Origin of the sequence: Pseudoalteromonas sp. P1-9 (assembly GCF_001399975.1) — a bacterium.
Classification (GTDB): domain Bacteria; phylum Pseudomonadota; class Gammaproteobacteria; order Enterobacterales; family Alteromonadaceae; genus Pseudoalteromonas.
This window is the reverse complement of sequence record NZ_LKBD01000008.1, coordinates 1-57671: the sequence shown is the minus strand read 5'-3', so window position 1 is coordinate 57671 and position 57671 is coordinate 1. Positions and strand designations below refer to the sequence as shown.

Annotated in this window: 45 protein-coding genes; 23 read left to right on the top strand and 22 right to left on the bottom strand. The window is 39.7% G+C overall.

Annotated elements, in window-relative coordinates:
• Positions 1-23: 23 nt before the first annotated feature.
• Positions 24-2651: a TonB-dependent receptor gene (locus AN214_RS07630; protein ID WP_054979172.1), complete on the top strand. Its 2628-nt coding sequence runs from the start codon at positions 24-26 to the stop codon at positions 2649-2651.
• Positions 2652-2780: 129 nt separating this feature from the next.
• On the top strand, positions 2781-4136 hold the full coding sequence (locus AN214_RS07625; RefSeq protein WP_054979171.1) for a hypothetical protein: 1356 nt from the start codon (positions 2781-2783) through the stop codon (positions 4134-4136).
• A 248-nt stretch (positions 4137-4384) separates the two neighbouring features.
• Here AN214_RS07625 and AN214_RS07620 read toward each other — a convergent pair whose 3' ends face one another.
• The gene (locus tag AN214_RS07620) at positions 4385-5386 is read right to left on the bottom strand and encodes a DUF2314 domain-containing protein (protein WP_054979170.1); all 1002 of its coding nucleotides are present in this window, start codon (positions 5384-5386) and stop codon (positions 4385-4387) included.
• A gap of 187 nt (positions 5387-5573) precedes the next feature.
• Here AN214_RS07620 and AN214_RS07615 point away from each other — a divergent pair, with 187 nt between their 5' ends.
• Positions 5574-5822, top strand: a complete 249-nt coding sequence (locus AN214_RS07615) for a type II toxin-antitoxin system Phd/YefM family antitoxin (protein ID WP_054979232.1) — start codon at positions 5574-5576, stop codon at positions 5820-5822.
• A complete protein-coding gene (locus AN214_RS07610; RefSeq protein WP_054979169.1) occupies positions 5812-6102 on the top strand; it encodes a type II toxin-antitoxin system RelE/ParE family toxin in 291 nt (96 codons plus the stop codon). The genes AN214_RS07615 and AN214_RS07610 overlap by 11 nt, the downstream gene beginning before the upstream one ends.
• A 285-nt stretch (positions 6103-6387) precedes the next feature.
• Here the strand turns inward: AN214_RS07610 and AN214_RS07605 are convergent, their stop codons facing one another.
• Entirely contained in the window at positions 6388-7617 is a 1230-nt protein-coding gene (locus tag AN214_RS07605) for an iron-containing alcohol dehydrogenase (protein ID WP_054979168.1), read from the bottom strand.
• 108 nt (positions 7618-7725) lie between these two features.
• On the opposite strand from AN214_RS07605, the gene AN214_RS07600 reads away from it, so the two are divergent.
• The 3 genes from AN214_RS07600 to AN214_RS07590 are packed head-to-tail and all read left to right on the top strand — an operon-like array spanning position 7726 to position 11211.
• Positions 7726-8949 (top strand): paraquat-inducible protein A, encoded by a 1224-nt coding sequence (locus AN214_RS07600; protein ID WP_082428522.1) that lies wholly within the window; start codon positions 7726-7728, stop codon positions 8947-8949.
• Complete coding sequence (pqiB, locus tag AN214_RS07595) at positions 8946-10601, top strand: intermembrane transport protein PqiB (protein WP_054979167.1); 1656 nt, start codon at positions 8946-8948, stop codon at positions 10599-10601. Before AN214_RS07600 ends, pqiB begins: the two co-directional genes overlap by 4 nt.
• 4 nt (positions 10602-10605) lie before the next feature.
• On the top strand, positions 10606-11211 hold the full coding sequence (locus AN214_RS07590) for a membrane integrity-associated transporter subunit PqiC (protein WP_054979166.1): 606 nt from the start codon (positions 10606-10608) through the stop codon (positions 11209-11211).
• Here the strand turns inward: AN214_RS07590 and AN214_RS07585 are convergent.
• The 6 genes from AN214_RS07585 to AN214_RS07560 form a co-directional block, all read right to left on the bottom strand.
• Positions 11186-11680 (bottom strand): GNAT family N-acetyltransferase, encoded by a 495-nt coding sequence (locus tag AN214_RS07585; protein WP_054979165.1) that lies wholly within the window; start codon positions 11678-11680, stop codon positions 11186-11188. The two genes, AN214_RS07590 and AN214_RS07585, sit on opposite strands and share 26 nt — an antisense overlap.
• A 79-nt stretch (positions 11681-11759) precedes the next feature.
• Positions 11760-12599, bottom strand: coding sequence for a glutathione-dependent disulfide-bond oxidoreductase (yghU, locus tag AN214_RS07580; RefSeq protein ID WP_054979164.1), 840 nt, complete (start codon positions 12597-12599; stop codon positions 11760-11762).
• A gap of 31 nt (positions 12600-12630) precedes the next feature.
• Positions 12631-13017 (bottom strand): MAPEG family protein, encoded by a 387-nt coding sequence (locus AN214_RS07575; protein ID WP_054979163.1) that lies wholly within the window; start codon positions 13015-13017, stop codon positions 12631-12633.
• A 52-nt stretch (positions 13018-13069) separates the two neighbouring features.
• Positions 13070-14770, bottom strand: a complete 1701-nt coding sequence (locus AN214_RS07570; RefSeq protein ID WP_054979230.1) for a lysophospholipid acyltransferase family protein — start codon at positions 14768-14770, stop codon at positions 13070-13072.
• A 130-nt stretch (positions 14771-14900) separates the two neighbouring features.
• Positions 14901-17786, bottom strand: coding sequence for an insulinase family protein (locus AN214_RS07565; protein ID WP_054979162.1), 2886 nt, complete (start codon positions 17784-17786; stop codon positions 14901-14903).
• Between the two features lie 258 nt (positions 17787-18044).
• A complete protein-coding gene (locus tag AN214_RS07560) occupies positions 18045-18815 on the bottom strand; it encodes a peptidylprolyl isomerase (RefSeq protein WP_054979161.1) in 771 nt (256 codons plus the stop codon).
• A gap of 261 nt (positions 18816-19076) precedes the next feature.
• Here AN214_RS07560 and ushA point away from each other — a divergent pair, with 261 nt between their 5' ends.
• Both ushA and AN214_RS07550 read left to right on the top strand, forming a co-directional pair.
• Positions 19077-20645: a bifunctional UDP-sugar hydrolase/5'-nucleotidase UshA gene (gene ushA / locus AN214_RS07555; protein ID WP_235576721.1), complete on the top strand. Its 1569-nt coding sequence runs from the start codon at positions 19077-19079 to the stop codon at positions 20643-20645.
• A 187-nt stretch (positions 20646-20832) separates the two neighbouring features.
• Positions 20833-21030 (top strand): hypothetical protein, encoded by a 198-nt coding sequence (locus tag AN214_RS07550; RefSeq protein WP_054979159.1) that lies wholly within the window; start codon positions 20833-20835, stop codon positions 21028-21030.
• Between the two features lie 58 nt (positions 21031-21088).
• On the opposite strand, the gene AN214_RS07545 is transcribed toward AN214_RS07550, so the two are convergent.
• Both AN214_RS07545 and AN214_RS07540 read right to left on the bottom strand, forming a co-directional pair.
• On the bottom strand, positions 21089-22024 hold the full coding sequence (locus AN214_RS07545) for a hypothetical protein (RefSeq protein ID WP_054979158.1): 936 nt from the start codon (positions 22022-22024) through the stop codon (positions 21089-21091).
• The gene (locus AN214_RS07540) at positions 22011-22739 is read right to left on the bottom strand and encodes a hypothetical protein (RefSeq protein ID WP_234004726.1); all 729 of its coding nucleotides are present in this window, start codon (positions 22737-22739) and stop codon (positions 22011-22013) included. Before AN214_RS07540 ends, AN214_RS07545 begins: the two co-directional genes overlap by 14 nt.
• 336 nt (positions 22740-23075) lie before the next feature.
• Between AN214_RS07540 and AN214_RS07535 the strand changes: the two genes are divergently transcribed.
• From AN214_RS07535 to AN214_RS07525, 3 genes are all read left to right on the top strand, one after another.
• The gene (locus AN214_RS07535; protein ID WP_054979229.1) at positions 23076-23897 is read left to right on the top strand and encodes a S1/P1 nuclease; all 822 of its coding nucleotides are present in this window, start codon (positions 23076-23078) and stop codon (positions 23895-23897) included.
• 74 nt (positions 23898-23971) lie between these two features.
• Entirely contained in the window at positions 23972-27157 is a 3186-nt protein-coding gene (locus AN214_RS07530; protein WP_054979156.1) for a TonB-dependent receptor, read from the top strand.
• 164 nt (positions 27158-27321) lie between these two features.
• Positions 27322-30414, top strand: a complete 3093-nt coding sequence (locus AN214_RS07525; RefSeq protein WP_054979155.1) for a TonB-dependent receptor — start codon at positions 27322-27324, stop codon at positions 30412-30414.
• 70 nt (positions 30415-30484) lie between these two features.
• Here the strand turns inward: AN214_RS07525 and AN214_RS07520 are convergent, their stop codons facing one another.
• Positions 30485-30910: a MarR family winged helix-turn-helix transcriptional regulator gene (locus AN214_RS07520; RefSeq protein ID WP_054979154.1), complete on the bottom strand. Its 426-nt coding sequence runs from the start codon at positions 30908-30910 to the stop codon at positions 30485-30487.
• Positions 30911-31217: 307 nt separating this feature from the next.
• Between AN214_RS07520 and hmgA the strand changes: the two genes are divergently transcribed.
• On the top strand, positions 31218-32513 hold the full coding sequence (gene hmgA / locus AN214_RS07515) for a homogentisate 1,2-dioxygenase (protein ID WP_054979153.1): 1296 nt from the start codon (positions 31218-31220) through the stop codon (positions 32511-32513).
• Between the two features lie 99 nt (positions 32514-32612).
• Positions 32613-33239 carry a maleylacetoacetate isomerase gene (gene maiA / locus AN214_RS07510; protein ID WP_054979152.1) on the top strand — a complete coding sequence of 209 codons (627 nt, stop codon included), beginning with the start codon at positions 32613-32615 and terminating at the stop codon, positions 33237-33239.
• 6 nt (positions 33240-33245) lie between these two features.
• On the opposite strand, the gene AN214_RS07505 is transcribed toward maiA, so the two are convergent.
• Positions 33246-34052, bottom strand: coding sequence for a hypothetical protein (locus AN214_RS07505; RefSeq protein ID WP_235576720.1), 807 nt, complete (start codon positions 34050-34052; stop codon positions 33246-33248).
• A gap of 140 nt (positions 34053-34192) precedes the next feature.
• On the opposite strand from AN214_RS07505, the gene AN214_RS07500 reads away from it, so the two are divergent.
• Positions 34193-34477, top strand: a complete 285-nt coding sequence (locus tag AN214_RS07500) for a DUF1496 domain-containing protein (protein ID WP_054979150.1) — start codon at positions 34193-34195, stop codon at positions 34475-34477.
• A gap of 35 nt (positions 34478-34512) precedes the next feature.
• Here the strand turns inward: AN214_RS07500 and AN214_RS07495 are convergent, their stop codons facing one another.
• Positions 34513-35097, bottom strand: coding sequence for a hypothetical protein (locus AN214_RS07495; protein ID WP_054979149.1), 585 nt, complete (start codon positions 35095-35097; stop codon positions 34513-34515).
• 68 nt (positions 35098-35165) lie between these two features.
• On the opposite strand from AN214_RS07495, the gene AN214_RS07490 reads away from it, so the two are divergent.
• Positions 35166-36050 carry a LysR substrate-binding domain-containing protein gene (locus tag AN214_RS07490; RefSeq protein ID WP_054979148.1) on the top strand — a complete coding sequence of 295 codons (885 nt, stop codon included), beginning with the start codon at positions 35166-35168 and terminating at the stop codon, positions 36048-36050.
• A gap of 160 nt (positions 36051-36210) precedes the next feature.
• Complete coding sequence (locus AN214_RS07485; RefSeq protein ID WP_054979147.1) at positions 36211-37596, top strand: aspartate ammonia-lyase; 1386 nt, start codon at positions 36211-36213, stop codon at positions 37594-37596.
• 193 nt (positions 37597-37789) lie between these two features.
• Here AN214_RS07485 and soxR read toward each other — a convergent pair whose 3' ends face one another.
• Positions 37790-38230, bottom strand: coding sequence for a redox-sensitive transcriptional activator SoxR (soxR, locus tag AN214_RS07480; RefSeq protein ID WP_054979146.1), 441 nt, complete (start codon positions 38228-38230; stop codon positions 37790-37792).
• Between the two features lie 877 nt (positions 38231-39107).
• Between soxR and AN214_RS07475 the strand changes: the two genes are divergently transcribed.
• Together AN214_RS07475 and AN214_RS07470 are read left to right on the top strand one after the other, a co-directional pair.
• Positions 39108-40481 carry a hypothetical protein gene (locus AN214_RS07475; protein ID WP_054979145.1) on the top strand — a complete coding sequence of 458 codons (1374 nt, stop codon included), beginning with the start codon at positions 39108-39110 and terminating at the stop codon, positions 40479-40481.
• 107 nt (positions 40482-40588) lie between these two features.
• The gene (locus AN214_RS07470; RefSeq protein ID WP_054979144.1) at positions 40589-41821 is read left to right on the top strand and encodes an EAL and HDOD domain-containing protein; all 1233 of its coding nucleotides are present in this window, start codon (positions 40589-40591) and stop codon (positions 41819-41821) included.
• Positions 41822-41868: 47 nt separating this feature from the next.
• Here AN214_RS07470 and AN214_RS07465 read toward each other — a convergent pair whose 3' ends face one another.
• The 4 genes from AN214_RS07465 to betT form a co-directional block, all read right to left on the bottom strand.
• Positions 41869-44442 (bottom strand): TonB-dependent siderophore receptor, encoded by a 2574-nt coding sequence (locus tag AN214_RS07465; RefSeq protein WP_054979143.1) that lies wholly within the window; start codon positions 44440-44442, stop codon positions 41869-41871.
• A 140-nt stretch (positions 44443-44582) separates the two neighbouring features.
• The gene (gene arfB, locus AN214_RS07460) at positions 44583-44993 is read right to left on the bottom strand and encodes an alternative ribosome rescue aminoacyl-tRNA hydrolase ArfB (RefSeq protein WP_054979142.1); all 411 of its coding nucleotides are present in this window, start codon (positions 44991-44993) and stop codon (positions 44583-44585) included.
• 137 nt (positions 44994-45130) lie between these two features.
• On the bottom strand, positions 45131-45436 hold the full coding sequence (locus AN214_RS07455) for a DUF1294 domain-containing protein (protein ID WP_161805666.1): 306 nt from the start codon (positions 45434-45436) through the stop codon (positions 45131-45133).
• Positions 45437-45774: 338 nt separating this feature from the next.
• On the bottom strand, positions 45775-47745 hold the full coding sequence (betT, locus tag AN214_RS07450; RefSeq protein ID WP_054979140.1) for a choline BCCT transporter BetT: 1971 nt from the start codon (positions 47743-47745) through the stop codon (positions 45775-45777).
• A 311-nt stretch (positions 47746-48056) separates the two neighbouring features.
• Here betT and AN214_RS07445 point away from each other — a divergent pair, with 311 nt between their 5' ends.
• Entirely contained in the window at positions 48057-48986 is a 930-nt protein-coding gene (locus AN214_RS07445) for a hypothetical protein (protein WP_054979139.1), read from the top strand.
• Positions 48987-49090: 104 nt separating this feature from the next.
• On the opposite strand, the gene AN214_RS07440 is transcribed toward AN214_RS07445, so the two are convergent.
• A complete protein-coding gene (locus AN214_RS07440) occupies positions 49091-49741 on the bottom strand; it encodes a hypothetical protein (RefSeq protein WP_054979138.1) in 651 nt (216 codons plus the stop codon).
• A 405-nt stretch (positions 49742-50146) separates the two neighbouring features.
• On the opposite strand from AN214_RS07440, the gene AN214_RS07435 reads away from it, so the two are divergent.
• Together AN214_RS07435 and AN214_RS07430 are read left to right on the top strand one after the other, a co-directional pair.
• Positions 50147-50839, top strand: a complete 693-nt coding sequence (locus AN214_RS07435; protein ID WP_054979137.1) for a glutathione S-transferase family protein — start codon at positions 50147-50149, stop codon at positions 50837-50839.
• A 155-nt stretch (positions 50840-50994) separates the two neighbouring features.
• Positions 50995-51726: a glutathione peroxidase gene (locus AN214_RS07430; protein ID WP_054979136.1), complete on the top strand. Its 732-nt coding sequence runs from the start codon at positions 50995-50997 to the stop codon at positions 51724-51726.
• A gap of 31 nt (positions 51727-51757) precedes the next feature.
• Here the strand turns inward: AN214_RS07430 and AN214_RS07425 are convergent, their stop codons facing one another.
• Positions 51758-52528 carry a hypothetical protein gene (locus tag AN214_RS07425; RefSeq protein ID WP_054979135.1) on the bottom strand — a complete coding sequence of 257 codons (771 nt, stop codon included), beginning with the start codon at positions 52526-52528 and terminating at the stop codon, positions 51758-51760.
• 211 nt (positions 52529-52739) lie between these two features.
• Positions 52740-54887, bottom strand: a complete 2148-nt coding sequence (locus AN214_RS07420; RefSeq protein ID WP_054979134.1) for an alkaline phosphatase family protein — start codon at positions 54885-54887, stop codon at positions 52740-52742.
• A 237-nt stretch (positions 54888-55124) separates the two neighbouring features.
• Here AN214_RS07420 and AN214_RS07415 point away from each other — a divergent pair, with 237 nt between their 5' ends.
• Positions 55125-55934, top strand: a complete 810-nt coding sequence (locus tag AN214_RS07415) for a hypothetical protein (RefSeq protein ID WP_054979133.1) — start codon at positions 55125-55127, stop codon at positions 55932-55934.
• Positions 55935-56386: 452 nt separating this feature from the next.
• Here AN214_RS07415 and AN214_RS07410 read toward each other — a convergent pair whose 3' ends face one another.
• Complete coding sequence (locus AN214_RS07410; protein WP_054979132.1) at positions 56387-57361, bottom strand: hypothetical protein; 975 nt, start codon at positions 57359-57361, stop codon at positions 56387-56389.
• Positions 57362-57671: the final 310 nt, after the last annotated feature.

Genomic DNA, 57671 nt, shown 5'->3' with positions numbered 1-57671 from the left:
GTTTAAAGTGCAAAGGGGATCATATGCAAACACACAATAATAAACAGGCACAACACCTTCGCTTTAAATTACGCGCAATGTCTTTGGCATCGATAACTGCGTTTCTCTCTAACGGCGCGTTTGCAAATACTCCCGACATCGATCTCGACACCATTGAAATACGTGGCATTCACAAGAGCTTATTACAATCCCTTGCCGATAAAAAACAACATTCGGCAATTAGCGATGTTCTGAGTGCCCAAGAAATCGGTAAATTTCCCGACAAAAACGTCGCTGAAGCGCTTCAGCGTGTTACCGGTATTTCGCTTACGCGTGTCATGGGCGAAGGTGAGCGTATTGGTGTGCGCGGCACGACGCCAGGGCAAAATAGAACGTTTTTGAACGGTCAAAATATCGCTTCAGCGGATTGGTGGATTTCATCGCAGCCAAATCGTGGCTTTAACTACACCATGTTACCCGCTGAACTGGTTAGCAAATTAGAGGTATTTAAAACGCCACAAGCGAACCAAGACGAAGGCTCTCTTGGCGGAGCGATTAATATAAAAACCCACCGGCCACTTACAACCGACACTCAATTTATTGTCACGCTGCAAAGCCAATATAGCGACTTATCAAACGAACTAGACCCGCAACTTGCTGCCTTTTACAACTATGTAAACAGTAATCGCGATTTTGGTATGTTGTTTACCTTAAACCGTCAGCAGCGCACCTTACGCCGAGATGGTTTAGAGTCTTGGGGTTGGCATCAGGCACACTTTAAAACACGCGATGATGGAAAATTAGTATATAGCAATTATGACAGCGCTGACATAAAAGACATTTGGACACCAAGTGGTGGCGGCTCTGCGGTGTTTCAACAAGAGCGCTTGCGTACCAGCGCAACCATGGCGATTGATTATCAGCCAAGTGCCACATGGCAATTTGAATTTGATGCCTTGTATTCACAGTTAGATGCAGACAACACTAATCAAAACTTTTTGTGGCAACCGTCAAACGTATTCTCACGCGGTGGCGTAATTAACGACTATCAAATCATCAATAATACCTTGGCGTACGCCGATTACTCGAAGGTAGACCCCACAAACGCAGAGCCTTTTAGTACCTCTATGGAAGCAATTTGGCGTCAATCAACCATTAAAACTAACAGTATTAACGTTAAAGCAATGCAGTCTGTTAACTTGTGGCAAAATGAATACCAGTTCGGCTTTACCCGCGGTAGCGGCGGTACGTACGACGACAATACATCGCAGTGGTCGGCTAATTCAGGGTTTAGCGTCGATACCCGAGACAAACGCGACATTAAAACCCACTATGAACTCAATCCAAACCAAGCTGAAAACTGGTGGATAAGCGAAGTTAGAAACGACTCTCAGCACTCCGTTGATCAAGAGTGGTATTTACAAGCTGATTTTTCAAAAGCGCTTATTCATAATCTTATCGACAGTGTTGATTTTGGTATTAAATATCGCAATCACCAACGTGATTTTGAACGCTTACGTTCAAATAATGGCAGTTACAGCGATATTAAAGATACACTCCATTGGACGCTCGCTGATTTTAGTGCCCCCTTTCCGAAGGACTATTTACACGGCATTGGTTCCGATGAAACACTTAAACACTATGCATTTGCCGATACGCAATCGCTTGCAAATGCCTATGGCGATTACCCATTTGAGCAGCAGGTAGAGCAAGCCAGTCGTTTTGATATTCAAGAACAAACCAGTGCTTTATACACCAAGCTAAATCTACTTACCGACTTATTCCGCGCGAATGTGGGCGTACGCATTGTTAATACCATTCAAGATGCGGGCGCCTATCAGCAAATCGCATCGCCGAGTACTGCCCAAACTAATTTTGTGTGGCAAGAACAAAGCAAGCATTACACGGATATTCTACCAAGTTTTAACTTGAACTTTGATTTAAAACGCGACCTCGCGTTTCGCTTTGCCGCTGCAAAAGTTATGGCGCGCGCCGAGTACAATCATTTAATGCCATCGACCAATTACAACGTTACACAAGCACAAGGACAAGGCGGCAACCCTGACCTAGACCCATACCGCGCGACTCAATTTGATATGTCACTCGAATGGTATTTTTCAGATATTGGTTTGCTATCGGTTGCCGCGTTTGCCAAAGACGTAAAATCATTTATTGAGTTTAAACGTCAATTAGAAGTACACGAAGACATACTAATGACCATTGACCGACCGATTAATGGCGCAGGCGGTAATGTTTGGGGTATTGAATTGAGCTATCAGCATGAGTTTTTTCAAGGCCTTGGCATTATTACAAACTACACCTTTGTTGATGGTAAACGCGATGGTAACACCGAGCAGCAAGCTTTTATTCCAGGTACTTCAGAGCATACCTTTAACCTAACCGGTTACTTTGAAAATGAATGGCTGAGTGCCCGTATTTCCCACAACTATCGTACAGAATTCGCTACCGGCGTTGGCCTTGAAATGCAAGATGACTTTTCGCAAATTGACGCCACATTTAGCTATCATATTAATGAGAATTTATCGCTTAACCTTGAAGGGTTAAACCTAGGTGACGAAATTAGCTACCTCTATGAAGGCAGTCATTACTCACCCAAAGCGGTTTATCGTAACGGCAGGCGCTTTTATGTAGGGGTACGTTTTACTTACTAAAACTGTGAGAATATGTTACTCACGTGACTTAGTGTAACCCATTGTAATAGTAGGTAAAAATTGTTATACCATTGATTTTCCCATGACATACTCAGGGTAGATAACAACCCAACTCATGGAAAAACAATAATGATAAATGTTAAAAATACAACGCTGTTCCTCGCCATTTCTATGCTTGCAGCCTGCGGTAGCAGTGACGATTCATCCGGCACTGGTTTCGTACAAATGTATAATGCCAGTGCCAACAGCCCAACGGTTTATCTAGAAATCGACAATACCGTACGCACCGGTGCAACGTTTGGTGAAGTAACCATCCGCCATAACTATAACCGTGACGACTACGCGTTAAACTACGTTTATTTAAACGATAACGATGACTATATACCGCTACTGAGTGACGACGACACACTTACCATTAAAAGCGATGTAAAGCTGTTAAAAGTCTTATCGGGCGACTACAACGAGCCACGCATTGACGAATTTGCAATTAGCGAATTTGACGGCGAAGACAAAATTCAAATCAGCGCCATTAATACCATTTCAGATCAGCAAGAATACGATATTTACCTTGCTAAAGACGATTACGCTTTTGTGGATGCCGAGCTATTAACTTCAACCCAATATTTAGCGCTACCTGAGCTACAACAAAAAAGCGAAGATCATTACACCTTTTACATCACCCTCGCTGGCAACGATGAGGTTATTTTTCAATCGAGTATGGTGGAGCTTGATGATGAACAAAGCTATATTGCCATGTTGCGCCCGAGCTTTTCATCACAACCAGGTGGCATTACACTTGATTTAGTTTCTGATGGTTCAAGCGTTACCTCGCTGACCCATGTTGATGCCATGTCGCAAATGCGTTTTTACAACGCGATTGATGAGTACGCAGCCGTTACCTTTAATGCACTTAGCACCAAAGACGATATTACAACGCCAGCAACCCCATCCGACACAGTAACCGATTATTTTCCAGCGAACGCAGGCACCTTTACCCTGTCGATGTTAGATAGCTCAAACAACCCTATCGTGAATAATTTTGTTGAGGCAGTTAACAAAAACACCTCGCTTATCAGTATTTTCTATCAACATACTGACGATTATCCTGCAATGATATCAATTACTGAGGATTTAACGCCAAACGCGGTATCGCATAATGTGCAAGTTGTTAACCTGATTGATCACTCACCATATGATACAAATATCGCCAAAGTCGATATCTATTTTACTGAGGGTAATGAAACCATTGACGACACCACAAGCTACATCAAAAACATTGACGCATTCGCAACAAAATCGCTGACATTAGACTCTCAAAGTTACGATGTAACCGTCACTTATGAAGTAAACAACCAAACTATCAGTGTTTTACAAATGGCAGATATCGACTTTTCACAAACCGGTAATTACATTTTGATTTTGGAAGAAGATTCGAACGCCACAAGCGGCTATAAAATTACTCAACTAAAAACCCTTGCCGAGTAACCTTAGCTATAAACGGTAATCAATCGCGGCGCAATCGTATAAAACACTGTGCGCCGCGTTTGATATTAACTACTCGCTAATTAAGTTTGATTTTAAACGCCAAAGTTGTCTAAAAGAAGTAATCAAGTATGGCAGGAGACTAGGTGCTATTAACTGTCATTGGCTTAAAATAGTCGGTTATAATTAGCGACGCAGGAGCAAAAGCCAAGAGTTTTCCTTCCTTTTGACTAAATTGCTAGGTTTCGAAATTAAAGCTCTAAAATTTCTTTAGGTATTTCATATTTATAACTACTAAAGAACCTATCCAATTCATAATCAGACATCCTACTTAAATTTACCCTCAACATATACCCGCCGTGAACTACTCCGTTTTTTATCGCCATCCAGTCCGATACGTCTTCAAACCTAGCTGTATAATGTTGTCCAAATCTGACATGTAATGCCTCAACTGGATGATTTTTTATTTCACCAACAATCTTACTATTTATGTAACTAACATTACTTAACCACATGTGTTCACGAGAACCATCACCTACAGGTATTGCTACTTTGACCTGCAATTCGATATTTTGGCTTCTTAATTCCGGTATTTTATTTAATAACTCAGGTAGAGTTTTCTTTGCCTGGGACATTGCTACAAGCATTTTTGGGTCTTCATAGGCAAAAAATTCATTAGCAGTTGGGTTAGCCTGTAGATAATTACAATAATAACTTTGACTAAGTATAGGTTTGCACAACCGAAACCTAATTTCCCTTGAATATCTAGCTAATTCAGGCATAGGGATATTATTCATAAAGTCTGTGCCTAATTTTCTTTCCTCGATCTCTTCATTTGATAAACGAATAAAATCTTCAAAGTTTTGTAACTCTTCTGGCGTTAATAGACTTAAATTAAGCTCAATTGAATCTTTTATAAACTTGGTATGTAGTTGGACTTTACTTATAACTTGAGAAATATCTTCACTCTTTTCAAATTCAAAAGCTAGGAGTTCAATTTGATGAAAATCATATGCTAACCGTTCCATCGTATGAAATCTTTTATGCTCATTCTGAGCCTGTTTTTTATGCTTTACTCTTTGTTCTGAATACTCGACATAGATGGAGATAGAAGCAGAGATTAAAGCAAAAAAGAAAATTAACCAGCCAGTTTTTGTAACTCTTTTAATTCCAGTCTGTGATGCATCCCATGTCTCTCCTTTTATAGCAATAATTGCAGTTACAAAAGCCGTGATAATTAAAAAATACTTCATTTTAAACCTAACGCCGCGTTAAGTGGTTAGCAACGCATACCACTACATTTTAAGTATTGTGCCGTAAACACCAAAGATGAAGCAAACCGAAAATTCCGAGCGTTGGGAAACCGTGTTAAACGCCTTGTTATACCGCTTGATTAAGGCTAAAATGACCAATATAAAGACCATTTATAAGACCTATTATATGACCACTAGAATTTTAGCCGATGTTGCTGCAAGCATTACTGAGTTGAAAGCTAACCCTATGAAAGTTGCAACTAGCGCTTACGGCGAACCTGTTGCTGTACTAAACCGAAATGAACCAGCATTTTATTGCGTACCTGCCGAAGCGTACGAAATGATGATGGACAGACTTGAAGATCTTGAACTACTAGCTATCGCTAAAGAGCGTGAGCCTGAAGAGAGCCTTTCGGTAAATATTGATGAGCTATAAACTCAACTTTAAAAAGAGCGCACTTAAAGAGTGGACAAAGCTTGGTTCTACTCTGCAACAACAATTTAAGAAAAAGCTAATCGAGCGCTTAGATAACCCACATGTTCCGGCTTCAAAGCTTTCTGGAGCTGACAACATGTATAAAATAAAGTTGCGTCAATCGGGCTACCGTCTCGTTTACAAAGTTGAAGACGATGTCATCATTGTAACCGTCTTAGCTGTCGGGAAACGCGAACGTAGCGATGTTTACCGTAAAGCCATGAAAAGGTTAGATGATTAATTGCGGTATAACTGTTTATTAAGAGGCAAGTTGCTTCTTTTTCTACCGCAACTTCGCCTGTTTACATTCTAAAGCGATTTATAACACTAATAATTAGTTGTTATTAGTTAGCTAGTTATTTGAAAATTAACATTTTATAAGTTACAAAAACAGGCTTAGTTTTTTACTTCTAACAACAAAGAGTTCTGTATGTGTACGGAGTAATTTATTCAACAACCTCTCTTCGCTCACCACCTAACACATATCCCCCTAAAACAAATAACAATATAAAGAGTACCCCGAGTTTTACGCTAAAACTTGCTGTAAAACGTGGTCAAACCGATTGCTTGACCAAAATTCTGGTACAGGATAATCAGGGTGTGCTTCTTTCATCGCTGCGGTTGTTATATCTGGGATATCCTTAGCATCAAGCTCATCTACTTTGGTTGGAAGATTCGCCAATACTTTTAATTCACGTACTTTTTCAATTACCAGCATCGCTTTTTGTGATCGGTCGTCAATTTTTTTATCACCTTTATCACCTAGATCACAATAATCAGCAATAAGTGCCAATTTATCATGTATTGTCTCGCCATACTCCGTTAACACCACATCCAGCAAGATGGCATTAGCAAGGCCATGGGCGACGTGATATTTCGCACCAAGTTGATGAGCAATGGCATGCACATACCCTACCGATGTGCGGGTAAACGCTTCGCCCGCATAAAAGGATGCGTTTAGCAGGTTTTCTCGTACCTTAATATTACTTGGCTCTTGAATTACTAATGGAAAATTCTCAAAAATGAGTTTGCATGCGCTTAACGCTTTTTGATTAGTAAATTGCGTGCCGTTAATACCTATAAATGCTTCTATAGCATGTGTTAACGCATCCATAGCGGTTGTGGCGGTAATAAATGGCGGTAAGCCTTTGCTTAATTCAGGCATTAATAACGCGTATTTTGGCGCTAAACAGTAATCTGCAATTGCAAATTTGTCTTGTTGTTTGCGATTTGAAACCACGGCTGCAACTGTTGTTTCTGAGCCTGTACCTGCGGTAGTTGGCACTGCGGTTAGCGGTGGTAAACGGCGCACCACTTTAAACAAGCCACGTAATTGCGTGAGTGTTTTATGCGGCTTTGCTGCACGCACCCCGATTAGTTTTGCGCCATCAATCACCGAGCCACCACCAATTGCAACAATGCCTTGGCACTTATCTTGTGTATAAAGCGTAAAACCCGATTCAATTTCGTAAATATCAGGATCAGGTAAAATATCTGAATAAATAGAGGTGCGAATGCCGGCACTTTCAAGGGCAGTAATTACAGGTGCTGCTATACCGAGCGTAAGCAAAGTTTTGTCGGTAACCACCAATAGACGTTCAATACCTTGTTGTTTTAGTTCAGCAAGCCAACTATCAAGTTGTGCGCTTTTAAAGCACTTAGGTCGTGGAATAGGATAAACAAACAATGCAAGGCGTAACGCCATGTGATAGCAACGATACAGCAGCCGTTTAGTCAGTCCAATTGATTGCGCCATGGTTGTACTCTTTTATTGTTATTAGAGCAAATATCCTAGCACAACTTCTTGCCTTACAATCAAGGATATAAGAAAATCAAAGAGTAACAAGACAAAGTAAGCACCTGAATGGAAATACAACTCGCGTGTCATCACTGCGATCAAATAGTCAGTATCCCAACGCTCAGCCATGGGGAGCATGCCTATTGCCCAAATTGTCATACCTTATTAAGCCGCACAATTAACGCGCGCGCTCAAAAAGTGGTTGCGCTTAGTATCGCGTCACTTATCTTACTATTTAGCGCCTTACTCTACCCGTTTATATCGTTTAGCAACCAAGGATTAAGCCAAACCATCAATTTGCTAGACGCGGCAAAAATATTGTTTTATCAAGATAACTTTTTCGTCGCTGCACTGATTGATATCACCATTATTGGTTTGCCTTTTGTGTTGTTAACCCTGTTTATACCGCTTCATATGGGGGCTTTGTATGTGTTACCTAAACCGCTTTCGCGATTTTGCTTAAAAACTATTTACTACTTAAAACCTTGGGTTATGTCGGAAATATTCCTAATTGGTGTGCTGATCAGCATGATTAAAATTATGGCAATGGCTGAAATTACCTTTGGTTTAAGTTTTTGGGCGTTTTCCGCTTTTGTGCTGTGTTATTCGCTCACACTATATTATTACGACAGCCATAGTTTGTGGCTACAACTCGCCGACCAAAACAAAATAGCAATTGATGAAAGCTTAGGCTCACGCGCTAAAAATCAAAATTTGCGGGCGTGTCATGTTTGTCAGTTATTAACTTACGAAGATACGTGTTCGCGCTGTAATAGCAAAACGTCGGTACGCAATACACAACATATTCAATGGGTTTTAGCATTTACCATCACGTCGCTAATTTGTTATATACCAGCGAACTTTTTCCCTATAATGCACACTTGGATTTTCTCAATTGACGAACCTTCCACTATTCTTAATGGTGTTTTTACACTGTGGCAGATTGGCTCGTACCCAATCGCTATCATTATTTTTATAGCCAGTATCTGTATTCCTATCGGTAAATTGTTTGTATTATTTTGGCTGTGTTATTTAGTTACAAAAAAACAACACATTAGTAGAAAACAAGCAGCACGTGCTTATGTTTTAATAGAGCTAGTTGGCAAGTGGTCGATGATCGATGTGTTTGTTGTGGTTATTTTAGTTTCATTAGTACAATTAGGCGTTTTAATGTCGATAACAATTGGTGTTGGTGCAATCTTTTTTGCAATTATGGTGATCACCTCTATGATTGCTGCGCAACTATTCGACCCACGTTTAATCTGGGATAAAAAGAGGTTTTCTGAATGAGCCCTACTGCCGCTATTAGTAAAAAGCGAACGCTCTCACCTATCTGGATCATTCCACTTATTGCCGTGTTTGTAGCAAGTTGGATGTTTTATCAATACCAGCAAAGCCAAGGCACGACCATTTACATTACCATGCCAAATGCAGAAGGCGTGATCCCCGGCAAAACAGAAATTAAAGTACGCAGTGTAAAAATGGGTGTCATTGCCCAAGTGCGCCTTGCTGAAGATCAAACCACAGTTGTTGCACGCGCGGTAATTGACAAAGATTACGAGCATTTACTTAATCAAGACGCAAAAATATGGATTGTTAAAACACGCATTGACGAAACCGGTATTTCAGGGTTAAACACTTTGTTGTCGGGTGTTTATTTTGAATTTTTACCGGGTGAAAGTGATGCCAGAACCCGTCAATTTACGCTACTAGATACGCCGCCCCAAATTCCCGATAACATAAAAGGTCAGCGCTATTTGCTTACCAGTAAGAATACCAATGTAATCGATGTTGGTACCACAATTTATTATAACGGCTACAGCGTTGGACAAGTTGAAACTGCTAAGTTTGATTGGCAACAGCAAATTATGCGCTATGGCATTTTTATTCGCTCTCCTTATGAAAATCTAGTCACAGAGAATGTGGTGTTTTGGGTGAACTCAGCGATTGAAGTTAACCTGTCGGCGGATGGAATTAATTTTAAAACCAGTTCTCTTGCAAAAATGCTTAAAGGCGGTATTTCGTTTGCTATTCCTGAGGGCGAAAAACCCGATGCTTTAGCTAAGCAAAACCAAACGTTTAGACTAAACAGCGATTACCAAAAAGCGTTAGAACATCGCTACGACGAATACGATTACTATGTTATTCAGTTTGAGCAATCAATTCGCGGTCTAACACCGGGCGCACCAGTTGAATATCGCGGTATTCGTATTGGTACTGTTGAAGAAGCACCAGCGATGTTAGTGATTGATAATCGCCCTGCCCATTTTTCAACTGATAGTACGGCTGTACCGGTTAAGATTAAAATTGAATATAAGCGTATCTTCCACGATACCAAAATTGCCAAAGAGTTCTGGCAAAATAGCTTGGATGGCTGGATTGAAAAAGGCTTAAGAGCATCGCTTAAAACCGGTAATTTACTCACCGGTTCAATTTATATTGATTTTGATTTATACCAAGATGTTGAGCCATTTCAGCAATCTGAATTTGCTGGTTTAAAAGTGTTTCCAAGTACCTCTAGTGGCTTTAGCGTAATGGCGAACCAAGTATCGGAATTACTAGCGAAGTTTAATAATTTAGATATGCAAACACCGCTAAATAGCTTTGATAAAACAATGAACGAATACAACACATTCGCCGTTGAACTGCGCGAACTGTTAAATCGTAAAGACACGCAAACTCTGCCTAATGAGTTTAATGAAACCTTAGCGCAAGTAGAAAAATCGATGGCAACATTTGATGAAACCATGTTGCAGTTTGAAAAAACCATGTCAGATTACGAAAAAGGTTCAGCTATTTATCACGAATTAAACAGCACACTTGATCAGTTAAAACAATTAGCAGAGCAATTGCAGCCGTTGTCAAAAGGCTTAAACGAGCAACCTAATATGTTTATTTTTGATAAACAATTGGCAACCGATCCAACCCCAAGGAAACAATAACACAATGCGTATTTTACTGGTTTCAGTTCTTTTTTTATTATTGGGCGGGTGTAGCAGCCAAGTTGACACTATTAGTTATTACCAGCTTGATGGTGGCGAATTTGCGCCAAGTAAATTAGGCAAACAAGCGCGCGCTAATATTATCGTGAGTAACCCTAAGTTAACCGGGCATCTTGCCAATCGTGGTATTGCTGTTGAGGTTGCGCCACTACAAATTCAAAGCGCCAACGGCCATTTGTGGAGCAGCAGTCCCAGTGAATTGTTACTGCAAGCAAGCGTGGTTAATCTGGATAACCAGTTGTCGCAAAGCCGTGTTATTCCCCTACAGTTAGAATCTGCAATTAATGCCACGTTACCAACCTTTCGCGTAGATTATTATCTGACTAAGTTTCAAGCGAATCAAAACGGCGAAGGTGTAATAGCGGGCATAGTGACGGTATATAAACTTGAGCATACCTCGGCCACTATCGTGTATAGCCAAGGCTTTAATCAAGCTGTATCGCTTAACGATGACGGCTACGGCCCGCTTGTTAGCGCGTTAAATAGCGCATGGAACAATGTCAACAACGCGGTTGCAACTGAGCTTAAAGCGCTAATTGATAAAGGTTAGAAACCCCGTCATAACCGGCAAGTTCAAATTGCTTAATAAACTTAAAGCCAAGTTTTTCAAGCACGTTAATTGACGCATTATTAGTGGGTGAAGTGATGGCATTTAATGTGTCAAAGCCGTGTTTACTGCGGGCACGTTCAATGGTTTTGCGCGCGGCTTCTGCCACATAACCTTGCTTTGTAAACTCATCAAGTAACGAATAGCCAAGATCAGGAATATCAAAATCAGGGCGTGTTACTAAACCACATACGCCAACAAAACAATCACGGTCGAGATCTTTTATACCCCATAACCCATATCCATATTGCTGGTAGGGCTTAATGTACTTCTCTTCAAGGTGTTTTGCAGCACTGGTTAGGTCATACACCCCTTTATCACCAATGTGCTCTCTAAAACTCGCTTGCGTTACTAACTTAAAAATGAATTCAGCATCGGCAGTGGTTAATTCTTGTAGCGCGATATTTTTCACATTTATCCTTACAACTGAACAATAAATAAAATATACAATTTTATTTTAAATATAACTAGAGCGTGTTGGCCTTTACGGTTTAATTAAAATCGTCCGCACTATGGCGCTCGTGCAATTGCTCACTTTCATCGCCCCAACTGCGGTTTACTCTGCGGCCACGTTGCACCGCTGGTCGTTCAAATATGCGGTCTGACCATGCCTTTAAATGTGGGTATTCATCTACCGCTAAAAACTCAGCAGCGTCATATAAATCACCACGCACTAAAACACCGTACCACGGCCAAATTGCCATATCAGCAATTGTGTATGTGTCACCACACATGTATTTATTGTTTGCTAAGTGTTTGTTTAGTAGATCCAATTGGCGTTTTACTTCCATAGTAAATCGGTTAATTGGGTATTCCAGTGGCTCAGGTGCATACGCGTAAAAATGACCAAACCCGCCACCTAATGCAGGGCCGCTGCCCATTTGCCAAAATAGCCAAGATAAACATTTCGCCCTGTCATTTGCATTTTGCGGAATAAAGCAATTAAATTTCTCGGCGAGGTAAAGCAGAATAGCGCCTGATTCAAACACTGGTGTTGCTGGTGATGTGGAGGTATCGAGCAACGCAGGAATTTTAGAGTTAGGATTAATCTCAACAAAACCTGAACTAAACTGTTCGCCTTCCATAATATCAATTAAGTACGCATCGTATTCAGCGTCTTGTATGCCCACTTCAATTAGTTCTTCGAGCAGAATCGTTACCTTTACACCATTTGGCGTAGCAAGCGAGTAAAGTTGTAGCGGATGTGTTCCTTGAGGCAAGGTTTTATCGTGAGTCGCACCTGACTCGGGACGATTAATATTAGCAAATTTGCCGCCGTTTCCCGCTTGCCATTGCCACACTTTTGGCGGCGTATACTGATTATTAGCCATAACTAACCTCACTGAATTTTAAAGCGATTTATTAACGATATAAAAGATAGAGTATTGCGATACTGCTAAGCAAAATAGATGAGAAGGTTAATGCCATGCCTGTTACACGAAATACTAATTTTTCATGTAGCATGCTGACACCATAGGCATGAGAAATACGCCCAACAAGCAGTGCAACACCTAATCCGTGAACAAACAGTGATGCAGCACCTAGGTATTCGGTAAATCCGATTAATATTAAACTAATTGGTACGTATTCTTGAAAGTTACCGTGCGCTCGCATTTTCTTTTGCAGCAGTTTGTCGCCGCCATCGCCTAACGCGACGAGAATTTTTTTGCGGCGCGTTAGCGTTGCCACACTCAAATAAATGTAAATTAAGCCTAGCAGCGCCGCATAAAGAGGAATAACAGATATCACAACAAAACCCTTTTTGTTTTCTTATTAACCTGACATATTCCTGCAGGTAAATCTACTGATTTAAATAACGTTTTCGTTTGTTTTGTTTCAATGTATTTAAATCAACTAAAACAAGGCCATCAACACTATTGTTAAAGTCTGGGTCAACACCAAAGCACAAAAACTTAACGCCACCAGGCTCACACAACTCGGTATATTGTTTGTATAAAGTGGGGATCGCCACACCTTGCCCTGCCAATGTGCTTTTTAGTGCTTTGAAGTCTTCTTTGTAGTCGTTTGTGTAATTTGGCAATTCATTCGTGTTTGTGTAGCGATACGGATTGTTTGATGTTGCTAATGTGCTTTGATGCGCAAAGTAATGGGAATAAAAGCTTACCAGCTGATCTTTTGCAGGTTCAGGTAACGTGCCGCTTATACTAACAGGGCCAAATAGATAGCGAATTTCAGGGTGATGCTGCAAATACGCGCCTATACCAAACCACAAATAGTCTAAACTGCGTTTGCCCCAGTATTTTGGCTGCACAAAACTGCGACCAAGTTCGAGTCCTTTTGCAAAATAAGGTGCCATTTCGTCTTTGTAATTCACAAGCGTTGACGAGTATAACCCAGCGCTTTTAGCATTTTGTGTTAAAATGTCAGCACGTCCAAAACGGTATGCGCCGACAATTTCTAATTCGTCTTTGTCCCATAAAATCAGATGTAAATAATCGCTATCGTATTTATCTATATCGCGCTTTTGATTTGTGCCCTCGCCCACCGCACGAAACGCGATTTCACGTAAGCGGCCAATTTCACGCATAATTACGCAGCTATCACCATGCTGATACAAGTAGATCATTTTTCCATCATGGGTTTCACCAAGCAGTTTACATTTTTCACGAATTAAGCGGCTTAAATTTGCTTTATTCTCTGGCAAGGCAATGCATTTTTCAGTTTGAAAATAGCCTGGTTTACCGTCACCTATAGCATAAATGTGTTTTTTGAACAGTTTAGTTAATTGCGTATCGTGAAGCGGTGAATCAGCAAACGCACTATAGGGAATAAGCGCGCCGATGCGTATAGGAAAATTACGTTTGCGTTGCTTAAACATTTCATTCACTAACAAGAACGACGCAAGCGGTTTATAAAGCATTGAAACGCTGTAAAACATGGGGGAATTTTTAGCATCAACATGCATTGGCAGTATGGGCGCTTGATACGCTTTTGCGATTTTCAAAAAGCCTTTTTGCCAAAAGGTATCGCGCACCCCTGTTGGTCTTAAACGCGATACTTCGCCAGCAGGAAAGATCAGCAACACACCTTCATCGCTCAAATGCTCTTTTATGCGATTAACAGTAATTTTGCTGGTTGTGCCTTTAATGTTATCAACTGGCACTAACATTTCTTGTAGTGGCGCTAAGCTATAAAGAAGTTGGTTTGCCATCACGCGAATATCACTACGCACTTCACTAATTAATTTAATCAGTGCCAATGCATCGAGCGAGCCAATTGGGTGATTAGCGATTATCACCAAACGTCCTGATGCAGGAATATGCAGCTTTTCGCTATCTCGCACCGAATAACTAACATCAAAATAATCAAGTACTTGCTCTACAAAATCAAGTCCTGATAAATGCGGAAAATCATTTTCAAATTGATGAAAATCTCCTTCGTGCATTAAATTTTTTAATAATTTGCTGCTTGATTTATAAAGCAAAGAGTTATTTATAAGTTGCGGAAATTGTTTTGCGATTACTTGGTCGACATGGATCATAACATTGGCCATAAAGCTGTTTTAAGTTCAGCATATGAAGCAAATGTGACGCGAATATTGAGTTTATATTGAACAATTGTGACGCATAAAAAAGGCGAGCATTTGCTCGCCTTTCACAAAGAACTATCAATTACTTTTGATAATCAAGTACCTGACCTGCATTTGTAAAATCTGAAATAATCGTCTGATTATCGATTTTGCCAAATGCCTTGTCCGCAAATTTAGTACCGCGCATTTGCACATTTAAGCGCGCTGCATCTTTATTAAGTACCGTTTTTGCGTAAAAGTCTTTAACATCAGCAAGTGTTACTTGTTCTACTTCTTTAATCAGCTCAGCTTTTGAGTTGAAATCAAAGTTTTCTTCATACCAATCTGACAAGTATGGTCTTAGCTCATCACCTAGGTTTTTCGGCTGCTCGTTTAGCTTGATCAGAACCGCATTTTTAAGTTGCGCAAACGTCTCTTCGCTAATTGCATCGAGCTCTTTTTTGTACTCAAGCTTATATTCATCGAAACGCGCCTGCATTTCACCTGGGCCTTTAACTGGTGTTTGAATATACATACCAAAGCCAACATAGTCGTCAAGCGTGGTGCTAAAACCACCTACTGCGTACGCCAGTTGCTCTTCGGTACGTAATTTATCAAATACTTTATTGCTAAAGTGACCTTGTAAAACAAGCCCTTGCGCTTCTTGTTTCTTACCTTTTACTGGGTGCATATGCATATCAACTAAGGCTACATCGGCTACGTCAATATCACGTTGTACGCTAAATACTTGACCAGCTTTTGGTAACCACGCTTTCGCACGCGCGTATTGCGTTGTTGTCACCTCGTTAGGTAGCGCTTTTTCAAGACTAGATACAACGGTTTTCACGTCATTCTGGTCGTAGTTACCAAACATAAATACGCGTACTTGGTTATTAGTAAGAACCTGCTGCATTACTTTGTTTAAGTCGCTAATTGAAAGCGATTTAGCACGTTCAATCAATGCAGCGTCTTCATAACTGCCTTGGCTCGTTACTTTATAAAACGCATTGAATGCTTGGCTGTAAGGGAAGTTTTTGCTCTTATTTGCAACGGCACGTAAGAAACGATCTTTCGCTTGGTTAAACTCAAGCTCAGTTGGCGCAACACGTAACTCGTTCATACCGGCTACAATTAATTCGCTTTGTTTGTCGGTAAAACCATTTACAGTGAATACAACACCATTTGAATCAGAAAGGCTCATAGACATACCGCCCACACCTGCTTCTGTATTCAATGCAACAACGTTCTTACTGTATAGGTCTTGCCAAACCGATAATAGAATTGCCGTGTCCATATCAGTAAGCGTTGCTGGGTTGTTAATATACACTTTCAGCATGCCTTTTGGCTGGTGCGAGAAGTTTTTGCTCGCAAACTGCCATACTTTAATATGCTTAGTATCGTGAACAAGTTGCGGTTTCTCTTTAATTTCATCGCTCGCGGCTTTTAAATCAAAGCTTTCTGGCAATAAACGGTTTACTGCAGGCAAGTTCATAGCAACGTTTGTTGGCGCTTTCCAACTGTTAATTTCGTCTTGTGAAATATCAGCAATGCGGTAGTTACCATCATAGAAATGAAGTGTACTGTCGGTTTCTTCTTTTTGGCTTACGTACCAAATTTTTAACGTTTCAGGTGTAAGTTGATCTAGCACTTGTTCAATTGCTTTTTCATCAAACTGACCATAGTAATATGGTGCATTAATCACATGGTTCGTTGGATAAACTTGCATTGCGCCAGCGAGGTTAGATACATAACCAAATTCATCGCCTTTTTCTAAGAATTTAAACTGGTTATTAAGTGATGTTCTGATTTCATCAAAGTACTTTTTATCAACGCCTTTTTCACGAATAAGGTCAATGTACTGCATGATAATAGCAACAATCTCATCACGGTGTTCCATACCACTATCGGTTAACGTTACATCAATTGAGAACGTACCATAGTTGCCATAATGTGAAGGCGATGCATTAGCACCTAGATCTGAGATCCAACCCTTTTCACGTAATAGCGTAGCGGGTGTGCCCGGCATTTCTGAATAAATTAGGTATGACAGAAAACGATTTGGTTTAAGCGCAAATTGGTCGCTGTTGTTTTCAATTGTGAAGTCGAGTGTTAATTGTTTAACGTCTTTGTTTGGCTTATAAAATACCTTTTTACCGCCAACTTTCGTTAAATCAACTTTCGCTGTAACGCTCGGCTTTTCAATATTTTTATTTTTAATATCTGAAAAGTATTTATTTGCTAGCGCTTCCATCTCAGCAAGTGGTTTATTGCTAAGTAAGGCTACTTTCATAATATTTGATGAATAGTATTTATCAAAAAAGGCAACGGTTTCGGTGTGTAGCTTGCTGCCTTCTTTATCACCAAGGGTTTCTAAATTACCGATTAAAAAGCGGTTTGCTGGGTGTTCGCCCATCATTTTACGAGCTAGTTTAAACTGACCAAAGAAATCAAGCTCGCGGCGCATTGACCATTCAGCGTTTACTGCGTTCTTTTCTTTGTCGGTATACTCAGGGTAAAGCTTCGGTGATTTAAAGAAGTCAGAAAAACGGTCAAGTCCTTCTTCAAATGCATCGTTATTCGCTTTGAACATATAGTTGGTAATATCTAACCACGTATATGCGTTATGAGCACCACCATTTTTGGTCATAAACTCTGAATACTCGTTAGTATCAGGGAAACGTTCGGTGCCTAAAAACAACATGTGCTCTAAATAATGCGCCATACCTTGTTGTGTCATTGGGTCATGCAATAAGCCAACCCCCACACTGAGTGCTGCAGCAGATTTATCAACACTTGGGTCCGACACTAAAACAACTTCAATTTCGTTGCTTAATTTTAATGTTTTGTATTCGCGGTTATCGTTCGGACTAACAACCAGTGATTCTGCGTAAAGATTTGGACTATTCGAAGAGGTATTAGCTTGGTTAGTTGCATTACAGCCAACTAAAACAGCCAGTGCTAATGCACTTAGGCTAAGTGCTTTTTTCATAATGGTTCCCTAGAGTTATAAATACAAAAAACGCTCTAGTGTCTTGTCATAGAGCGTTTTTTAATACCAATTCTACTCAATAAGTAATCACCTAGCGCATTGGGTAAATGAAATGCAAAAGCATAACTTTAGCCCGCTAGTATGATTAGCCAATTAAGTGACTTGATATACATTTATTCCACTATAAAAAAGCAGTGATTAAATGCAATACTTTAATTGTATTATTTGTAACGGTTTGTCAACAAATGAGATTTTGCGTTAGCGCGCTAACATAGGCTTGCGCTTGCGTCGCCAAATTAACGCACTCGCCATTAAGCCCAATAATGCGCCAAAACTACCACCTGAATCATCCGACGTTACTGGCGGCTTTGGTGGCTCTTTTATTAAGGTATTTTCCTTTGGTGTTAAATCACTTGCGGTGTCACTGTTGCTATCAATAATTGTAACATTTTCGATGGTAATTAAACGTTCAGCACCAAGCGATGCATTACCATTTTTAAGGTCAGTACACTCATCATTGGTCGTATTTATTAAAGGTACCGTGTTACACTCAAAATTTGATAATTGGTCAATTAAATCCATGCCTTCACCAATTACTTGACCAAATACCGTAAAACCACCGTTTTGTAGATCTAGATCGCCACTATTATCTTTAAGATTGATAAACCACTGACTTGTCGCACTATTTGTATTCTTTTCAATTTTTGCCATCGCAATAGTGCCACGTACATTAGAGTAAACTGGCTCATTGACCACAGTACCATAGGTATCGATAGGTATAAACTTACTACTTTCATAAGTGTACCCGCCACCTTGCAGCACGAAGTCCGTTATTAAGCGGTGAAAAACCACTTCGTTATAACGTTCGTCGTTAACGTACTTTAGAAAGTTCTCAACTGTTTTTGGTGTAGTTTCATCAAACAGGTTTATTTGAAAGTTGCCTTGTGTTGTTTGAACCTCAACAATCGTTGCCTGCGCAGCGCCCGCAAATAGGCCAGCAGCTAAGAGAGATAGTTTTAGCTTGTCCATAATTTCCCGTGAATATTTTGTTAATTTTTATCGACAGCAGCTTACCGATTATTTGCCAACATGGCTATAAAACTCACGTGACAATTACAATTAATAACACTCCTTTAACAATAATTACGAGGTTTTACGATTTCAGCCCTCGTAACCGGACAATTGTCCGCCCATAATTTTATTGTGATGGTTAGAATAATAGCGTTTGTTAATTAACTGCCGAAATTTATAATGATTACTGTGCGCTCTTTCACTTTTTTAGCACTCTCTATGCTGTTTCTAAACAACAGCTACGCGACGAATAATGAGCAAAAGCTCACCATTTTACACACCAATGACCACCACGGGCGCTTTTGGCGCAATGAGCAAGGTGAGTATGGTATGGCCGCAAGAAAAACGCTTATTGACCGTTTACGTGCTGAAGCAAAAGCGAAAAATCATCAAGTGCTGCTGTTATCAGGTGGTGACATAAACACTGGCGTACCTGAATCCGATTTACAATACGCTGAACCAGATTTTAAAGGCATGAGCTTAATTGGCTACGATGCCATGGCTATCGGTAATCACGAGTTTGATAATTCGTTAGAGATTCTAGATAAACAAATTGCGTGGGCAAACTTCCCGCTGCTCTCGGCAAATATATTTAACAAAAAAACGGGGGAACACGCATACCAGCCATACCAAATCATTAAACGTGAAGATTTAACAATTGCGGTAATTGGTTTAACAACAGTAGATACGGCTAAAATCGCAAACCCTGATTATGTCGGTCATTTTGAATTTCGTACACCCGCAGATGCTGCGGCTCCTTTACTCGAAAAACTCGAAAAAACCTACCAACCCGACATTACGATTGCCGTAACGCACATGGGGCATTACGTTGATGCCAAACATGGCATAAATGCGCCGGGCGATGTTACTTTGGCTCGCACACTTAATACAGGTGCGTTGGATCTTATTATTGGTGGACATTCACAAGAACCTGTATGTATGGAAGGTGACAATACTGCTGATAGCGACTTTCTACCAGGTGATGAATGCCGTCCTGATCGTCAAAACGGCACATGGATTATGCAAGCGTATGAATGGGGTAAGTATGTGGGTAAAGCCGAGTTTTCACTGAAAAATAACGCGCTTACACTACTAAACTATGAGCTTATTCCGGTTAATATGCTGCGCGAAACAAAGCAAGATGGTCAAACCATCAAAAAGCTTGCATCAGAAAAGATCCCGGAAGATCCTAAAATGCTCGCATTTTTAACACCGTACCAAGAGAAAGGTTCAGCAAAAATTTCACAGCCGATCGGTGAATTAATTGGCGATTTAGAAGGTTCGCGTAACAAAGTTCGTTTTGTACAAACTAATCTAGGCCGTTTGATTGCCAAAGCACAAAGTGAAAGTGTCGGTGCAGATTTCGGTATTATTAGCGGCGGTGGTATTCGCGATTCAATTAAAGCGGGCGACGTTAGCTACAAAGATATTTTGCAGGTTCACCCATTTAAAAACCGTATTACCTATCTTGAACTTAAAGGCCAAGAGCTAATTGATTACATCAGTTTAGCCGCCAGTTTTCCTCCGGATTCAGGCGCGTACTGCCAGTTTTATGGCATTGACTTTAAAAAAGAAAATGACGAATTAAGCATAATCAGTATCGATAATAAACCTTTTGATGCCAATAAACGCTATCGTTTTACACTTAATAGCTATAATGCGGCAGGCGGTGATGGCTACCCGAATATGACAAAGCATCCGCATTTTGTTGCAACTGATACCATTGACGCTGAAGTATTGAAAAATTACTTTTTGCAAAACTCTCCGGTTGATGCAACTAAGATTTAAAACCTCCCTGCTAAAAGGCGTAAGCTAACACTTACGTCTTTTACCTTTCACAGCATAAAGCTAGCGTTCCCAAGCTTGCCCTACTACAAAAATAAGTTTTTTAATTGGTTTGCGTATTTCATTGAATTAGAAATAAAAACCAAATTAGACATTTCAGCTACCCAAGTAAACTGCAGATGCTCCTCAAATGAATTTTATCGCGCTTGACGAAGTAGAAATTAAAGTTGCTAACAGCGTAAAAGCCGAGCAAATAACAATCGTTAAAATGATAGAGCCCGTATTTTTGCACCACGTCTACTCGATTTTGCTGAATTGCGACAATAACGATTCAACGCGTTACCAAATTTTTAATAACTCAAAAACCTATCAAATTAGAGGTCGATAAACGCATATACTTTAGAAACTTAAAAGCATAGTACGTATCATCGACTGAATTCTCACATTTATTTACCGATTATTTCAATTTGATCAGTATCAACATTACGTAATCCGTAATGATGAAGCTTTGAACGTGACCCTTCTCCATGGGCTTTTGGTGGATAGAGCATGTCTTTTAGTTCAATATCATCCAATAGAATTTCATCTAGCGCAGCGCGAATTTCACTTAGCGTTTTCTCTAAACTATTTGAAAAGTTTGGCCTTTTACGAATAGTGTGTCCTAATTCCGTTAAACGATAAAAATACTTGTTTGCAAGGCTAACAAGTTCATCTGGCAGCTCTTTATTTTGGTTGAGTAAAACATCTGGTTGTGCAATGCAATATTCTATCAATGCTGTATAAAAACATAATGGCTTATTGGCGAGTGGTACGCTTGTGTGAGTACGACTGTTAATCAGCAATTTCTGTTCAAGATCGATAACCAGTCTCGCGCGCTCTTCGTCAATACTCTCTACTACCAAATTGTTTTTTGTTAACTTCAAGTCATAACGGTAGTTAACTAAAAAATAAAACCCGATACTTGCGATGAGTGCCAACCACGAAAAATAATCAAACAAACCCAATTTTTTTAGCGAGAAAGCGAATCGCACTACTTGTGTAGGCGTACCAAATTGATGGGTTACAACTTTACGATTTGAGCCAACATCGTAGTTATTTGACTGAATAGCCAATACCTTTGGTAATAGTGGATGGTGCATTAATTTTTCATTTAATGCCGTAATGTAATTTGCTACGGCCAGATCATTGCCAGCACTGCTTTTATTTGGATCTGGCAGAGGTAAGCGATTTAAGTCTTTTGCGATTCTATTTTCAATAAGTTGTGTTAACTGGTACTCAGAATCACCAAGATTTATGCGTTTAGCTACGCCATAGACTAACTGAAATACCAAAAACACTAGTATGCACAGCAAAATCTGCTTATTTTTTTTAACATTCAACATAACTTTCTACATCTTTAAAATAGGGAGAGGTTTGGGCGTTTGCATGGCGGTGAATAATTTGATTAATTGCACAAACAAGTTCTGTGTTTTCAGTCTCCATTTTAAAATACCAACGACTTCCACTCACTTTACTGCTAATCGGCGTAATGTAATTTTCCAAAAAACGATCCATATCGTCTTGTTTCCAATACGATGCAATTACATCGACTTTTCCTTCAGCTAGCAGATCTCTCAGCGCAGAATGGGAGTTAGCTTGTACAATGTCTAAACTATCAACGTTAATATTTAAACGTTTAAACAAGGTTCTCGGTAAAATGTAGCCAGAACGGCTACTTGGGTAATCCAACAAACCAATACGTTTATCAATAAAATACTCTTTTTCAAGCTTTGGTTTTTCATTTAACGAGATAAAAAATGCCGTGTAATCGGGATAGGCAAGCAAGGTTTTATAGTTAAAAGTGTATTCACTTTTAAAGGCGACCATTAAATTCTCTTTAGTCATGATTAAATCAGCGTTACCTCGCCCGATAAAATCTAATGCATCACTCATATTATGGCCCCAGTTTAACTGCACTTGACCAAACTGCTTTGCAACAATCGGGTTATTACAAAAATAAGGGATAAGCTGCTTTGCTAACTGCTCTGTTGGCACATAAATATTGAACGTATTTTCATTTTCTGACAACGCTTTATCACATTGTTGCTTGACAGACATAAAAGTATCAATTGCTTTTAATTTGGTTGGGTATTGAGAGCCCCCTAAAAAACCAAAAAGAACAATTAATATACAAAAAACAGCTGTTATTACCGCTTTTGAAAACAAAAAGTTATATTTCATTTTAATTGTTATTATCTATGCTCAATTCAAGCCTCAATTTCATCACGTATATTTACTTATTGCAACAGGTAAATTTATTTAAAAAACATAAACCATTGATTTAATTAGTTTGTTAACAAGTAATTATGAATCCCAATGAGTCCTTTCTATTTTTGTAAAACTAAGGACAATTAGCCTTGTTGATAACAACTACATACAATTAAAAAGATGATTATGAGCTTACGTTCTTTGATATTAATTGCTCTTACGCTAACGCACTTTCAAGCGGGCGCATGGAGTCAAAATGGGCATCGTATAATCGGCAAGATTGCCGAAAATCATTTAACTGCTGAAACTCGTAATGCTATTTCCCCATTATTACAAGGGGATAAACTGGCTGAAGTAACCACTTGGGCTGATGAAATGCGCTCCAACCCAGAACCCTTTTGGCAAAAAGAGTCTGGAAAATGGCACTATATTAATATCGCTTCAGCAGACGAATTTAAACCTCATCATTATCACCTTTCAGCTACTGAGGGCGAAGTTACCGATATTTATGCTGGTATCTTAAAAGCCACAGCTGTTCTTAAAAGCGCGAACACCTCATTAAAAGACAAACAATTTTATTTTCGTTTCCTCACACACTTAGTTGGTGACATTCATCAACCAATGCACGCTGGTCGCAGTGAAGACTGGGGTGGAAATAAAATAAAAGTGAAATTTTTCGGTAAAGAAACCAATTTACACTCATTGTGGGATAAAGATTTAGTTGAAAGCGAAAACCTTTCTTACAGTGAATTCGCCGAGTTTATTGATACAAACGACGCAAAGCTCATCTCTACTTACCTAGCCTCAGAGCCCAAAGATTGGGTGCTTGAATCATTTCATTTAGCACAAGGTTTGTATGATATTGGCAATGGCGAATTTAAATACCATTACGTCTACGAGCAAATGCCTGTGATTAAACAGCGTTTACTACAGGGCGGAATTAGATTAGCTGGTTTGTTAAACCACATTTTTGACGAATCGGCACACGCGAAAGCAGCTACTAAGTAATCTGCTAACGCATGAACAAAAGCAATAAAATTTTTAAAACTAACTTTCAAATTTAGTTACACGGGAAACTACTAATGAAAACGCAACTACGTAAAAGCGCTTTAACACTTGCTGTTGCTGCTTGTTTGGGTGCATCTGGTGCAGTTTATGCGACAGAAACCTCATCAGCTGTGCGCGGTAAAATTACTACGCCTGCAGGTGAAGCTGCTGCTAACGTTAAAATTAAATTAATTCACGAGCCTTCGGGCACGGTTACTGAATACACTACGAACGACGCAGGTGCATTCCTTGCTAAAGGTCTTCGTGTTGGTGGTCCTTACACTGTAATCATCGATTCAGATAAGTATAAAGATATCACTAAAGATCGTATTTACTTAAGCCTTGGTCAAACAAGCCGTATTAGCGAGCAACTTGAACCATTAACGATGGAAACAATTCAAGTAACGGGTGTTAGCTATACACAACAAGCTGGCGGAGCAAACAGTGCATTCGGTGCAGAAATCATCGAAAATGCGCCAAGCTTCAACCGCGATATTAAAGATATTGCGCGTATTAACCCACTTGCTACAGTATCTGGTTCTGGTGAGTTAACAATTGCTGGTAACAACCCACGTACTAACGCATTAACCGTTGATGGCATCTCTCAAAATGATGATTTTGGCCTAAACTTCAGTGGTTACCCATCTCAACAGCCACCAGTATCACTTGATGCTATCGAGCAAGTTACTGTTGATTTTGCACCATTCTCAGCATCTAAAGGTAACTTTGGTGGCGGTACAATCAACGCAGTAACAAAGTCAGGTACAAACGAATTTAAGTTCTCTGGCTATTATGAAACATCAACACCTGATATGGCTGGTGACGTAGATCGCCTAGTTGAAATTAAAGGTGACGACGAGCGTACGTACGAAACCGAAAAAGTAGACCCAATTCAAACTGAAGCACGTTACGGTTTCAGTGTTGGTGGCCCAATCATCAAAGACAAACTATTCTTCTTCGCAAACTACACATCATGGCGTAGTGAATTAGAAATGGATTATGGTTTTGAAGGCTCAGGTGCAACTCACCTTTACAACACAACTGAAGAAAACTTCAACCGTTTCTTATCTATCTTAGAAACAGAGTACGGTATGACGGATTCTTTAGGTGGCGATCCTGAAGATACCAACGATACATTAATCAGTAAAATTACTTGGAATATTAACGACGCGCATCGTCTAGATTTCACCTACCAGTGGCAAGACGACCAAGATGAGCGTAACTTCGGTAATGGTGGTGACACTGTGATGTTAGCATCAAACCGCTACACTTATGTTAATACATTCAATAACTTCGCAACTAAGATTTATTCAGATTGGAACGATGACTTTTCATCAGAAATCAGTGTTAGCCATAAAGATGTAACGGCTGAAAGCAACACTAATTCAAAGATTGGTAGTGTAAAAGTTGAAGAGTATTTCCGTGGCCCTGCTTACCAGTTTGGTATGGATCAATATCGTCATGCAAACTACGCAGAAAACCAAAATACTACACTTGCATTTGATGGCACATACCTACTTGGCGACCATGAGATTAAGTTTGGTGCAAAGTACGAACGCTTACGCTTATACAACCTATTTGCTGCGAACTCTTTAGGTTCATGGGAATTTGATAGCTTTGATGGTTTTGCAAATCGTGAAGTTGGTAATTTCCGTGGAAACTACGATTTTGATTACGCAAATGCCTACACAAACGATTCAAAAGACACGGCATATGACGCAACACGTAGCCAAATTGCTCTTTACATCGAAGACACTTTCTACCCGCACGATGACGTTGAGTTAACTGCTGGTGTGCGTTATGAGCGTTTATCATCTGATGATAAGCCACGCCTTAACGAAGCGTTTTTAGAAACTTATGGTTTCAGCAACCAAGAAAACCTTGATGGCTTAGACATCATTCTTCCACGTATTGGCTTCCAATGGTTTGCAAGCGACGACTTAACCGTTAAAGGTGGTGTTGGCCGTTTCCAAGGTGGTATTCCAAACGTTTGGTACAACAACCCGTTCCAAAACGATGGTATTACACTTGTAGCAGCACCAAGCAGCGCAATTGCTGATTACTACTCACAAAACCCTGCTGATATTACAGAAGTACCTCAGGCAATCAAAGATTCACTAGTGCCAGGTGCGGGTAGTACTAACTATACGGATCCTAATTTTGAGCTGCCATCAAGCTGGCGTGCACAATTAGGCTTTGACTACAACTTCTCAATTGAAGGCTTTGGTGATGACTACATCTGGTCAGCAGAACTTGCGTATGAGAAGAAACAAAACGAAGCAGTGTGGAAAAACACAGCACTTAAAGAAGTGGGTTTAGCAGCTGATGGCGAACGTGTAATTTACGAAAGCCGTTATGAAGGTGATAAAGCTGACAACTTCGATATTATGATGACTAATGCTGATGACGACGGCCGCTCAATTATCTTTGTTACGTCACTTGCGAAAAACTGGGATAGCGGCGTAAGCATGACCATGAGTTACACGCACCAAGATATCGAAGAAAACCACGTAGGTTCTTCATCTCGTGCACAAAGTAACTACAAGCATAACATTGTTAAGAGCCGTAACATGGATATGGCTGCACGCGGTCACTACGAAATTGAACACAGCTTTAAGTTAAACCTAAACTACAAGCGCGAATTCTTTGACGGTTACGAAACTCGTTTCGATATGTTCTTCGAACGTCGCTCAGGTCGCCCATTCAGCTGGGTAATGGGTATGTATCAAGATGGAGATCTTGGCGATACACGTGACTTTAACTCAAATAGCGCTTACCTTGCTTACATCCCGACAGGTGCTGATGATCCAAACGTAAACTGGGCAGAATCAGGCATTACTTGGGAAGAGCTAAGTGCACTTATGAACAAAGCCGGTTTAAGCGCTTCAGGTTCAATTATGGAGCGTAACTCTGATAACCAGCCTTGGGTAACTAAGATGGACATTAGCATTAAGCAAGAGATCCCTGGTTTTGCGAAAGGTCACAAAGCGCAAGTTTACCTAATGGTTGATAACTTCGCTAACTTGCTTAACAGCGACTGGGGTGTTGAAAAACGTCTAACATACCCGAACCAAACACTTTATGACTTTGGTGGTTTAGATGATCAAGGCCGTTATATCCTTGACAAACGCTTTGATGGCGCAAGCACATTAAACTACAGCACAATCGATATTGCTTCGTCAGCGTGGCAAGCTAAGATTGGTGTAAGCTACAAGTTCTAAACTAAAAACCCCTTGAAAATAAAAGCCCAGCATTTGCTGGGCTTTTTTTTACACTGAAATAAATTAGACTAAACTATTGCAGTGTAACCAAAAAGTAATAATTTTAATAAAAGCTTAATGATGCTGTTTTAGGCTTACTAAAACTACTATCAAGGGAAAGATCTATGAATACGCTCTTCAACAAAAAATTACTCTCACTTGCAGTCGCAAGCTGTCTATATTCAACACTAGTGTATGCTAATGATACGTCATCGTCGTTAAAAGGTAACATTGTTGGTCCTAACGGTAACCCTGCTACAGGCACGCAAATAACGATTATTCACTTGCCTTCTGGTTCAGTAAAAACTGCAACTGTTAACGACGCAGGCTTATTTAGCGCAAAAGGCCTTCGCGTTGGCGGTCCATATCAAATAATCGTTGATTCCAACGAGTTTGAAGACACTATGGTAGAAAATATTTATCTTACATTAGGTAAAGAATACCCATTAAGTGTGCAGCTTCAATCAGCATCAGCAATGGAGCAAATACTGGTTACTGGTCGCCCTCTTTCAGTGCAATCAGGCGGTACAGGGCCTGCAAGTAACTTCACCTTAAATGATTTACAAAGTAAGCCTGCAATTAATCGCGATATTAAAGACATTATTCGAACCGATCCGAGGATCTATATAAACGAAGCGGCAAGCGATGCGATTCAGTGCGCTGGCGGTAATCCACGTTTTAACAGTTTAACTGTTGATGGCGCGCGTATGAACGATAATTTTGGCTTGAACAGTAACGGTTATCCCACTGAACGCATGCCATTTTCATTTGATGCGATTGACCAAGTAGCAGTAGAACTCGCACCGTTTGATGTGCAATACGGCGGGTTTACGTCATGTAACATCAATGCGGTTACAAAATCAGGTAATAATGAAGTTAGCGGCAGCGTATTTTTTGATTACACCAGTGATGCATTAAAGGGCGATTCAATTGAAAGAACTCATGTCGACACAGGTGACTACAGTGAAAAACGTTATGGCTTTAATGTCGGTTTACCGCTAATCAAAGATAAATTATTTTTCTTCACCTCATACGAAGAACTCGATGGCGCACAAATTTTTGATTACACCCCCTTTGCAAATGGAAAAGTAAGCCAAGCTACCATTGACCGCATTACGCAAATTGCTAAAACGAATTACGGTTATGATCCTGGTAGCATGATCCCAAGTTTACCGGTTGAAGATGAAAAATTATTAGTCAAATTAGACTGGAATATAAACGACGAGCACCGCGCAAGTCTCGTATATAACTATAATGATGGTTATACGCTAAGCGAATCGGATTCGGGCTCAAGTGACCTATCTTTATCAAATCACTTTTATGAACGCGGCGCCAAATTACAATCTTTCGTTTCGTCACTTTATTCCGATTGGACCGATGACTTTTCAACTGAAGTACGCATTGGCTATTCAAAGTTAGATAATCGTCAAATATCGATTGATGCGGCATCAGGTTTTGGCGAAATGCGTATATCAACGCCAGACGCCGATGTTTTCATTGGCCCTGATGACTCGCGACAAGCAAACAAACTAAAATACGACAACTTATCTCTAAAGCTGGCGGGTACTTACTTTTTAGATAATCATGAAATATCGTTTGGTTATGAACGCGAGTCACTCGATGTCTTTAATATGTTTGTCCAGCACAATGAGGGCGAATACCGTTTTAGTTCGATTGATGATTTTGAAAACGGTATTGCTCGCGTATATTACGGCAATGCACAAAGCCACAACCCAAAAGACGCTGCCGGTGAATTTGAATACGCGCTCAATACGTTTTATGTGCAAGACACATACGACTTAATTGATTACGATTTAACACTGACGTTTGGCTTACGTTATGACGTGTACACCAGTGATGATGTACCAGAATACAGTGCGAATTTCGAACAGCGCTATGGTTTTTCAAATCAACAAAACTTAGATGGCGTCGATTTGCTGCAACCACGTTTTGGCTTCAACTGGATTTACAACGATCAACTAGAACTGCGTGGTGGATTTGGCTTATATTCTGGCGGTAACCCGAATGTTTGGATTTCAAACAGTTATTCAAACGATGGTATTCGTAATATTCAAGTCGATAAGAAAAACCTTCAAATTTTGGGGCCTGATGCAATTGCATTTAATGGTTCAGGGCGCCCCGGTTACGATATTCCAGTTGAACTTTACGACGCGGTTTCACAAGGTGGTGCCGATGATAGCACTAATGTAACCGATCCGAACTTTGAAATTCCGTCGGAATGGAAGTTTGCCTTAGGTGGTACCTATATCACAGAGTCAAACTACATCTTTAACTTGGACTATCTGTATACCGATAAACAAGATTCCGCTGTGATCAGAAACCTAGCTGATGAGGTCACCGGAACTGCGCCGGATGGACGCCCAGTGTATTCAGGAGTTAACCACCCTTATGAATCCGATCTGTTACTGACCAATGTCAAAGGCAGCGACGGTTATTCCCATGTACTTTCTTTTGCTTTTAATAAATCGTTTGATAACGGCTTTGATATTGCAGCCTCTTATGCATATACCATTGCGAAAGAAGTACACCCAATGACAAGTTCTGTGGCGTTTTCAAACTATCATCGAATAGCCGTAAGTGATCCTGAAAACCCAGGTGTTTCTACATCCAATTACGAGGTGCCACATCGTTTTACCTTCTCCGCAGGCTATGTACATGAATTTATTGATGGCTTAGAAACGCGCTTCAACCTATTTGGGCAAGTGAGCCAAACTAACCCATATTCATACACTTTCTCTTATGATACTGGTGGTTTAGGGTTTAATGACGAGGACCGTCAGCTTTTATATGTACCGCAAAGCAATGATGCAAACGTTGTTTATGGTGATGACTTTGACCTAGCAGCATTTAATGCTTGGGTTAGCTCGGAAGGATTAAAACGCGGCGAAATACAAGATAGAAATGAAATCGATGGTGATTGGTGGACAACTATTGATTTCAAAGTTGAGCAGCAGTTTCCTGGTTTTAACGATGGCCATTCAGGTTCAGCCTACTTTATCGTTAAAAACATCGGCAACATGCTAAACGATGACTGGGGTGTATTAAAACGTGGTAGTGCATTCCAACGTGCTGTCACCGCTGATGTGAATGACCAGGGACAATATGTGTTTGAGGAGTTTCATAACCCGTCAGGCACCAGTGTAGAAGTTGATCCATCACTTTGGGAAATTCGTTTAGGCGTGCGTTACAACTTCTAACACAAAGTATTATTAACTAAAAATGCCCAGCATGAGCTGGGCATTTTTGATTTTAAAGCGATTTATGAAACTAATCGGTCACATCATCGAGCTTATTTACAATGGTAAATAATGTTCTTTGCTCTTCGTGCGTTAATTTATCAAATAGTGCATCTTGCCAATTATTTGCGTCATTTGCTAATTGGAAAAACAATTGTTCGCCTGCTTCTGTTAGGGCAAGCACCGTTGCGCGTTTATCTTTTTCGTCTTGCATACCCACAACAATGCCTTTTTCTATTAATTGCTTTACCGCTCGCGATGCAGTGGATTTATCAAGCTCAGCCCTATCGCAGATATCTTTCGCGGTTAAGTTTGATTGCTGCGCCAAATGGGCAATCACACGCCATTGGGGTACTGTTAATCCATACTTATCCGCATATACCTTTGCAAAACTATTACTGAGTGCATTACTAAGACGCGCCATGCGATATGGTAAGAACAAATCAAGACTTATCATAATGTGTTTGTTTTAGATATTTTCAGCTAGTGTGACGCTAACTTATGCGTTTTACAAGCAAGTCTAGCGTGTACTGCACCGCTTACGTCATTTTTATACAAGCAACGCTTGACCCGTTTACCCTATAGTTCATAAGACGAGCAAAAAGACTAAAACCCATCGAAAACACGTATCTGCCGCTTACGGTGTTACACACCTTTCAATAAAGCTACTCTTTATCATGTTAATAAGCGCTAAAAGTAAAAAGCGCACTTGCATTTAGTCTCACGTGAGACTATATTGGTTAAAAATCACAATGGGAGTGACTATGAGTTTTCCAGAATATGACTATTTAACCGGCTTTGGTAACGAGTTTGAAACAGAAGCACTTGAAGGTGCATTGCCTATCGGCCAGTTTTCACCGCAAAAAGTAAAGTACGATTTATACGCGGAACAATATAACACCACTGCGTTTACAGCACCGCGTGCAGATAATCGTCGTAACTGGTTTTATCGCATTCGTCCTTCTGTTGTACAAGGTGATTATTCACCGCTTGATAACGGTTTACTGCGCACTGCACCAATCACCGAGGTGCCAACACCTCCGACTATGCTTCGCTGGAACCCGATTGATATTCCAACTGAAAAAACTGACTTTGTCGACGGCTTAATCACCATGGCTGCAAATGGCAGTGCCAATGGTCAAACAGGTATTGGTATTCATGTCTACGTAGCAAATAGCTCAATGGATGGTCGCTACTTTTATAATGCCGATGGTGAATTACTCTTTGTGCCACAACAAGGCGCTATGGTACTTCATACGGAATGCGGTAAACTTGCAATCAAACCTGGAGAAATTGCAGTTATTCCACGTGGTATTAAGTTTTCGGTTGAACTAATTGAAGCTACTGCGCGTGGTTATATTTGTGAGAATTACGGTCACCCTTATATTCTGCCTGAGCGTGGTCCAGTAGGCGCAAATGGTTATACCAATGAGCGTGATTTCCAATACCCTGTTGCCGCATTTGAAGATATTGAAGGCGATTTTGAACTTGTAGCTAAGTTTAATGGCAACTTGTTCCGCTGCGATATCGGTCACTCGCCACTTGATGTTGTTGCTTGGACAGGTAATAGTGCGCCTTACAAGTACGAGCTTTCGCGTTTTAACGTAATGAACACGGTAAGTTTTGATCACCCAGATCCATCAATTTTTACCGTATTAACCTCGCCGTCAGGCACTGACGGCGTTGCAAATGTTGATTTTGTGATCTTCCCACCTCGTTGGATGGTTGCAGAAAACACCTTCAGACCACCTTATTATCACCGTAATATTATGAGTGAGTTTATGGGCTTAATTGAAGGTGTATACGATGCAAAAGAGCATGGGTTTGTACCAGGTGGGATGAGCTTACATAACTGCATGTCGCCACATGGACCTGAAGCAGACGTATTTGAAAAAGCCTCAAATGCGGAGCTTGAGCCACAGCGTTATGAAAACACGCTCGCATTTATGTTTGAATCGCGTTACGTTATTTCACCAACCAAGTATGCACTTGAAGGTAAAGAGCGTCAGCAGAATTACCTAGATTGCTGGAAAGGTATTAAGAAATATTTTAGTCAGTAATATCTTTTCACTTAAATTGCTGACCACATACTTAACAAAGTTAGTATAAAAAGAACGGAAAACCGTTCTTTTTTGTTCGTGCTTAAAGGACTTAATTTTATGAAACTTTATACTTATTTTCGCTCATCTGCTGCTTACCGTGTTCGTATTGCGCTTAATTTAAAAGCCTTAGACCACGAAATGGTGCCGGTAAATCTTCTAAAAAGTGAACAACAAAGTGACGATTACCTAAACGTCAATCCACAAGGTTTACTTCCTGCGCTCGAAACCGAAAAAGGTAAGTTAGGTCAATCGCTTGCGATTTTAGAATACCTTGATGAGATTCATCCAGAAACGCCACTGTTACCGAATGATCCGTGGCAAAAAGCACAAGTACGTAGTTTTGCCTATGCAATTGCTTGTGACATTCACCCAATTGATAATTTGCGCGTATTAAAGTATTTAACCGGTGAACTTTGTGTAACCGAAGAACAAAAAACTGCTTGGTATTTACATTGGATCCAAATTGGCTTTGAAAAACTAGAAAATCAAATTGGCGCGACGGATTTTTGTTGTAGCGATACACCGAGCCTTGCCGATGTATGTTTAGTGCCGCAAGTATTTAATGCATTACGATTTGGCCTTGATATGGCGCAATTCCCAAAAATTAATGCAATTTATCAACGTTGTAACAGCATACAAGCATTTATTGATGCCGCACCTGAAAACCAGCTTGATGCAAACTAAGTTACACTAATCGAATAAAGGCTCAGCTACTTTAATGGTACGCCAGTCTTTTACATCGTCATTTAAAAAGCCTGCCTCTCGGTAGGCTTTTTCAATAAGGCCACGGTCTCGCAGTATTTTTAGCCCGCGCTGTAACGCTTCAAACGTTTGTTTTCCTAAAGGATGTTTTTTAGAAACGACAAAGTGGCGACTATCATTAAGCGCAACTTTTACATTGGGAATAGCAAAAATTTTATAGTCGGGACCAATGTAAGAAAAGTTATGCTGCTTTTTAAACGGCGCTAACATGCCATCAATCCAGCCTCGGCTAACCATTTTAGCCATTACGATCCAATCAGATTCATGCACAAGCTTTTTAGGTTTTAAACTTTGTAAGGTGACCCAATCAACATGCCAATCTTTACTTGAGACAATTGTCATGTCCGAAAGCGATAAGGTCTTTGCATTATAGTTTGCAACGTTTTGTTCAGATGTAAACACACCCGCATAGTACTCACCTTTACGAATGAGCGGCTCACTAATATATAAATTATCCTTATACCGCTCAGTCGCACTCAACCAAAGTGAATCAAACGATAGCAGTAACAGGCCTTCGTTTAGCAACTTAAAATTACGCGCATCGTAATTGCCATAAATAAAGTTAAATTGAATATCAGCACCGCCTAATAGCAGCGCTTGTTGTATAAGAATAAATTCAACGACATCGCGCTGGGCATTTTTACCCGAATAATCTGTTATATCTAAGATTGGCGTTTTGCCAATAATGTCCTTAGCATAGAAATAAATATCGGTTTCAACCGTGATATCTATCACTTTACTGTGCAGAGGTATACTTAGAAATAATAAAAATATAGCAAAAAAACGACATAACATGGGATTTACGCTACTCTGCTCTTAGCAACTCTTTAAGGTTAGAAGTGAATGAATAAATTCACAAATATAAGGAAACAACAATGAGAGTGTTGGCTTTAGTACTTCCAATATTGATTGTCTCTTCGTTAGCGATAGCGCAAACACCAAAAAAGCATATTTGGCTAGAAGCTGAGGTAAATCATTTAATCTGTTGGTATGACGATAAAAAATATACCTTAGGTGCGGTAATTGAGGTTAACGACACAAGGTTAATTTGTACACAAAGATACCCTAACCAAGAAAATGGTCCTGTGGCATGGTATCAGCTTGATAAAAAAGGCAATATTATTTACCCAAAAACAAAGCCCAAGATAACGGTAAATTAAACGCGACTCAATTGGCTTTGCTTCTAAACATCAACCTAATTCGACATACGTGCAACATAATGGCTCGTCAAACGGTTGTTGCTATATGTTGTCATAGTTAATGTAAACGCACTTGGGCTGCGTTTTAATACGCGATTAATAAGATGATACACAGTTCCTGCTCGACTAACTGACCAAACACTAACATGAGTAGATGACAGAGCCTCTATCCAAATATCGCCAGCCTCGTTGTTCTGGTCAAACCGTAAGTAACCTTGATTTGCATATAAGGTTAAACTTTGGATGCGTTGTGTAAATTCATCACGCTCTTGGGCGTTGGTTTTCGCTCTTAAAACCATAGAGTCATCATTAGCAAAAACCATTTCCAGTCTATGCGATTTGGGGACCTTACGCGCATTAGCAAGCTCTTCACCAATACAATAAAACCCATCACTTTTTCCAAGCCACGAACCGCTTAAATCTTTAAACAAACGATTCAAGCTCGCTTCTTGACTGCGCGTTAATTTATTATTAGCAGGTAAATCTGCTAAACCAACTTTGCTCGGTGGGGCACTTAGGCATTGCGCTGCGCTTAATGTAAAGCTTGCGAGTAAAATAACTAACATCATTATTATGCGCATAGTATGATCCCTTTAAATCAATGTGAGCATTGCTCAATACTGTACTCTAAATTAGTTTGATACGTTAAATGAACATAGAAACAAAATGGTTACAAGACTTTCTTATTCTAAGTGAAACTAAAAACTTTAGTTTAGCTGCACAATTACGATTTGTAACCCAACCGGCGTTTAGTCGTCGAATTCAAGCATTAGAAAAGAGTTTGGGGTGTAAACTCATTGATAGACGCACCAACCCGCTTAGTCTCACAAAAGAAGGTATTGCGTTTCAGCCAACTGCACAATCAGTACTACATTTACTCAACAACTCGGCTGAAAAGCTACGGGCAACAAGTTATGCCCAAGAGCTAAAAATCGCCGCAACTCATACCTTAGCGTTAGGGATATTTCCAAAAATATTAAAAACTCTAAAGCGACAGTTACCTAATGTCAGCGCTGAGCTTCAAATCGCCGATGCAGACGACTGTACAAAACTACTCAAAAGTAATAACTGTGACTATTTACTCGCATTTCATGATGAAGAATTACTAAGTGAAGGTTATGAGCGTTTTGAACTTGGCGCAGTAAAACTATTGCCGGTCGCACTGAGTTCCCAAGTTAATACGTGGCAAACGGCAACTAAAGTACCCTACCTTGCTTATCAAGCTTCAATTTTTCTCGGCCGTACCGTTGATAATGCACTAGACCAGCAAACAAAAAGCAGACTTGATAAAGTGGCGAGTTCATCAATGGCAGACAGTTTAAAAACCATGGTGATGCAAGGGCTAGGTATGGCATGGCTGCCTGAATTCGCGATTGAAAAAGAGCTTCAAGAAGAAAAGCTCAGCATTATCACCGGGTTTGATGCCATCAATAACCTAAGCGTTAGCTTATATCGAATTCCGTCTAGCGATCATACAAAATCTATTTACTGGCAAGGCATAACACAGGCACTAGAAAACGACGATTTGAACTAAGGTTGAATGAGTTAAAGTAATCATTATAACGCTAGGTGATATGAAAGCCTTCCAGTGCCATGCATAATTTGCATATCCAAAACCTATTTAAAGCATTAGTCTTTAACCTAGCTTATCGGTAATCTTGCGCCGACTCTCACCAATACAAGACAAAAAAGCAATGCGTATAGAATCTGATCTTCTCGGTACAATGACAATTGAAACCAATGTACTCTATGGCATACAAACTCAGCGCGCAGTAAATAACTTTCCGTTAAGTGACAAGACACTTTCGCAATACCCTGCGATGATTAAATCACTCGCCTACGTTAAAGCAGCCTGTGTTCGCGCAAACCAGCAACTAGGTCTAATTAACGATGAAAAAGCTGATGCAATTTTTGCATCATGCAATAATCTAATTGATGGCCTCTATCATGATCAATTTCCTGTTGGCATGATCCAAGGCGGCGCTGGCACATCAACCAATATGAATGCCAACGAAGTAATCGCTAATATCGCACTGCAAAAGTTAGGACATCCACTAGGGGCTTATCAATTTATACACCCTAATAGCGATATAAACTTGTCGCAATCAACCAACGATGTTTACCCAAGCGCTATTCGCCTAAGTATTTTGCTACAACAGCCAAAGCTGTTAGCCAGCCTAGAAGGCTTGATTGAGCGTTTTTCTGAAAAGTCTCAAGAATTTAAACATATTCTTAAGTTAGCCAGAACCCAATTGCAAGATGCGGTTCCAATGACATTAGGTCAAGAATTTGCGGGGTTCGCATCAACGCTACGTGAAGAAATAAAGTTACTTAATCAATTAAGTCCATTTTTCTACGAAATCAACTTAGGTGGAACCGCGGTTGGAACAGGGATAAATACCAAAAAAGGCTATGCTGATTTAGCAATCAAGCAGTTAGCATGTTTAACTGAACTACCCTTTGTTAAGGCCGAAGATTTAATTGAGGCCAGCTCTGATATGGGCGCGTTTGTAATTTACTCATCAGCACTTAAGCGTCTTGCAATCAAGTTATCTAAAATCGCCAATGATTTACGCCTATTAAGTATGGGACCGCGCGCAGGGCTAAGCGAAATAAATTTACCAGCAAAACAACCTGGTAGTTCAATTATGCCGGGAAAGGTTAATCCGGTTATTCCAGAAGCCGTAAGCCAAGTAGCCTATCAAGTAATTGGATTAGACTCAGCAATCAGTATGGCTGCTGAAGCAGGACAACTGCAATTAAACGCAATGGAGCCATTAATCGCATTTAATATTATGGAAGAAATGGCGCTACTGACTAACGCATGCAGCATGTTTGACCAGCACTGCGTTTCAGGCATTAGCGCAAACCATGAGCGTTGCACTTATTTACTGGACAACAGCCTTGCGCTTGTTACTGCATTAAACCCATTTATTGGTTACGACGCTGCAACCGACATCGCGAAAGCCGCATTAAGTTCAGGTAAGAACATCAAAGATTTAATGTTAGAAAAAGGGATCCTTAGTGAATCTCAACTAACAGACATTATGCAACCAGAAAAATTGACTGAACCTGCATAGGGCTTAAATACTTTTAACCAATTTAAGTGTATAGCAAAAACTATACACCTTATTTGCAAAGCAAGGCTATGCATTATTTGTTGTGTTTATCGATTATTTCGCTCGAATCTATCGCATGCAAAATGACGAACTATCAAAATAAAATATTTGCAAACACGGAAAGTTAAAACCAATCTAACCTATTTCTACACCACTATTTTCGCTCTAAAATAACGGCGCCCTCGCCCTCCTCCTTTAAGCAATCATCTTGGTTATATAAGTGACATCTTTCCAACGATAAACAGCCGCAACCAATGCATGATGTGAGTGAGTCTTTTAGTTTTTCAATATATAAAATTTGTTGGGTTAACTTATCACGCCACGCAGTGGCTATGTGTTCCCAGTCACTAACCGTAGGTGTACGTTCATTAGGTAATTGAGACAAAATTGCTTTAATATCATTTAAACTAACACCAATTTTCTGGCCCGCTTTAATTAATGCGATGCGTCTTAACACATCCGGTTTATATCGCCTTTGGTTGCCACTATTACGCCAACTACGAATTAATCCTTTTTCTTCGTAAAAATGGAGCGTCGAAACTTTTACTCCAGCGCGTTTTGCAATATTTCCAACCGAAAGGTTCGCATCAGCCATAACTAAATTTATTCACTGTTTAATTCTGTAAAATACCATTACATTCTTATAATAAGTGACGAATAACTCAAGTATGACGCGAAAAATATTCCAACAATATACGTAACAAGCTATGTCTCGGTTAATGCGTAAATACATCGCATCTCATTTTATTAAACCACGCATATTTAAGATGTTAGAAAACATAACAAGATTATTCGAAGGGGTATGGTTTAAGGTGTGCTCTAAGCCCCAAAAGATACTATAGTTGTAGTCATAAATTACTTTCTAAATAGCATCATAAGCAACTTGCTTAATGCAAATCTTCGCCTACGCCTCATGCTAAATCACGAATTAATGTATTAATCGTATAAAAGCTTATGTTAATTTAATCTGGCTGAGCTTAAAGCGCGTATGTATGCTGCTGCTTGTTTACGTTCGTTAACCTTATTCCTTATGTAAACAGTAAGTTAAGCCTAACAAAATAATTTCTCGTAATAACTACCACTCTCTTATGATAGCACAGCAAACAACAGTCCTAGTAAAACCAATTTAATGCATATATCTACTTAAATTTAATGCTAAAACTTCGCGTAATCGACTAAATTAGTTAAAAGAAAACAATTGTTATTTTAGTACCTAATTATTAACCAAAAGTTATAAAACAGGATTTAAAATAATTAATACTTATATAAAACCACTAACTAGTTCTAAATTGGCAATTTAATAGGCTAACTAGAGTTGATCTTTTCTGGACAAAATTGCTATTGTTACAACATGCCGTTATTTTCATTTAGATGAAGTGAAAGTCTAATCGACTTGAATTGAAATTAATACTTTATCATTAACGGCAAAAAATTAGTCCCCAAAACTATGTATGCTCTACAAGGATAGAGAAATGACAACAAATTACGCAAAAGTAAAAGAATTGTGCGACCAACTGGTTTCTGATGGAAAGCCAGTGTCGGTTGAGGCCATTTTACAAGAATGTGAAGGCAGCACTGCGAGTATTCTTGCACACTACCAACGTTGGCGCAGTGAGTCGCAAGACACACGCCAAGCGACAGCTGATACAGGGTCATTAAGTGATGAGTATATGGCTGCATTTCACCGCGAGATTAAACGTTTCTCAAATGCTATTAATCGTGATTTCGAAGTTCAACTTGAACGTGCTATTGAAGCCGAAAAGTTCGCTATCCTGAGCCTACAAAAAACTGAACAAATTACCGGTGAATTAACCGAAAAAGTGCAAATGCTTGAAGCGCGTTTAGAAGAAGAGACAAGCCAATTCAAGCAAACAATCGCTGAAGTCGAAGACAATGCTGATGTCGAAATTGCATCACTAAAAGAACACCACGAAAAGCAACTTCAAGACCTTACTGAGTCGAAAAATCAAACAATTGAAGATATGCGAATTGCCAATGAAAACACTATTGAGCAATTAAAGGCCAACAACGCTGCAACCGTTGCAGAATTAAAAGAGTCAAGTGAACGCACCATTGCTGAGCTAAAACAGTCTGGTGAAGCAAAAGTAAGTGAGCTTACTGAGAATGTTGCAAGCCAAGTACAAACACTTGAAGCAGCACTTGAAGAAAAAGACTCGAAAATCCAAGCATTGCTACAAGAGAAAAACTCTACACTTTCTCAGCTGTCACAGTTAGAGCAAACTGCAAATACACACGCAGCGAAAGCAGAGCAGCATAACTCGGAAGTTGAAGATCTTCGCCAAGCAAAAGAAGCAATGCAAGCACAGCTTAAACAAGCTGAACAAAGCATAGAGATGATGAAGAAACAAAATCTTGAGCTATCACAGCATAACCAAGATCAGCAAACAGCGGTTAAAGGTGCGAAAGAGCAAATCGAAGAAATGCAAACGCAGCTGGCCGAGGCTCAGAAGATTGCGACAAGCTTTGAAAGTGAAAAAGAAAACTTACTTAAGCAAATGGACTTCGTTAAGAACAATTCAACCGCTACCATTCAGCGCTTAACGCAGAACTCTGATCAAAACCTCTCTAAGATCAGACTACTTGAAGAAAAACTTGTTAGCGAGCAACAAAACGCATGGCGTTATGAGAATGACAACGAGAAGCTACAAGAGCAACTTGAATTTATTAAGCAAAACTCTGCAACCACTGTAGAACGACTAACACGCAGCGCCGAAAAAGCGATGGCACGTGTGCGCGACCTAGAACGTGAAGTAGATGATGCTAAGTTAGAGCTTGAGCAAATACGCGCTCAAAACAACGTTGTGCCGCTACAAGATCAAGCGTAACGATATTAGCTAGTGAATTGGAAAAGGGTCATTTGACCCTTTTTTATTATTGCAAAAACGCTAAAAAAAGCTAAATTGAAAGGTAAATCGCTAATTTTAAAAATAAATTGAAAATTTACACAGCACGTCAAGCAGTATTAAATCACAAAAAAAGATTAGTCGCTTATGAGCTGCTATTTCGTAATAGCCGCGCTAATTCATTTCCTACCATAGACCCGGTTATTGCCACCTCAAAACTTATCGCCGATAGTCAATTTATTATCGGGTTACGGCGCTTAACCTCGGGGAAAAAAGCGCTAATTAAGTTTCCACATCTTGGTATATTGCAAAAGCAGCCTGAGCTATTACCAAGCAACGATTTTATTGTTGAGTTAATGACAGACTTCGCGCCTAATCAAGAAGTGTATGAAGCATGCCGTAGCTTATTTCACAAAAACTATGTGCTTGCACTTGATTCCTACACTCCCGATTTTGACTGGCAACCTTATTGCAATTTATGCCGTTTGGCGAAATTTGATATTAGTAGAACGCCGTTAAACACGGTAATTGCTGATATTAATAAGTTAAAGCAACAGAAAAACCTCAAACTAATGGCGACAAAAATTGAAACTCATGAAGATTTCGAACTTGCCAAACAACTTGGCTTCGATTACTTTCAAGGATACTTTTTATGTCGCCCACAATTAATTGAACAGCAAGATATGGTAAGCCACTCACAAACTGTGGTGTTGCTTTATACCGAACTTGTAAAAGAAGAGCTCAATTACGACAAAATCGCTAATCTGGTTGAGCAAGATGCAGCGCTTTGCTATAAATTACTACGCTTTATCAATTCGGGTCTGTTTCCTACTCGCGAAGAAATTAACTCAATTAAACAAGGTTTGATTTACCTTGGCGACCAAAACGCGAAGCGTTTTTTGAATCTAGTTGTTACCGCACACTTTGCTAAAGACAAGCCCCACGAGCTAATTCGCATGTCGACTATTAGAGCCAAATTTTGCGATGTCATTGCGCAAAAAATCGCGCCAAGTTTAAAAAGTAAATCATTCTTGGTTGGTCTTTTCTCATTATTAGACGCCATTTTCGATCGCTCTATGGACGTAATTATCAAGCAGCTTCCACTTGGAAAAGACATTAGTGATGCATTAATTGGTCAAGAAAATCTCAATCGAAATATTCTTGAACTAGTGCTTAGTTATGAATCTGGTAATTGGCAGAAAATAGAATCACAGTGTAATAAACTAAAACTCGATCAAGCAGATTTACCAGCGTTTTATTATGAAGCGATAAAGTGGAGTGATATTTTATATAACTGCACTCAGCAAGAAGACCCGCTATAAAAAAGCCCAGCAACTTGGCTGGGCTTTGACGTTATATAACTTATATATTAAAACATATAGCTTAATTTCACGTAGTAGAAACCACCGTTGTAGTCGTACGGACCACTTTCGTAATATTTAGCACCTAGTACGCCATACGAAGCAGTTGGTAGTTTTTGTGCTTCTTGGTCGAAAATGTTGTTCGCACCAACCGCTGCTTTAAAGCTCTCATTAATGAAATAGCTCACTTCCGCATCAAAGGTAAATGATGAATCCGCAATTTCATTCCAACAACCGTCTAAACAATCATCATCGGCATGCACTGCGAAGTATTCGCCGAAGTAGTTAGCGCGCACAAACATGCTAATATCATCCCAGTTTTGGGTAATTGTGAACGTAGCACGGTGCTGAGGCATGCCTTCTTCTAAACGTTTTACTTTACCGTCGCTTGTGGTTGCAGGGTTAAACGCGTCAACCGTTGTTTCATTCCAGTTATACGCTAACGCAAATTTTGTTGCGCCATTGAGTAAATCTGCAGAGTAGTTAGCAACAATATCAACACCTTGTGTTGTAGTATCAAAGTCATTTGCAAAGTAGGTAACAGCCGAGATTAACTCTGGGTTTTGTACACCAAGCGCTCTAAGTTCAGCATAATCTTCTTCACGTACTGTAATTTGACTAGACTGCGCGATACGATCTGTTACTTCAATGTTGTAGTAATCTACTGTTAAGAAGAAGTCATCATATTCGTATACGGTACCTAATGCATAACTTGTTGACTCTTCTGGTGTCAGCTCTTTACCACCATAAAATGCAGAAAGTGGATCTGTTGGCGGCGCTAAGAAACTTTGAATTAATTCACCGCCTACAAGTGATGTTGCCGTGTTTACAACATTTGCCTGACCAACGGTCGGTGCTCTAAAGCCGGTACTTGTTGAACCACGAACCTGCCAATCATCTGAAATAGCATATTGCAATGTTAATTTGTAGTTCGCTGTATCACCAAAGGTATTATAATCTTCGTAACGAAGTGCTGCGCCAAATAGCAAGCTTTCCGTCAAATACGCTTCAGCGTCAACATATGCCGCCCAGTTACGACGAGTATTAGTTCCTTGAGATTCAGGACCAAAGCCTTTAAAGCCATGTGAACCAATATTAAAGCCTTGGTCTGCGTAAGGTCCGGCTTTCCAAGATGCTTCTTCACCTGACACTATTTCAAACGATTCTTCTCTAAATTCAAAACCACCGGCAAGGTTTAGAGGATCGTCCAGACCAACTTCAAGTGATTTAACTAAATCAAAGTTAAATGTCTTTTCAAGTTGAATATATTTACCCGTATCAAAGTCCACTGGCGTGTCTAAACCAAGTGATGGGTTAAGCGAGTTATAAAGGTAGAAATCCGCTGCATTTCGACCAACTGAGCCGCTTAAATCAAAATAAACTTCATCTAACCAGCCACCACTAATCTCGCCTTCAACACCCATGGTAAGCGATGTATCAACGATGTTGCCAGCAAATTGCGGCGTGTAACCACCAGGGAAAATCATGTTCATTGAGAAACAGTTAGGATCAGCAACCATATCTTTATATGCTTGTGTATCAAGTACATTCGGTACGTTTGCCGGTACAACAGCACATGTTCTAGGACCGCCATTTGCTTGACCAATATCACCTATTAGCAAAGTTTCGCCGCCATCGTTTGAATAAACATTACTGCGGTTATGTGGATTACGATAATAAAAGCCACCTGTTGCATCACGTTCAGAATAGTTACCAAACATGTAGAATTCTTTATCATTACCTAAATCAAGGCCCACGTTACCAAAAACTGACAAGTCGTCTTCGATTTCTGGGTTACCCCATACTTGCGCAGGATCATTGATGTAAGTGTTACCTGCGTCAGCGAGACCTCCAGCGTCTGGACGCTGAACTGAGCGGCTTGTCGCATCAGCATTTTTTAATGCGAAAGACAAGTTAGCAAAGCCGTCATCGGTAAAAGGCATGCCAATGTTACCCTCAATTGTGGTTGTGTCGCCGTCACCTTCAAAATACTCACCGTATTTAACTGTGATACTGCCACCTTCGGCTGAATCTTTTAACACAAAGTTCATTACGCCTGCGATGGCATCTGAACCGTATTGCGCTGCAGCACCGTCACGAAGCACTTCAACTTGTTTTAACGCAATGCTTGGAATTACCGAGATATCAGGTCCTTGTGCACCATCATTCACACCACCACCTTGGAATGCAATAACCGATGCACGGTGACGTCGTTTACCATTAACAAGTACCAAAGTACTGTCAGACGATAAACCACGAAGATTAACAGGACGAATTAACGTTGCGGCATCACTGATAGGCTGTTGACGCACATTAAATGAAGGAACTTGGCTTACAAGTAGCTCTAGCATGTCAGACGAACCATGCTTTTCTAGATCATCGCCACCAATAATATCAATCGGTACAGGTGAATCGGCGATTGAACGTGGTGCAGAGCGTGTACCTACTACGGCGATTTTTTCGACGTCTTTTTTAACCTCTTCGGTGTTATTTTCTTCTGCTATTGCAGAATAAGACATGGTTGAGACGAGTGTTGATGAGCAGGCAAGTAGTATTGCCTTACGTAGCGCTTTAATTTTCATAATTTCCCTAGCAACTTAGTTAATTATTATGTAAATATGTCTAACATACTATTTACATAAATAGACTAAATTGGGGATTTTTCAAGTATAAAATTGAATAAAACGTATCGTTAGCGCATTTTTTATACTAAAACAGTAAATTATCTAATTTTTCCTCTCAGCGCTTTTGTATGACTGTGTTTTTTCTTACTGTCTAGCCGCTTTCGTTGAGAGCTTTTTGTCGGTTTTGTTGCCCTGCGTTTTTTTTGCACAACCATCGCCGATTGAATAAGCGTTTTAAGCCTGTCCAGGGCATCTTGTTTGTTTAACTCTTGAGTTCTAAATGATTGCGATTTAATAACAATAACCCCATCATTAGTAATGCGGCTGTCATTTAGGGCTAATAGCTTTTCCTTATAAATTTGTGGCAAGGTGCTGCGTTTAATATCAAATCGTAGGTGAATTGCAGTTGCCACTTTATTTACATTTTGCCCACCACTGCCTTGTGAGCGAATCGCTGTTAACTCAAGCTCCCAATCGGCAATACTGACTGAATTTGAAATTTGTAACATTTAAAACCCTCTGTTACGTTGATTGATAAAATTAGCGTGTTTCGCATTTAACTCTATTGAGACGGTTATAATCATAAAACCGGATTAAACAACTCACGCGCATTCAACTGCTAAAATTGTGGTACTGTAATAGCGTGTTAGCCATTAAAATCGGTTAAAACAGGTAGTAACGCCAGCACTGCAACACACAAAATATTTACACTAATTGTCAGCAAAAACCATTTTCGAAACGGTTGTTTTAGTGTTTTATGCCTAAAAAACGCTTGCGCAAATACAGCACCTAACCAGCCACCTAACACATCATAAATATGAAGCGTCGATTCTGGGACTCGCACTTTATCTTTTTTTGCTTTGTACTTATCAATACCATAAACAATAAAGGTGAAAACACTCATCACGGTGTATGTAGGGACGAGCCAAAACGGCAATAATTTTAACCACACTAAACCGGCTATTACTAGGCAAAATAATATTACAAATAAGATCATTAAGATGGGAAATCAGTTATATAAATAAGCACCACGCAGTTTATCAGATTACAGACGTAAGGTTTGTAAAATTCAAATCAATATAAGTCCTTTCAAATAGCTAATTTGGTAGCGAGTAGAATAATTACCAACCGCACCAAATTTTATCGCTGTTGTGGGCAGCATCGAAAGTCGTCTTGTTAGTTTAAAATAAAAGCTGCGCTCTCATTCATAAGATACGAAATAGCAAAATATCAAGCAACATTTAGCCAGAATACATAAAAAAGGGCGACACAGAGTTCGCCCCATTTCAATTAGCTATTGCTTACGGTAACCGTCTCATCGCGCAACAAATGTAAAAAGTGCATATGCTTTTGGTATTGATCAATTACATCGTTAATAACCGCATTCTGTGACCATCCCATAATGTCGTAGTCTTGACCACCTTCTACTAAATGCACCTCTGCGCGATAATAACATTCATCATCTTCGTCGCTGTTAAAACTCGGTTGCACGTGTTTTTTCTTATGAACACCGTAAACAAAGTCATGTTCGTCGCCATGATACACTTTTAAAATAAGCCCTGAATCCTTAACTATAATCTCAGTCTGAATATCATTAAGTTCGAATTGATTTTTCAACGCCTTAAACGCCCGCTTTACGACTTTATTAATAAAATCAGCTGTGTTCTTTTTGTCAGGAGTTGACACAATATTATTGAGTTTTTCTTGCCAGTCTTCGCCATCAACATAATGATTTGTCGGCGTTATGTTCATTTGTAAACTGTCCATCTTTGCAGCTTCAATTTGCAGTGCTTTAACTAAGCCAAAGCACGCAAATAGCAACACTATGGCAAAGGGTAACGCACTGGCAATTGTCATGGTTTGTAATGCGTTTAAGCCCCCCACTAAGCTTAACACCGCAGCCACTACGCCAACGCCGATAGCCCAATACAAGCGTTGCCAAAGCGGTGTATCATCCTCACCATTTGAACACAGCATATTAATTACCATTGCGCCTGAATCGCATGACGTTACAAAGAAAATAACAATCATTAATATCGAAAGCCCGGTTAAGAATGCACTCCATGGGAAGGCTTCTAAAAACACAAACAGAGCAACGGCCGAGTCATTACTTACCATCTCCATCAACGACACATAACCTTGCTCTACAACAAGGTAAATTGCACTGTTACCAAAAATGGTCATCCATAATAGTGTAAACGCCGTCGGTACAACCATTACACCTAATATAAATTCACGAATGGTGCGCCCTTTTGAAATGCGGGCTATGAACAATCCAACAAACGGTGCCCAAGCAAGCCACCAACCCCAATAAAAAATGGTCCAGCCACCAATCCAGCTTTTCTTTTCATAGGCAAACAAATTAAATGTATTCGAGACAATTTCAGACAAATATTGACCTACATTTTGCACATAAGCCTGTAGTAGGAATACCGAAGGCCCAAGTACAAAAATAAAAATCAACAAGGCAATGGCAAGCAACATATTAGTTTCAGACAAAATCTTAATGCCCTTATCAAGTCCTGTTGCTACTGAAATAGACGCAAGTGCAGTAATTGCAAGCATAATGAGCACTTGGTTAAGCACGTTTACATCGATATCAAATAAATAGTTCAGCCCTGAATTTACTTGGCTTGCTCCCAATCCAAGCGATGTGGCCACGCCAAATACCGTACTAACTACTGCAAACACATCAACTACGTGCCCTTGCCAGCCATAAATCTTATCGCCAATAATTGGGTGTAAAGCAGAACGAAGCGTTAGCGGTAAACGATGACGATAACTAAAATACGCAAGCACCAAGGCCACAATGGCGTATATGCCCCATGCATGAAAACCCCAATGGAAAAAGGTTATTTTCATCGCTTCTCTAATTGCATCAAGGGAGTTGACTTCAGCGGTTGGTGGCGATACATAGTGCATAATCGGCTCAGCCACACCGAAAAACATCAAACCTATGCCCATACCCGCTGCAAACAGCATAGCTATCCATGTTGATAACTTATAATCTGGCGTCGAGTGATCCGGCCCGAGTTTCACCGAGCCAAAGCGCGATAAACTCAAATACAATACAAAACCGAGGATTATGGCAACCGCCAATATGTAGAACCAACCACCGTTGGTAACTATGGTTGATTGCAATGAGTTATATAGTTCGTTGGAAAATTCTGGCGCCATAATCGCCACAATCAAAAGAACCGATATAACAAAAGACGCAGGTAAAAAAACCGCTTTATTTAGAACGTTTGTTTTATTTTGCATAAGTCAGTGAATTTGCTTAGTACTCTAATTATTATAATGCAATATCGAGATGTATTCTTAACTTTTTATATTAACAAGTCATTTTTGAAATTAAACCTCTCAAAATAAAATGTTAATCCACACTAATTTCAAAAATTAAAGTATCAATAGAAATAATTCGACATCTTAAATACATCGAAACATTTGTGTTCACATTTTTAACCACATTGTACTTTTAATAAACGAAGGCTTGGTTTTTATGTTCAAAAAACACTCAACTTTAAATTTTCACTGCCGATGACAAGTTATGGATAATTGTAATTGGATGACACATGAAAATTGAAAGCGCAAATGTAAAACTTGAAAACACGTATGTCAGTGAATTTGAATCAGAGCGGCGAGAAACTCCCATCACCCCGCCACGCGCACCAAGTGTAGAGAAGGTAGAACATTCTTTAGATGATATTTCACTCGAAGACGATGCTAAAATTCATATTCTAAAATTACTTATTCAAGAGCTTACCGGCAAAGAAATTGATTGGTTCGACAAAAACGAAGTCAAGCAGCCTGACGCGAGCCAACCGGTAGAAGCAGCCACGAGTCAACCAGACGGCCCTATCGAATTTATCGTTGAACGACTAAACCATGAACATCAAAGTAACGACCTAAAGCTTGCGGGAGAGCTCAAGCTTGAAAGTGGTCGGGAGATCAGGTTTGAGTTCAAGTTGGCGTTTGATCAAACTCATACCGAGTATCAACGGTCAATTGAAACCATAAATATGAAAGACCCACTCGTGATTAGTTTTACTAACAAGCCGGTTTCATTAAGCGCTAGTGAACACGGCTTTGATATCGACGCGGATGGTGAACAAGATAAAATAGCACATCTTGACAAAGGGTTTGGCTATTTAGCACTTGATCGAAACAACAATGGCAAAATTGATAATGGCAACGAGCTTTTTGGTGCACTAAGTGGTAACGGCTTTAACGACCTTAGCCAATACGATGACGACACAAACGGGTTTATTGATGAAAACGACAGTATTTTTCAGTCGCTACATATATGGGTTAAAAATGAGAATGAAGACAAGCTTATATCGCTAAGTGAGGCAAATATTGGCGCCATAGGGCTACAACACGTCCAAACGCCGCTTAATATTCGTAACGACGGAGAACTCAAAGGCGCCGTCCGTCAGTCGGGATTTTATTTGAGTAATAACGGGCAAGTCGGTTTATTACAACAAATTGACCTTGTGGTTTAAGTCTTTACTTTAAACTTTGAATGTACAATTTAGTACGGGCCCATGTGTTTTGTCGAGTTATTTTAATTCAGTCGTTTACAAAGCACATGGCAGCCCCATATCCCTTACTTATTCGCTAGCAGACGTTTTTTCTCTTGCTTAAACTGTGCATTTAATTCATCAATTAATGCTAAAAGCACAGTTTGGTCATCATCACTTAGCGCTAACTTTGTTTGCAAACGCGAATCAAACGGGCTTTCAGCGATGTTCGATAAATGATTTAGGTATGCATCGGTATGCAACAACATTGCAGTCACTTTACTTTGAATATTAAACACACACACAGTGAGATCATTTGACGCCAGCATTTCTATTTGTTTAACCGCCAAGCTTATTTTTAATTGGTCATCTTGAACCGTCTGCCGAGTATTGCAGATAAGTGCCTGAAATTCTTTTTTGAGCTGAAGCTCTTTATTTGGATTATTTAGCTCTATCGCTGCGTTTGTATCTTCTAAAAAAGCTTTTGACGCTGCATCTAACTGCTCAGCGATTGCAGATTTATGACGAAAAATCATTTCGCCCAATAACGTTTGAAATACCAGTAGTTGCTTAGCCGTTATTTCGAATAATTTTAGGTGTGCATGCCCTGCTATATTATTCGTGACCGCATTCTCCTTTTGTTGATGCTGTTTAAAAAGAATAATAAAAATCAGCACAATAATCAGGCTTAAAGCAATTTGTGCGTTATTTTCAATCAGTAAAATAATGTCAGACATAAGTAGTGTTTGCTTTTTTGCTTAATTCAATCATGATTTTAAAGATTTTTGAAGCGTTATCAGTTAGTCTTGTCATTAAATATACATAAACATCACTACTGACACTCCCTGACAAACAAATCATTATTATTAGGGTCTGTTGATTTTTCAAGTTCGTTTTTACAGCAGCTTTATTGGGTTTTATACAAGGCAGAGGCTGCGTGGCATCGTTATTCTATGTGAGTCAGCCGATAACACAGTAGAAAACCCAATCAAGCGCTGCCGAACGGTTCTTTTGAGCGCACTTTTCTCATTCGCTTAGATTGCTAGGCCACACATCGAGCGCCGCGATAAAAGCACGTTCAAAAAGAACAAAAGTAGAACAGCAAAGATCTACAAACCCTATAAACAGCAAGGACAGTAATTATGATAACACTCTACGAATTTCCGCCCGCTTTTGGCCTTACCAACGCAAGCCCATTTGCGCTAAAGCTTGAAGCTTACTGCAAATTGGCCAAGATAGAATACCAAGTCAAATATCGTATTGATTCAGAAAAAATGCCAAAAAAGAAGTTTCCCGTGGCATTGATCAACAATGAATTAGTTGCCGATTCAAATATTATTCTCGCGCAATTAGATCAAACAGCGCAACTTGATGCTTCACTGAGCGACGAGCAGCATGCACTCGGTTATTTGATTAAAGAATTAATTGAAGAGAAGTTGTATTGGTGCTTAGTTTACAGCCGCTGGGTTGATGACGCGTTTTGGCCGACGACTAAAGCCGAGTTATTTTCAGAAATGCCCGGAATTCTCAAACTCTTTGTACCAAATTTAGTAAGAAAGAACTTAATTAAAAGCATTTATACGCAAGGACTTGGGCGGCATTCAAGAACGCAAATATATGATTTTGCAATTGAAGCAGTAGTACATTTGGCAAACTTATTGGGAGAAAAACCTTACTTTGTATCTGATTACATGACCCAATATGACTGCGCTGCCTATGCAACATTGACCAATTTACTAAATGGAAAACTTGAAACGCCAATAAAAGCAGCGATTGAGCAAAAGCCTAACTTAGTGGCTTACATCAATCGCTGTTATAAATCATGTGGTGTTTAGCTAGAATTAACGTCGTTAAGGTTTTAGCTTAAGTAAATTAAAATCAAATCATCGATTAAATAGATTAATTACACCCATTTAATCCATTAGAGCTTAAGTTAGTTAATTGGCATACTAAGCTCAGTTTAAAAATACAGATTTTAGAAGGGCGTACCATGTTGAAAGATATTTCAGGACAATCAGTACCACAAGTCACTTTACCAATTTTTGCTAACAACGAATGGCAAACAGTAACAACAGATGACTTATTTAAAGGCAAAACTGTGGTGGTATTTTCACTACCGGGCGCATTTACACCAACTTGTTCATCAACCCATTTGCCACGCTTTAACGAACTTGCCAATACCTTTAAAGCTAATGGCGTAGACGATATTTTGTGTGTATCGGTTAACGATAGCTTTGTTATGTCAGCATGGGCAGATGACCAAGAAGCTGACAATATTCGCTTAATTCCAGACGGTACAGGTGAATTTACGCACGGCATGGGCATGCTTGTTGACAAAAGCGCGATTGGCTTTGGTAAGCGCAGTTGGCGCTACTCAATGCTGGTAAAAGATGGCGTAATTGAAAAAATGTTTATTGAGCCAGAAGTAGACGGCGACCCGTTTGAAGTATCAGACGCCGATACCATGCTTGATTACATTAACCCTAATGCGGTTAAACCAAAGCCTGTTGCATTATTTACGAAACCTAATTGCCCATATTGCCAAAATGCAAAACGCTTACTCGATAAGCATGGTTTTAATTATGAAGAAATTGTATTGGGTAAAGACGCAACGTTAACAAGCTTAAAAGCTATGTCGGGGCGAGAAACCGTACCACAAGTCTTTATTGGTGGTAAGCACATTGGTGGCTCAGACGATTTAGAAAGCTACTTTCAGCGTTAATCATGTACAAAAGGCTGCATCTGCAGCCTTTTTAAAACCTAAACTCTACATTTAAATGAGCGCCGGTCTCATTATTAGTGCGTTCAAACCAATCGGCACGATGATGCACAATTTCTCCGGTGACTGCGAGCCAAGTTAACAATTCATACTCTAATGCCAAACTTAAGCCATACGCATTACCTTTGTCTGAAAAGTAAGACCCTACACAGGTTTTATCCCAGCCACAGCCCTTATTAATGGTTTTATTTTGCGCCACATCATAGTGTTCGATTAGATAATATTTACCCTCTACATCACCATTTTGATAAAACACACTACCGTACAACAACGCTTGGCGATTTAAGCGATATCCCGCAATCAGCGACAAGTCGTAACTTTTGTGTTCCATTGACCAATCATTGTATTGCTTTGTAGCACTTTCGCTGCGTTTATCCCAAATATAACCAAGGCTGCCAGCTAACGACAAGTTACCCGCTTTTTTCTCTTCAAGCGGTGCGCCTAGCATTTGATATTTTAAGCTAACTTGATTTTCACCGTTATCAACAAAACGTGCTTCTAAACCTTTTCCTAGTGTCATCGCTGCTGAGAAACGCAGTGTATTATCTCGCTCGCTCTTTTTATTTTTATTTATGGCAATTTGGTTTGAGCTATCAGAGCCCGCGGTAATGTTAAAATGGAAAGGTTGGCTATTAACTTCGGAGCTATTAAATCGCGCCATACGTGGTTTTACTTCAGGCGTCGATTCACAGCCTGCAAGCACAATACTTGATAATACCGTGCTTATGACAATCAGCTTGTTCAAAAGAAAGTCCTTTTAAATAAAATAGATGCCAATAATACGGTGGTTTTCTTTTCTAATTCAAACCATTGTGTAAATAAATGTAATAAGCAGTGATAATTAAAACACCTTGTATATCGATGACTACAACATAACTTACTGCGTCAATAGCGCGTAATAATGCACAGTAATAAATCAATAAAACATTACCAAAGTGGGAATGGGTTGGTGTTAACTAGAGTAGTTCAATACGAAATGTGTCCATATTTGGTGTACAATCCCACTTGGCATTTCGCTCATTACTAAGTTTAGATGCATCCCACTCCAAGCCACATATTTGGCCGCTTGCTTCGTTGACTATACGTGTTTGATTACTTTCATTCACCAGCCAAATTGAGATTAAGTCACCAGATGAGTTTTCATCAAATTTTGCATTGCGTTCATTAGCATGCTTAGACGAATCCCATTCAAACGCGCCTTTATTACCATTGGCGACTAAATAACCATCAGCTATTAATTTCTTGCCATCGTTAATGATGCCCGTAACTGTAAACGTCATTGGATCGGCATTGCCGGTACAATCCCATTTCGCATTACGCTCATTAAAAAAGCGGTTGTTATCCCATTCCAAACCACACGTTTCGCCGTTAACTTCGGTTATGATCACCAAAGGCAAGTTTTGACCGACCTTAATATTTGATTGCTGTGTTAAATATCTATTTTGCACATTGTTAAGTAAGGTGTTTAGTTCAGTACCTTGCCCTTTGTTATAAATAGTGCGCACTTCATCAAGACTAAGCGCACGGCGCCACACGGCAAAATCATCCAAATCGGCTTTTAAACTATAGGTATAGCTACCGGTACCATCTTGCCCAATATTCCAGTTTAGCTCTGAATTAATATCACCCACATTAGCAATATCACCAGCAATAATATTAAGCTCCCCAGTTGGACTTCCAGCGTACATAGTGGCAACACCATTTCGGTCAAACGTTGCAACCAGTAACCACCAGCCATTAAAGCTGTAATCTATTGGAACGATGTCTTTTCTGTCGGCACCTGATGACGCTAAATTAATTCCAAAGTCATCGCCATTACCTTCGTTAGCGAGTAATAATGTGCCGCGATTGGCCCCACTTACCCAATTTTTATTGCCAACAATCACTGGGTCACCGGCTTGGTCGCCACTCACTCTAAACCAGGTCATCAAGGTAAAGTTTGTATCTGTGCGAAAATCCAGTTCTGTTGGTTTTCCTAGTGTCAGGTATTCTTGGCCGTCGTTTAACTTTACATATTGACCAAACTTACCACCTGCTTGCACATTTGGTGTGCCGCCGCCTACTTGAGCGTGAAGCGCATTGCCTGATGCATCAAGATAATTGCCATCAAATGGTAAATAGGTTTTTAGGTCTTGCTTTATGCCATTATCGTTAACAACACGCACTAAGTTCCCCTGCACAACACCATCCATATTTTCCGGCACAGCTAAACCGTGATGAGTGAGTACTGTAGGCGCTGCATCATAATTATGAGGAACGCCCGCTAAATACCCTTGTTTAGCGGTTTTAGATGACACTAAAAATGGAATAGTATAGTTATCTGCTGCATGAATACCGTGCGATGAACCACGTCCACCGTGATCAGATGTCAGAACAATTTGCCAATCTTCACTGTCAAAATTAGGACGACTTTTAATTGCAGCCAATATGCGACCAATTTGACTATCAACATCGTTTATTTCATTAATATAACCGTCATCTGACGCCGCAAAACAACATGCATGCCCTGCACCGTCTACGTCATCGAGAAATAGAAATAATGCATCGACATTAGTCCCGTGCTGCCAATTTGACGCTTTAAAGGTGCCATTAATGATATCAACCGCATTTTGTGTATTCGTTGCATCATCTGCATCTATTTTTACGTCTGCGCTATTGGTAATTTGCATATCGGTGCTCCAAGTCACCAAATACGCAGTGTTAAGTGTTGGGTTTGCTTGCTCTAATAAGGTTAAATAATGTGGGTACGTGGCATAATTGCCTCCTGCCACATCATTATTACCTGTAACACCACTTTTACTTGATGTAACCCCTGTCATAATACCCACATGATTAGGACCACTGTTTGGCGCTGCGTCCTTCATAGTTTGCGCATAATGTGCAAATGCGGTGTTATAGCCATTCGCCCAATTTCCACTAATCAAGTTATCAAGATTAGGAGTATGCGCATTTTCAATACCGTCGCCACGTAACCCATCAACGGCTATCAGCAATGAATGTGTTTTTGCTAAGACAGAAGTGGACATTGCCACACCAGCAATCAACAACGACACTTTCGCGATTTGCTTTATTGGGTAACTGCACGACATGTTTTTTGTTTTCATAGTAATTCCTGTTAGTTTGACTTTTAATTTGGTCTAGACCAGATAAAACTTTATAGCTAACGTATTACTATTAAGTGATTTTGAAGTGACAAAGGAGTAACAATTTGATTAAAAATACATCCAAGCGTAATTGAACACATATCAAAATGGTATTGTAAAAATATATAAACAACAATGCATATGTTTCAGCTAATTTGTTAATATAGAAAGGCCTCTATTAACTAATTTTTACCATTTATGAAATCAAATTTAACATTAACTGCATTACTGATCTTTTTATTAACGGGATGTGGAAATACTGATTCAACAAGTGTTAGTACCAAACATATTTATATGAAAGCATATGTGTATGAAACAGAAGAAGATAATGAATCTTCTGCTTATATAAACGTAGTAATGCGGGAAGATAGCACGCTAAAACCTGAAATTTATTTAAGCGATGGAGAGTATTTAACAGCAAGCTTCGATGGAGAAAAAGAAGTAAGACTTGAAGAAAGAGAAATTGGAGAAGCAGTTTGGCCAATTTTCAGCTTAAGGGGTGTTTGGTCTGATTTTCGTTATACTGCCAGGATACCAACAAGTGGAGAAATAGGCACCTTTACAATTACATTTCACCGTTTAGATGGCTCAAAAATCCCAATGCGTGTAGAGATGGTAGAAAGAGTCATGCTCTCCTCTCCTACTCTAGATGATGTATTTTATGAAAATCAATCGATTCCATTACAGTGGAGTTTACCTTATTGGCGTGACACTCAAATGGAATTAGAGACACAGTTTTTTTGCCAAGATTATACCTACATAAAAGAACAAAAAAATTATGATATTGATGATAATGGCGATTACACCTTTCCAACCCATGAGCTTGTTGCTCTTTCAAATAAAACATACGAGATTAATCAAGATTCACGAACATCAAATGATTGCAATATGACGCTTAATTTAGTGCGATACAGATCAGTTCCACTAAGTAACAAATTCGCTAAAAGTAGTTATATTGAGGCAAGTAGGTCTTCAAATCGTAACGTAACAGTAAAGTTAGATTTATAACAATCTAAGTCAAACGAAATCTTGTAATAACTATTGGAACTAAGGTTATTGCAAATTTATAACTACGATTACTTAAACTGTGTGATTCACAGAGATCGTTTCAATCTGGCGATCTCTAAGTCTCTTTTGTAATTAGCATCTTGAACACGCTCTTTCGATAGGTCATATTCCTTTTGAACTTCATCTGAAAACGGTGAAGTAATAAGGCGGTGAAGTAATAATGGCGGTGAAGTAATAACTGAAGTAATAATGCCACCCACTTTAAAAGTAATACACGCTAATTTATACATAGCTAGAATTTAAAACTTAATCTGAGTTTTGAGCTGTAACTTTGTGTGTTTTGACTTATTAGAATGGGTGATTAGCAGTTTTTACCAAAAAAAACGCGGCAGTACTTTGGGCTTCGTTTAAACCCTGTTGAATGTACTTTGAAAGATGGTGGGCTTTGCGATTTATGCCAACAATGCCCGAGCATTGCTCACATTGGGTCGTCGTTTTTTCTCTAAGTGTTCACAGTACGCTGCCATCATGGCAGGTTTACCCACTGCACCATGAAATGATTTTGTAAACTGGGTGGTGAGTTTGAGCCAGTTTTCGGGGCTGATAGATAATCGATTGAGTAACGGGAGTGCATCAATTGGAATTGCACCGCGTTTATCCTCTCGCATAATGCGCCCTGTGAGCTCAACGAGTTCTAGATAACTATTTAATTCAAATGGTAAGCCTTTTGGCATGTGTTTTCGTGGATTACCAATAAACTTCATAAGCGGTTTAGGTTGCTCACCATTTAGCGCTGCTTTAATACGTTGTTGAATACTGGTGTGGTCTGATTTTTCAGGTGTGTTGGCTATTTTTGCACGTATTGGGTTTAAATCTACATACGCCATGCAGGCAGCAAGTGCGGCTTCATCAAGGAGTGCTTGCGATTTAAATCTCCCTTCCCAGAAGCGACCTGTGCAGTTATCTTCAAAATTGGCTTTTCTGGCTATGTCTTCGTTAAGTACACGCATGAACCAACTAATGTCCATGAGTCGTTTACGAAATGCATTCGTCATATCGTTTAGGGTAATGAGTTGTGCTGGGTCGAGTTTATCGCCTCTGAGGTATTTTTGCGTAAGTAAGTTGCCTTTAAAGAGTTTGTGCCAACGAATAATGACCGCTTTTTGAGTAAGGCGCTTCGCTTTCCTTTCATCAACATGCAGTACTATATGCGTGTGATTGCTCATGACAGCATAAGCACAAATATCAATGCAGAATACTTTGGCAAGTTGCAGAAGTTTTTCTTCAACCCAAGCGCGACGATGCTCGTAAGACTTGCCTGTGACCTTATCTTCACCGCATAAAAACGCGAGACGGACGCAACGGGAAATACAGTGGTAAAAAGGCGTATCAACCAAACTCACCTGATTTCGACGCGGAACTGCCATAAAACCACCTTTTGATAGAAAACCAAAACTGATTAAAGTTTAGTCATGATGTGGTTATTAAGCTAGTTAAGATGCGTGGCCATGTTATTTTGTCATCCACTTGCACCAGTTCATTACCGAATACATCGTATTCAGTGCTTGTTGTACTCCCATCAGGGTAGGTAGTTGTCGTGACACGGCCTTTGGCATCAAGCAATTAAAGGTGGGTGTCATCTTTAATTGGCCCTTGAGCGACAAGCATTTCTCCCGAAGCCCTCTGGTAGCTGTTCACACACTTTAATCGCATTAGTTAGTAAAGAACCACACCCTT

What these genes read in the sequence shown, in the direction of transcription:
- AN214_RS07540 (WP_234004726.1), bottom strand. Translation starts at nt 22,739, where the DNA reads ATGTCTGTCAAGCAACAATGTGATAAAGCGTTGTCAGAAAATGAAAAT.
- AN214_RS07420 (WP_054979134.1), bottom strand. Translation starts at nt 54,887, where the DNA reads ATGAAAACAAAAAACATGTCGTGCAGTTACCCAATAAAGCAAATCGCG.
- AN214_RS07600 (WP_082428522.1), top strand. Translation starts at nt 7,726, where the DNA reads ATGGAAATACAACTCGCGTGTCATCACTGCGATCAAATAGTCAGTATC.
- AN214_RS07620 (WP_054979170.1), bottom strand. Translation starts at nt 5,386, where the DNA reads ATGAAGTATTTTTTAATTATCACGGCTTTTGTAACTGCAATTATTGCT.
- AN214_RS07475 (WP_054979145.1), top strand. Translation starts at nt 39,108, where the DNA reads ATGACAACAAATTACGCAAAAGTAAAAGAATTGTGCGACCAACTGGTT.
- yghU (WP_054979164.1), bottom strand. Translation starts at nt 12,599, where the DNA reads ATGGCTAATAATCAGTATACGCCGCCAAAAGTGTGGCAATGGCAAGCG.
- AN214_RS07610 (WP_054979169.1), top strand. Translation starts at nt 5,812, where the DNA reads ATGAGCTATAAACTCAACTTTAAAAAGAGCGCACTTAAAGAGTGGACA.
- hmgA (WP_054979153.1), top strand. Translation starts at nt 31,218, where the DNA reads ATGAGTTTTCCAGAATATGACTATTTAACCGGCTTTGGTAACGAGTTT.
- betT (WP_054979140.1), bottom strand. Translation starts at nt 47,745, where the DNA reads ATGCAAAATAAAACAAACGTTCTAAATAAAGCGGTTTTTTTACCTGCG.
- pqiB (WP_054979167.1), top strand. Translation starts at nt 8,946, where the DNA reads ATGAGCCCTACTGCCGCTATTAGTAAAAAGCGAACGCTCTCACCTATC.
- AN214_RS07445 (WP_054979139.1), top strand. Translation starts at nt 48,057, where the DNA reads ATGAAAATTGAAAGCGCAAATGTAAAACTTGAAAACACGTATGTCAGT.
- AN214_RS07590 (WP_054979166.1), top strand. Translation starts at nt 10,606, where the DNA reads ATGCGTATTTTACTGGTTTCAGTTCTTTTTTTATTATTGGGCGGGTGT.
- AN214_RS07410 (WP_054979132.1), bottom strand. Translation starts at nt 57,361, where the DNA reads ATGGCAGTTCCGCGTCGAAATCAGGTGAGTTTGGTTGATACGCCTTTT.
- arfB (WP_054979142.1), bottom strand. Translation starts at nt 44,993, where the DNA reads ATGTTACAAATTTCAAATTCAGTCAGTATTGCCGATTGGGAGCTTGAG.
- AN214_RS07440 (WP_054979138.1), bottom strand. Translation starts at nt 49,741, where the DNA reads ATGTCTGACATTATTTTACTGATTGAAAATAACGCACAAATTGCTTTA.
- AN214_RS07485 (WP_054979147.1), top strand. Translation starts at nt 36,211, where the DNA reads ATGCGTATAGAATCTGATCTTCTCGGTACAATGACAATTGAAACCAAT.
- AN214_RS07500 (WP_054979150.1), top strand. Translation starts at nt 34,193, where the DNA reads ATGAGAGTGTTGGCTTTAGTACTTCCAATATTGATTGTCTCTTCGTTA.
- AN214_RS07615 (WP_054979232.1), top strand. Translation starts at nt 5,574, where the DNA reads ATGACCACTAGAATTTTAGCCGATGTTGCTGCAAGCATTACTGAGTTG.
- AN214_RS07560 (WP_054979161.1), bottom strand. Translation starts at nt 18,815, where the DNA reads ATGGACAAGCTAAAACTATCTCTCTTAGCTGCTGGCCTATTTGCGGGC.
- AN214_RS07520 (WP_054979154.1), bottom strand. Translation starts at nt 30,910, where the DNA reads ATGATAAGTCTTGATTTGTTCTTACCATATCGCATGGCGCGTCTTAGT.
- AN214_RS07530 (WP_054979156.1), top strand. Translation starts at nt 23,972, where the DNA reads ATGAAAACGCAACTACGTAAAAGCGCTTTAACACTTGCTGTTGCTGCT.
- maiA (WP_054979152.1), top strand. Translation starts at nt 32,613, where the DNA reads ATGAAACTTTATACTTATTTTCGCTCATCTGCTGCTTACCGTGTTCGT.
- soxR (WP_054979146.1), bottom strand. Translation starts at nt 38,230, where the DNA reads ATGGCTGATGCGAACCTTTCGGTTGGAAATATTGCAAAACGCGCTGGA.
- AN214_RS07545 (WP_054979158.1), bottom strand. Translation starts at nt 22,024, where the DNA reads ATGTTGAATGTTAAAAAAAATAAGCAGATTTTGCTGTGCATACTAGTG.
- AN214_RS07435 (WP_054979137.1), top strand. Translation starts at nt 50,147, where the DNA reads ATGATAACACTCTACGAATTTCCGCCCGCTTTTGGCCTTACCAACGCA.
- AN214_RS07630 (WP_054979172.1), top strand. Translation starts at nt 24, where the DNA reads ATGCAAACACACAATAATAAACAGGCACAACACCTTCGCTTTAAATTA.
- ushA (WP_235576721.1), top strand. Translation starts at nt 19,077, where the DNA reads ATGCTGTTTCTAAACAACAGCTACGCGACGAATAATGAGCAAAAGCTC.
- AN214_RS07490 (WP_054979148.1), top strand. Translation starts at nt 35,166, where the DNA reads ATGAACATAGAAACAAAATGGTTACAAGACTTTCTTATTCTAAGTGAA.
- AN214_RS07625 (WP_054979171.1), top strand. Translation starts at nt 2,781, where the DNA reads ATGATAAATGTTAAAAATACAACGCTGTTCCTCGCCATTTCTATGCTT.
- AN214_RS07415 (WP_054979133.1), top strand. Translation starts at nt 55,125, where the DNA reads ATGAAATCAAATTTAACATTAACTGCATTACTGATCTTTTTATTAACG.
- AN214_RS07495 (WP_054979149.1), bottom strand. Translation starts at nt 35,097, where the DNA reads ATGCGCATAATAATGATGTTAGTTATTTTACTCGCAAGCTTTACATTA.
- AN214_RS07525 (WP_054979155.1), top strand. Translation starts at nt 27,322, where the DNA reads ATGAATACGCTCTTCAACAAAAAATTACTCTCACTTGCAGTCGCAAGC.
- AN214_RS07465 (WP_054979143.1), bottom strand. Translation starts at nt 44,442, where the DNA reads ATGAAAATTAAAGCGCTACGTAAGGCAATACTACTTGCCTGCTCATCA.
- AN214_RS07550 (WP_054979159.1), top strand. Translation starts at nt 20,833, where the DNA reads ATGAATTTTATCGCGCTTGACGAAGTAGAAATTAAAGTTGCTAACAGC.
- AN214_RS07605 (WP_054979168.1), bottom strand. Translation starts at nt 7,617, where the DNA reads ATGGCGCAATCAATTGGACTGACTAAACGGCTGCTGTATCGTTGCTAT.
- AN214_RS07570 (WP_054979230.1), bottom strand. Translation starts at nt 14,770, where the DNA reads ATGATCCATGTCGACCAAGTAATCGCAAAACAATTTCCGCAACTTATA.
- AN214_RS07565 (WP_054979162.1), bottom strand. Translation starts at nt 17,786, where the DNA reads ATGAAAAAAGCACTTAGCCTAAGTGCATTAGCACTGGCTGTTTTAGTT.
- AN214_RS07535 (WP_054979229.1), top strand. Translation starts at nt 23,076, where the DNA reads ATGAGCTTACGTTCTTTGATATTAATTGCTCTTACGCTAACGCACTTT.
- AN214_RS07430 (WP_054979136.1), top strand. Translation starts at nt 50,995, where the DNA reads ATGTTGAAAGATATTTCAGGACAATCAGTACCACAAGTCACTTTACCA.